General features: G+C 69.2%; 61 protein-coding genes (1 of these 61 only partly in view). 31 read left to right on the top strand and 30 right to left on the bottom strand.

All coding sequences use genetic code 11. The features are described 5' to 3' along the window. Positions 1 to 252: 252 nt before the first annotated feature. The 4 genes from trpB (at position 253) to KF887_18945 (ending at position 3,200) form a co-directional block, all read left to right on the top strand. On the top strand, positions 253 to 1,485 hold the full coding sequence (trpB, locus tag KF887_18960; GenBank protein QYK41415.1) for a tryptophan synthase subunit beta: 1,233 nt from the start codon (positions 253 to 255) through the stop codon (positions 1,483 to 1,485). Between the two features lie 238 nt (positions 1,486 to 1,723). Next, positions 1,724 to 2,179 (top strand): hypothetical protein, encoded by a 456-nt coding sequence (locus KF887_18955; protein QYK41414.1) that lies wholly within the window; start codon positions 1,724 to 1,726, stop codon positions 2,177 to 2,179. A gap of 97 nt (positions 2,180 to 2,276) precedes the next feature. Continuing rightward, entirely contained in the window at positions 2,277 to 2,669 is a 393-nt protein-coding gene (locus KF887_18950) for a hypothetical protein (GenBank protein QYK41413.1), read from the top strand. A 30-nt stretch (positions 2,670 to 2,699) separates the two neighbouring features. Further along, a complete protein-coding gene (locus KF887_18945) occupies positions 2,700 to 3,200 on the top strand; it encodes a helix-turn-helix transcriptional regulator (GenBank protein ID QYK41412.1) in 501 nt (166 codons plus the stop codon). Between the two features lie 18 nt (positions 3,201 to 3,218). On the opposite strand, the gene KF887_18940 is transcribed toward KF887_18945, so the two are convergent. The 4 genes from KF887_18940 to pth all read right to left on the bottom strand — a co-directional run bounded on the left by KF887_18940 (position 3,219) and on the right by pth (position 6,610). Next, the gene (locus tag KF887_18940; protein ID QYK41411.1) at positions 3,219 to 3,596 is read right to left on the bottom strand and encodes a DUF2237 domain-containing protein; all 378 of its coding nucleotides are present in this window, start codon (positions 3,594 to 3,596) and stop codon (positions 3,219 to 3,221) included. Positions 3,597 to 3,662: 66 nt separating this feature from the next. Then, the gene (locus tag KF887_18935) at positions 3,663 to 4,778 is read right to left on the bottom strand and encodes a beta-lactamase family protein (GenBank protein QYK43659.1); all 1,116 of its coding nucleotides are present in this window, start codon (positions 4,776 to 4,778) and stop codon (positions 3,663 to 3,665) included. A 90-nt stretch (positions 4,779 to 4,868) separates the two neighbouring features. Then, on the bottom strand, positions 4,869 to 5,900 hold the full coding sequence (locus KF887_18930; protein ID QYK41410.1) for a DUF2332 family protein: 1,032 nt from the start codon (positions 5,898 to 5,900) through the stop codon (positions 4,869 to 4,871). After that, positions 5,897 to 6,610: an aminoacyl-tRNA hydrolase gene (pth, locus tag KF887_18925; protein ID QYK41409.1), complete on the bottom strand. Its 714-nt coding sequence runs from the start codon at positions 6,608 to 6,610 to the stop codon at positions 5,897 to 5,899. Before pth ends, KF887_18930 begins: the two co-directional genes overlap by 4 nt. A 98-nt stretch (positions 6,611 to 6,708) precedes the next feature. Between pth and KF887_18920 the strand changes: the two genes are divergently transcribed. Then, a complete protein-coding gene (locus KF887_18920) occupies positions 6,709 to 7,026 on the top strand; it encodes an antibiotic biosynthesis monooxygenase (GenBank protein ID QYK41408.1) in 318 nt (105 codons plus the stop codon). A gap of 112 nt (positions 7,027 to 7,138) precedes the next feature. Here KF887_18920 and KF887_18915 read toward each other — a convergent pair whose 3' ends face one another. Continuing rightward, positions 7,139 to 7,735, bottom strand: a complete 597-nt coding sequence (locus KF887_18915) for a 50S ribosomal protein L25/general stress protein Ctc (protein QYK41407.1) — start codon at positions 7,733 to 7,735, stop codon at positions 7,139 to 7,141. 158 nt (positions 7,736 to 7,893) lie between these two features. Between KF887_18915 and KF887_18910 the strand changes: the two genes are divergently transcribed. Further along, entirely contained in the window at positions 7,894 to 8,559 is a 666-nt protein-coding gene (locus tag KF887_18910) for an SDR family NAD(P)-dependent oxidoreductase (protein QYK41406.1), read from the top strand. Further along, positions 8,556 to 10,085 carry a cryptochrome/photolyase family protein gene (locus tag KF887_18905; GenBank protein ID QYK43658.1) on the top strand — a complete coding sequence of 510 codons (1,530 nt, stop codon included), beginning with the start codon at positions 8,556 to 8,558 and terminating at the stop codon, positions 10,083 to 10,085. Before KF887_18910 ends, KF887_18905 begins: the two co-directional genes overlap by 4 nt. Here KF887_18905 and KF887_18900 read toward each other — a convergent pair. Continuing rightward, positions 10,082 to 10,747, bottom strand: coding sequence for a DUF1062 domain-containing protein (locus KF887_18900; protein ID QYK41405.1), 666 nt, complete (start codon positions 10,745 to 10,747; stop codon positions 10,082 to 10,084). The genes KF887_18905 and KF887_18900 overlap by 4 nt on opposite strands. 429 nt (positions 10,748 to 11,176) lie before the next feature. After that, a complete protein-coding gene (locus KF887_18895; protein QYK41404.1) occupies positions 11,177 to 12,634 on the bottom strand; it encodes a 2-isopropylmalate synthase in 1,458 nt (485 codons plus the stop codon). A gap of 126 nt (positions 12,635 to 12,760) precedes the next feature. On the opposite strand from KF887_18895, the gene KF887_18890 reads away from it, so the two are divergent. Together KF887_18890 and KF887_18885 are read left to right on the top strand one after the other, a co-directional pair. Next, positions 12,761 to 14,416 carry an NAD+ synthase gene (locus KF887_18890; protein ID QYK41403.1) on the top strand — a complete coding sequence of 552 codons (1,656 nt, stop codon included), beginning with the start codon at positions 12,761 to 12,763 and terminating at the stop codon, positions 14,414 to 14,416. A gap of 88 nt (positions 14,417 to 14,504) precedes the next feature. Next, complete coding sequence (locus KF887_18885) at positions 14,505 to 15,458, top strand: endonuclease/exonuclease/phosphatase family protein (protein QYK41402.1); 954 nt, start codon at positions 14,505 to 14,507, stop codon at positions 15,456 to 15,458. A 166-nt stretch (positions 15,459 to 15,624) separates the two neighbouring features. Here the strand turns inward: KF887_18885 and KF887_18880 are convergent, their stop codons facing one another. After that, positions 15,625 to 16,572 carry a 1-phosphofructokinase family hexose kinase gene (locus tag KF887_18880; GenBank protein QYK41401.1) on the bottom strand — a complete coding sequence of 316 codons (948 nt, stop codon included), beginning with the start codon at positions 16,570 to 16,572 and terminating at the stop codon, positions 15,625 to 15,627. Between the two features lie 162 nt (positions 16,573 to 16,734). Between KF887_18880 and wrbA the strand changes: the two genes are divergently transcribed. Beyond that, the gene (gene wrbA / locus KF887_18875; protein QYK41400.1) at positions 16,735 to 17,331 is read left to right on the top strand and encodes an NAD(P)H:quinone oxidoreductase; all 597 of its coding nucleotides are present in this window, start codon (positions 16,735 to 16,737) and stop codon (positions 17,329 to 17,331) included. 35 nt (positions 17,332 to 17,366) lie between these two features. Here wrbA and moaB read toward each other — a convergent pair whose 3' ends face one another. Genes moaB through KF887_18860 form a run of 3 tightly spaced genes read right to left on the bottom strand, consistent with a single transcriptional unit; the run spans position 17,367 to position 19,354 of the window. Then, on the bottom strand, positions 17,367 to 17,909 hold the full coding sequence (gene moaB, locus KF887_18870) for a molybdenum cofactor biosynthesis protein B (protein QYK41399.1): 543 nt from the start codon (positions 17,907 to 17,909) through the stop codon (positions 17,367 to 17,369). A gap of 3 nt (positions 17,910 to 17,912) precedes the next feature. Further along, positions 17,913 to 18,530 carry a LysE family translocator gene (locus KF887_18865; GenBank protein ID QYK43657.1) on the bottom strand — a complete coding sequence of 206 codons (618 nt, stop codon included), beginning with the start codon at positions 18,528 to 18,530 and terminating at the stop codon, positions 17,913 to 17,915. Next, the gene (locus KF887_18860) at positions 18,530 to 19,354 is read right to left on the bottom strand and encodes a uracil-DNA glycosylase (GenBank protein QYK41398.1); all 825 of its coding nucleotides are present in this window, start codon (positions 19,352 to 19,354) and stop codon (positions 18,530 to 18,532) included. The genes KF887_18865 and KF887_18860 overlap by 1 nt, the downstream gene beginning before the upstream one ends. A 105-nt stretch (positions 19,355 to 19,459) precedes the next feature. Between KF887_18860 and KF887_18855 the strand changes: the two genes are divergently transcribed. From KF887_18855 to KF887_18835, 5 genes are read left to right on the top strand one after another with little or no spacing between them, the layout of a single operon-like run. Then, positions 19,460 to 20,422, top strand: coding sequence for an aspartate carbamoyltransferase catalytic subunit (locus KF887_18855; GenBank protein ID QYK41397.1), 963 nt, complete (start codon positions 19,460 to 19,462; stop codon positions 20,420 to 20,422). Beyond that, a complete protein-coding gene (locus KF887_18850) occupies positions 20,419 to 20,979 on the top strand; it encodes a hypothetical protein (protein QYK41396.1) in 561 nt (186 codons plus the stop codon). Before KF887_18855 ends, KF887_18850 begins: the two co-directional genes overlap by 4 nt. A gap of 4 nt (positions 20,980 to 20,983) precedes the next feature. Further along, positions 20,984 to 22,264, top strand: a complete 1,281-nt coding sequence (pyrC, locus tag KF887_18845) for a dihydroorotase (protein ID QYK41395.1) — start codon at positions 20,984 to 20,986, stop codon at positions 22,262 to 22,264. Then, positions 22,264 to 22,872, top strand: a complete 609-nt coding sequence (gene plsY, locus KF887_18840; GenBank protein ID QYK41394.1) for a glycerol-3-phosphate 1-O-acyltransferase PlsY — start codon at positions 22,264 to 22,266, stop codon at positions 22,870 to 22,872. Before pyrC ends, plsY begins: the two co-directional genes overlap by 1 nt. Then, positions 22,869 to 23,366 carry a hypothetical protein gene (locus KF887_18835; protein QYK41393.1) on the top strand — a complete coding sequence of 166 codons (498 nt, stop codon included), beginning with the start codon at positions 22,869 to 22,871 and terminating at the stop codon, positions 23,364 to 23,366. The genes plsY and KF887_18835 overlap by 4 nt, the downstream gene beginning before the upstream one ends. Positions 23,367 to 23,370: 4 nt before the next feature. On the opposite strand, the gene KF887_18830 is transcribed toward KF887_18835, so the two are convergent. Beyond that, positions 23,371 to 24,699, bottom strand: coding sequence for a glutamate--tRNA ligase (locus tag KF887_18830; protein ID QYK41392.1), 1,329 nt, complete (start codon positions 24,697 to 24,699; stop codon positions 23,371 to 23,373). 130 nt (positions 24,700 to 24,829) lie between these two features. Between KF887_18830 and KF887_18825 the strand changes: the two genes are divergently transcribed. The 4 genes from KF887_18825 to KF887_18810 all read left to right on the top strand — a co-directional run bounded on the left by KF887_18825 (position 24,830) and on the right by KF887_18810 (position 31,326). Next, positions 24,830 to 25,249, top strand: coding sequence for a metallopeptidase family protein (locus KF887_18825; protein QYK41391.1), 420 nt, complete (start codon positions 24,830 to 24,832; stop codon positions 25,247 to 25,249). Between the two features lie 115 nt (positions 25,250 to 25,364). Then, positions 25,365 to 26,294, top strand: coding sequence for an MBL fold metallo-hydrolase (locus KF887_18820; protein ID QYK41390.1), 930 nt, complete (start codon positions 25,365 to 25,367; stop codon positions 26,292 to 26,294). Positions 26,295 to 26,442: 148 nt separating this feature from the next. Continuing rightward, complete coding sequence (locus KF887_18815) at positions 26,443 to 27,909, top strand: HlyD family efflux transporter periplasmic adaptor subunit (GenBank protein QYK41389.1); 1,467 nt, start codon at positions 26,443 to 26,445, stop codon at positions 27,907 to 27,909. A 3-nt stretch (positions 27,910 to 27,912) separates the two neighbouring features. Further along, positions 27,913 to 31,326, top strand: coding sequence for an efflux RND transporter permease subunit (locus KF887_18810; GenBank protein QYK41388.1), 3,414 nt, complete (start codon positions 27,913 to 27,915; stop codon positions 31,324 to 31,326). Positions 31,327 to 31,332: 6 nt separating this feature from the next. On the opposite strand, the gene KF887_18805 is transcribed toward KF887_18810, so the two are convergent. Beyond that, the gene (locus KF887_18805; protein QYK41387.1) at positions 31,333 to 32,184 is read right to left on the bottom strand and encodes a hypothetical protein; all 852 of its coding nucleotides are present in this window, start codon (positions 32,182 to 32,184) and stop codon (positions 31,333 to 31,335) included. Positions 32,185 to 32,326: 142 nt separating this feature from the next. Between KF887_18805 and KF887_18800 the strand changes: the two genes are divergently transcribed. After that, a complete protein-coding gene (locus KF887_18800) occupies positions 32,327 to 32,884 on the top strand; it encodes a YqgE/AlgH family protein (protein ID QYK41386.1) in 558 nt (185 codons plus the stop codon). 9 nt (positions 32,885 to 32,893) lie between these two features. Here KF887_18800 and KF887_18795 read toward each other — a convergent pair whose 3' ends face one another. Together KF887_18795 and KF887_18790 are read right to left on the bottom strand one after the other, a co-directional pair. Further along, a complete protein-coding gene (locus tag KF887_18795; GenBank protein ID QYK43656.1) occupies positions 32,894 to 34,648 on the bottom strand; it encodes a D-alanyl-D-alanine carboxypeptidase in 1,755 nt (584 codons plus the stop codon). Positions 34,649 to 34,955: 307 nt separating this feature from the next. Further along, positions 34,956 to 35,654, bottom strand: coding sequence for an HAD family hydrolase (locus tag KF887_18790; GenBank protein ID QYK41385.1), 699 nt, complete (start codon positions 35,652 to 35,654; stop codon positions 34,956 to 34,958). Positions 35,655 to 35,801: 147 nt separating this feature from the next. Between KF887_18790 and clpS the strand changes: the two genes are divergently transcribed. From clpS to KF887_18775, 3 genes are read left to right on the top strand one after another with little or no spacing between them, the layout of a single operon-like run. Further along, on the top strand, positions 35,802 to 36,122 hold the full coding sequence (gene clpS / locus KF887_18785; GenBank protein ID QYK43655.1) for an ATP-dependent Clp protease adapter ClpS: 321 nt from the start codon (positions 35,802 to 35,804) through the stop codon (positions 36,120 to 36,122). A 19-nt stretch (positions 36,123 to 36,141) separates the two neighbouring features. After that, on the top strand, positions 36,142 to 37,149 hold the full coding sequence (locus tag KF887_18780; protein ID QYK41384.1) for a class I SAM-dependent methyltransferase: 1,008 nt from the start codon (positions 36,142 to 36,144) through the stop codon (positions 37,147 to 37,149). Next, positions 37,146 to 37,955 (top strand): SDR family oxidoreductase, encoded by an 810-nt coding sequence (locus KF887_18775; protein ID QYK41383.1) that lies wholly within the window; start codon positions 37,146 to 37,148, stop codon positions 37,953 to 37,955. The genes KF887_18780 and KF887_18775 overlap by 4 nt, the downstream gene beginning before the upstream one ends. A gap of 3 nt (positions 37,956 to 37,958) precedes the next feature. Here KF887_18775 and KF887_18770 read toward each other — a convergent pair whose 3' ends face one another. Then, positions 37,959 to 38,369 carry a hypothetical protein gene (locus tag KF887_18770; protein QYK41382.1) on the bottom strand — a complete coding sequence of 137 codons (411 nt, stop codon included), beginning with the start codon at positions 38,367 to 38,369 and terminating at the stop codon, positions 37,959 to 37,961. 89 nt (positions 38,370 to 38,458) lie between these two features. Here KF887_18770 and KF887_18765 point away from each other — a divergent pair, with 89 nt between their 5' ends. Next, positions 38,459 to 38,710 (top strand): DUF167 domain-containing protein, encoded by a 252-nt coding sequence (locus KF887_18765; GenBank protein ID QYK41381.1) that lies wholly within the window; start codon positions 38,459 to 38,461, stop codon positions 38,708 to 38,710. A gap of 9 nt (positions 38,711 to 38,719) precedes the next feature. Here the strand turns inward: KF887_18765 and KF887_18760 are convergent, their stop codons facing one another. Then, positions 38,720 to 38,962, bottom strand: a complete 243-nt coding sequence (locus KF887_18760; GenBank protein QYK41380.1) for a hypothetical protein — start codon at positions 38,960 to 38,962, stop codon at positions 38,720 to 38,722. A 126-nt stretch (positions 38,963 to 39,088) separates the two neighbouring features. On the opposite strand from KF887_18760, the gene KF887_18755 reads away from it, so the two are divergent. Both KF887_18755 and KF887_18750 read left to right on the top strand, forming a co-directional pair. Continuing rightward, a complete protein-coding gene (locus KF887_18755) occupies positions 39,089 to 39,814 on the top strand; it encodes a M48 family metallopeptidase (protein QYK41379.1) in 726 nt (241 codons plus the stop codon). Positions 39,815 to 39,894: 80 nt separating this feature from the next. Continuing rightward, positions 39,895 to 40,155 (top strand): hypothetical protein, encoded by a 261-nt coding sequence (locus KF887_18750; protein ID QYK41378.1) that lies wholly within the window; start codon positions 39,895 to 39,897, stop codon positions 40,153 to 40,155. Between the two features lie 16 nt (positions 40,156 to 40,171). Here KF887_18750 and KF887_18745 read toward each other — a convergent pair whose 3' ends face one another. The 6 genes from KF887_18745 to pcaD form a co-directional block, all read right to left on the bottom strand. Then, on the bottom strand, positions 40,172 to 41,491 hold the full coding sequence (locus tag KF887_18745) for an adenylosuccinate lyase family protein (protein QYK41377.1): 1,320 nt from the start codon (positions 41,489 to 41,491) through the stop codon (positions 40,172 to 40,174). Positions 41,492 to 41,566: 75 nt separating this feature from the next. Then, the gene (locus KF887_18740) at positions 41,567 to 42,406 is read right to left on the bottom strand and encodes a 3-keto-5-aminohexanoate cleavage protein (GenBank protein ID QYK41376.1); all 840 of its coding nucleotides are present in this window, start codon (positions 42,404 to 42,406) and stop codon (positions 41,567 to 41,569) included. A 3-nt stretch (positions 42,407 to 42,409) separates the two neighbouring features. Beyond that, positions 42,410 to 43,021 carry a protocatechuate 3,4-dioxygenase subunit alpha gene (pcaG, locus tag KF887_18735; protein ID QYK41375.1) on the bottom strand — a complete coding sequence of 204 codons (612 nt, stop codon included), beginning with the start codon at positions 43,019 to 43,021 and terminating at the stop codon, positions 42,410 to 42,412. A gap of 1 nt (position 43,022) precedes the next feature. Further along, positions 43,023 to 43,745 carry a protocatechuate 3,4-dioxygenase subunit beta gene (gene pcaH, locus KF887_18730; GenBank protein ID QYK41374.1) on the bottom strand — a complete coding sequence of 241 codons (723 nt, stop codon included), beginning with the start codon at positions 43,743 to 43,745 and terminating at the stop codon, positions 43,023 to 43,025. Then, entirely contained in the window at positions 43,745 to 44,149 is a 405-nt protein-coding gene (gene pcaC / locus KF887_18725; protein ID QYK41373.1) for a 4-carboxymuconolactone decarboxylase, read from the bottom strand. Before pcaC ends, pcaH begins: the two co-directional genes overlap by 1 nt. Continuing rightward, the gene (pcaD, locus tag KF887_18720; protein QYK41372.1) at positions 44,142 to 44,918 is read right to left on the bottom strand and encodes a 3-oxoadipate enol-lactonase; all 777 of its coding nucleotides are present in this window, start codon (positions 44,916 to 44,918) and stop codon (positions 44,142 to 44,144) included. Before pcaD ends, pcaC begins: the two co-directional genes overlap by 8 nt. 68 nt (positions 44,919 to 44,986) lie before the next feature. Here pcaD and KF887_18715 point away from each other — a divergent pair, with 68 nt between their 5' ends. Beyond that, positions 44,987 to 45,904 (top strand): LysR family transcriptional regulator, encoded by a 918-nt coding sequence (locus tag KF887_18715; protein QYK41371.1) that lies wholly within the window; start codon positions 44,987 to 44,989, stop codon positions 45,902 to 45,904. A 6-nt stretch (positions 45,905 to 45,910) separates the two neighbouring features. Here the strand turns inward: KF887_18715 and KF887_18710 are convergent, their stop codons facing one another. Genes KF887_18710 through aroQ form a run of 3 tightly spaced genes read right to left on the bottom strand, consistent with a single transcriptional unit; the run spans position 45,911 to position 48,162 of the window. Then, a complete protein-coding gene (locus KF887_18710; protein QYK41370.1) occupies positions 45,911 to 46,681 on the bottom strand; it encodes a 4-hydroxy-2-oxo-heptane-1,7-dioate aldolase in 771 nt (256 codons plus the stop codon). A 12-nt stretch (positions 46,682 to 46,693) separates the two neighbouring features. Next, complete coding sequence (locus tag KF887_18705; protein ID QYK41369.1) at positions 46,694 to 47,731, bottom strand: Gfo/Idh/MocA family oxidoreductase; 1,038 nt, start codon at positions 47,729 to 47,731, stop codon at positions 46,694 to 46,696. Continuing rightward, positions 47,728 to 48,162, bottom strand: a complete 435-nt coding sequence (gene aroQ, locus KF887_18700) for a type II 3-dehydroquinate dehydratase (protein QYK41368.1) — start codon at positions 48,160 to 48,162, stop codon at positions 47,728 to 47,730. Before aroQ ends, KF887_18705 begins: the two co-directional genes overlap by 4 nt. 356 nt (positions 48,163 to 48,518) lie before the next feature. Here aroQ and dctP point away from each other — a divergent pair, with 356 nt between their 5' ends. From dctP to KF887_18685, 3 genes are all read left to right on the top strand, one after another. Next, a complete protein-coding gene (gene dctP, locus KF887_18695) occupies positions 48,519 to 49,517 on the top strand; it encodes a TRAP transporter substrate-binding protein DctP (protein ID QYK41367.1) in 999 nt (332 codons plus the stop codon). A 66-nt stretch (positions 49,518 to 49,583) separates the two neighbouring features. Next, entirely contained in the window at positions 49,584 to 50,009 is a 426-nt protein-coding gene (locus KF887_18690) for a TRAP transporter small permease (protein QYK43654.1), read from the top strand. Between the two features lies 1 nt (position 50,010). Further along, positions 50,011 to 51,306 carry a TRAP transporter large permease gene (locus KF887_18685; GenBank protein ID QYK41366.1) on the top strand — a complete coding sequence of 432 codons (1,296 nt, stop codon included), beginning with the start codon at positions 50,011 to 50,013 and terminating at the stop codon, positions 51,304 to 51,306. Between the two features lie 10 nt (positions 51,307 to 51,316). On the opposite strand, the gene KF887_18680 is transcribed toward KF887_18685, so the two are convergent. After that, positions 51,317 to 51,970, bottom strand: coding sequence for a GntR family transcriptional regulator (locus KF887_18680; GenBank protein QYK43653.1), 654 nt, complete (start codon positions 51,968 to 51,970; stop codon positions 51,317 to 51,319). A gap of 109 nt (positions 51,971 to 52,079) precedes the next feature. Between KF887_18680 and KF887_18675 the strand changes: the two genes are divergently transcribed. Then, on the top strand, positions 52,080 to 52,772 hold the full coding sequence (locus KF887_18675; protein ID QYK41365.1) for a GntR family transcriptional regulator: 693 nt from the start codon (positions 52,080 to 52,082) through the stop codon (positions 52,770 to 52,772). A 21-nt stretch (positions 52,773 to 52,793) separates the two neighbouring features. On the opposite strand, the gene KF887_18670 is transcribed toward KF887_18675, so the two are convergent. The 3 genes in view from KF887_18670 to KF887_18660 are tightly spaced (each overlapping or abutting the next) and all read right to left on the bottom strand, a layout consistent with a single transcriptional unit that may run on beyond the window. Beyond that, the gene (locus KF887_18670) at positions 52,794 to 53,060 is read right to left on the bottom strand and encodes a hypothetical protein (GenBank protein ID QYK41364.1); all 267 of its coding nucleotides are present in this window, start codon (positions 53,058 to 53,060) and stop codon (positions 52,794 to 52,796) included. After that, positions 53,057 to 53,245 carry a hypothetical protein gene (locus tag KF887_18665; GenBank protein ID QYK41363.1) on the bottom strand — a complete coding sequence of 63 codons (189 nt, stop codon included), beginning with the start codon at positions 53,243 to 53,245 and terminating at the stop codon, positions 53,057 to 53,059. Before KF887_18665 ends, KF887_18670 begins: the two co-directional genes overlap by 4 nt. Then, positions 53,242 to 53,549: the 3' portion of a DinB family protein gene (locus tag KF887_18660; GenBank protein QYK41362.1), read on the bottom strand. The gene runs 217 nt beyond the window's last position; the window shows 308 of its 525 coding nt (coding positions 218-525); its start codon lies off the right edge, out of view; its stop codon occupies positions 53,242 to 53,244. The genes KF887_18665 and KF887_18660 overlap by 4 nt, the downstream gene beginning before the upstream one ends.

Below are 53,549 nucleotides of genomic sequence, written 5' to 3'. Positions count from 1 at the left end.
TGTCACTCCATGGTTGGCGGAGGGCGCGGGGTGCGCCCGTTCAGCATCGGCAGGAACGGACGCGGCGATGCCGGAGTTTCACCATGCCGGGTCACGAGACCGCGAGCGGCGGCAGGATTCGCGTGAACGGCCGCCGGTCTGCGGGTGCGGCCCGACTGCGGCCCGACTGCGACCCGACTGCGGCCTTTCAACCGCCTGCCTTTACGACCGCCCCCCCGGGCGCTACACCCAACCGCCAAAGGGGAGGACAGCATGCCCGACGACCGCATCAACAGCTTTCGCACGGGGCCCGACGAAGCGGGCCGGTTCGGCATCTTCGGCGGACGGTTCGTCAGCGAGACGCTGATGCCGCTGATCCTCGACCTTGAAGAGCGGTACGAGTTCGCCAAGACCGACCCCGCGTTCTGGGCCGAGATGGACTGGCTGTGGAAGCACTATGTGGGCCGCCCCAGCCCGCTGTATTTCGCCGAGCGGCTGACCGACCATCTGGGCGGCGCGAAGATCTACATGAAGCGGGACGAGCTGAACCATACCGGCGCCCACAAGATCAACAACGTGCTGGGCCAGATCATCCTGGCGCGCCGCATGGGCAAGACGCGGATCATCGCGGAAACGGGTGCTGGCCAGCACGGCGTGGCCACGGCCACGGTCTGCGCCAAGTTCGGGCTGAAATGCGTGGTCTACATGGGCGCGCATGATGTCGAACGGCAGGCGCCGAACGTGTTCCGCATGCGGCTGCTGGGGGCCGAGGTGGTGCCGGTGACCTCGGGCCGGGGCACGCTCAAGGATGCGATGAACGACGCGCTGCGCGACTGGGTGACCAACGTGCGCGACACCTTCTACTGCATCGGCACGGTGGCGGGGCCGCACCCCTATCCGGCGATGGTGCGCGATTTCCAGTCGATCATCGGCAAGGAAGTGCGCTGGCAACTGGCGGAACTGGAAGGCGAAGGGCGGCTGCCCGACACCGTGATCGCGGCGATCGGCGGCGGATCGAACGCGATGGGGCTGTTCCATCCGTTCCTCGATGACCCTTCGGTGCGGATCATCGGGGTCGAGGCGGGCGGCAAGGGCGTGGATGACCGGATGCAGCATTGCGCCAGCCTCACCGGCGGGCGCCCGGGCGTCCTGCACGGCAACCGCACCTATCTGCTGCAGGACGGTGACGGGCAGATCCTCGAAGGCTTCAGCATCAGCGCGGGCCTCGACTATCCCGGCATCGGGCCGGAACATGCCTGGCTGCACGACACCGGCCGCGCGGAATATGTGAGCATCACCGACGCCGAGGCGCTGGAGGCGTTCCAGCTGTCCTGCGCGCTGGAGGGGATCATCCCCGCGCTGGAACCCAGCCACGCGCTGGCCCATGTGATGAAGATCGCCCCGGCCCTGCCGCGCGACCACATCATCGTGATGAACATGTGCGGCCGGGGCGACAAGGACATCTTCACCGTGGCCAAGCATCTGGGATTTGACATGAAGGTGTGACGGACCGTCGCGACCGTCCTTCCCGCGCCCCGCAGCCCCGCTGCGGGGCGTTTTCATGCCCGCAACCCCCGCATAACCCCCGGTTTAGGCGACTAGGCCCGGCGGGGAATGGTTCGGCGCATCATCCCGTGGCCAATTCCGCAGGCCCCGGTTGCCATGGTTTCCCGGTCCTGTCGCCGCATCGGGCGATGCCCGGCGCGGTCATGACGCACCGCCGCCCCAAGGAAGGAGACCTGACATGACCCTACGCCATCTGATCCCTGCCGCGTTCGCCACGCTGCTGCTTTCGGCCCCGGCCGTGGTTGCGCTGTCGGCGCAGGACCTGATCGACAGCTATTCGGCCGAAGGCTTCACCCGGATCGAGGTGAAGTCCGGGCCGACGCAGACCAAGGTCGAGGCGATCCGCGGCACCGAGAAGGTCGAGGTGGTCTATGACAACGCCTCGGGCTCGGTGCTGAAGCGCGAGGTCGAGACGGTCGCCGCAGGCGCCCGCGCCGGGATCGAGATCGACACGCGCGACCGCGATTTCCTGCGCTCGGCGCGCAGCGATGACGGCGCATCCGATGATGACGGCAGCGATGGCCATGGCCGCGGGCGCGGGCGCGGCGGCGATGACAGCCGCGATGGCGATGACCGGGGCGACGACAACGGCGGCCGGGGCCGCGGGCGCGGCCGTGGCGGCGACGACGACTGACCGCGAGACGGGGCGGCGGCGCTTGCCGCCGTCCTTTCCGCGCCGATAGAGTGGCATCTGCCCGGATGACCGGGCCCGGTGGGAACGGAACCGCAGGATGAATCGCCGTGCCTTTCTTGCAGCCCTGGCCGGTCTGGCCGCCGCCGGTCCTGCCCTGGCCGACTCTCCGCTGGACCGGGTGCTGCGTGACCTGCGGCGGCTGGGCTATGACGAGATCACGGTGACCAGCACGATGCTGGGCCGCACGCGGATCGTGGCGGAAGGCGCAAGCGCCGAGCGCGAGATCATCCTGAATCCGCGAACCGGCGAGATCCTGCGCGATCTTTGGGTTCCCCGGTCGGACGGCCGGTCGGAAACCTCGGGGCGACTGACAGGGTCGGCGGATGACGACGATGACGACGATGACGACGAGGATGACGACGGCGACGGTGATGACGACGGCGGGCAGGGGCGCGGCCGGGGGCGCGGACGCGGCGGTGACGATGACTGACCGGCGGGGTGCTGGCCCGAGCGTGCGCCCATGGTGACCGGCCGTCCGGTCATCATCGCCATCCTGGCCGTGCAGGGTCTGTGCGCCGTGTTCTTTGTGGGCGACGTGCTGTCCTCGGTCCTGTCGCTGCGGTCGACCCCGCTGAGCTGGCGGACCCGCGAGATGCTGGAGATCGGCGCGGCACTGGGCCTTGTGCTGGGGCTTGTGCTGGGCGGTCTCGCGCTGCACCGGACCGCGCGGGGGCGCGCAGCGGCCGAGGCGCGGCTGCGCCGGGCGGGCATCGCCTTTCGTGACCTTCTGGCGGAACGGTTCGACGGCTGGGGCCTGACCCCGGCCGAGGCCGATGTGGCGACCTTTGCCATCAAGGGAATGAGCACGGCCGAGATTGCCGCGCTGCGCGGCGTTGCCGAAGGCACGGTCAAGGCCCAGACGGCCGCGATCTACCGCAAGGCGGGCGTCACCGGCAGGGGCCAGCTGCTGGCGCTGTTCATCGAGGACATGATGCGCGACGACGCCGGGCCGCCCGGATAGCGCCGCGCTGCCGCGGGGTCAGCCGGCGGGGTCCAGCGCGTTCGCCCGCAGCACCTCGATCGGCACGATGTCCAGCGCGCGGGCGTGGGTGGCCGCCAGGTTCACCTGCGGCGCGGCGCCTTCGTCATGCGCCTGCAGGAACCGGGCCGCGCACAGGCACCACCGGTTGCCGGGCTTCAGGCCCTTGAATCCGTATTCCGGGCGCGGGGTTGACAGGTCGTTGCCCAGATACTTCGACAGCGCCAGGAACTCGGCCGTCATCACCGCGCAGACCGTATGGCTGCCGCGGTCGGCAGGGCCCGTGTCGCAGCAGCCATTGCGGAAGAACCCGGTGACCGGATCGGTCGAGCACGGCTCCAGCGGGCCGCCCAGCACGTTCAGCGAAGGTTCCTGCATCCTGCGTCTCCTCTGCCGGGATGATAGCGGCGCCGCCGGCAATGTCGATCACCGCCTCCGCGCGCGCTAGCGCAACAGCCCCGCGATGCGCCGGAACATGGCGATGTTCGCCGCCTCGACCCCCGGTTCGCGGAACCCCCGGTCGGCCGCGTTGACCGCGATCACCACCCCGGCGGAACGGTTCACATAGACATACTGGCCATAGATCCCCTGCGCCTGGAACTCGCCCGGCTCCGCTCCGGGCGGAATCCACCACTGGTAGCCATAGCCCATCTCGCCCGGCGGGGTGGGGGCCTGCGGCGCGGTCGATGCCATGACCCATGCCTCGGGCACGATGCCCGCGCCGCCCTCCAGCATGATCTGGCCCAGCCGCGCGTAGTCGCGCGTGGTCATCAGCAACCCGCCAAGCGCGAAGGGCTCGTCATGCCCGTCGGTCACATAGGCCGAGGGCGCCTCCAGCGCCAGCGGTCCCAGCAGCCGCTCGGCCATCAGATCGCCCAGGTCGCGCCCGGTCGCGCCCCGGATCACCATGCCCAGGACATGCGTGTCGATCGACACATACTGCCAGCGCGCGCCCGGTGCCGCCGCACGGTCCTGCAACGCGGCGGCAAACCCGTCCATCGACCGGCCAAGCGCCAGGACGCGACCCATCCTGTTGATGTCGCTGCTGAATTTCAGATAGTCCTCGTCAAAGGCGACGCCCGATGTCATCGTCAGGACATGCCGCACCGTCACCCCGTCATAGGCGGTGCCCACCAGCGCCGGAACGTACTGCGTCACCGGGTCGTCCAGGCTGTCGAAGGCGCCCTCGGCCTCGACAATGCCGAACAGCGCCGACAGGGCGCTTTTCGCCACCGACCACGATATGCGCAGGTCGCCCGCCTGCGTGCCCAGGTGATAGCTGTCGTGCACCAGCCGCCCGTCCTTCAGGATCACCAGCGCGGTCACGCTGCGCGCGGCGATCCACTGCGCGGTCTCGGGCGGCAGGGCCAGCGGTTCGCCCGGGGGCAGGGGGCGGGGGGCGGGGCTGGCGGATGTCAGGCTTCGCGTCTGGAACGCGCGGTCCATCGCGCTGAAGTTCGCCACGATCCGCCCTTCGTCGAACAGCGTCAGCACCGACCGCAGCCGTGCGATCTCGTCACGCTTCCAGAAGGCAAGGCCGCCGATCAGCAGCAGGAACATCAGCAGCGAAAGGAAAAGGCGGCGCAACATGGTCGGGCTCCGGTTTGCGCGGCCATCCAGCACGGCGCGCGCGCGTCCCGCAAGCCCCGATCATCCGGGACTTGACCGCCAGTCGATCCAGCGGCCGTGGAAATCGACACGGGCCAGTGCCCGGGACACGCCGCCCGGCCAGACGGTGACGGTCAGCGCTGCGCCGGGGCCGTCGCCGTCGGCCTCCATCGCCACGCGGGCCATCGGCGCCCCGGACGTGGCCCTTGCGCCCGCGGCGGCGATGACGGCGTCCCCCCGTGCCTGCGCCTCGGCGGACAGATACTGCCACATGACGCTGTGCTGGATCAGGTGCAGCTGCCCCGGCCGCGGCTCCGCCAGCCGCTCGGCCAGCCAGTCCACCGCATCGGCCCGCGCCACCGGCGGGCGCAGTCGCGCCGCCTCGTCCGCCGCGCGGGCGGTGCGGGCCAGCCGGTCATGCTGGTCGGCCCAGACATAGGACATCAGGCGCAGCCGGTCGGCGGCGGGGTCCAGCGGGTTCAGGTCGGCACCCGCCCGGCCGGCGATGCGGACGGCCGCCGCGGCAGGGGGTGCCGCGCCGCGCCACTCGGGGGCCAGCGTCAGCACCGCATCGGCCGGCCCGCAGGATGCTCCGGGCACCACCAGCGCATAGCGATCCCATATCAGGTTCAGTCCGGCGCTCGCCCCAGGCTCGCTGAGCAGCAGCGGCAGCGGATGGCGGGCGTGCAGCCAATGCGCCGCCGCGATCAGGGCGGCCGAGCGGCGCACCTCGTTCGTCTGGGGTGGGCTGTCCAGCCAGCGCAGCAGGAAGGCATCGTGCCGCGCGATGGCATCCATCGCCGCCGCCACAGGCTCGCCCGTCGCGTAGGCCGCCGCCAGCCCGGCATCGCGCCCCGACAGGACCAGCGCATGCAGGCCCCCCGCCAGCCGCAGCGCCACCGCATCGCCCGATGCCGACGGGTCGCCCTGCCACCGCAGCACGCGCCGCCCCGTGGCGGTATCGGCCGCCAGCGCCGCAGCCAGCCCGTCCAGCAACCGCGCGGTCAGCGCCGACCCCAGCGCCGCGCAGGCCCGTGCCTGCGCGCGAAAGGCGTCGCGGATCGCCGCGCTCAACGGAACCTGTCCATCAGCCGCTGCAGCGGTGATCTGGCTTCGGCCGCGGGTTCGGTGCCGGGTTCCGCAGGCCGGGCGGGTGCGGGCGTCGCGGGCGCGGTGCCCTCCTTGCCGGTGCCCTCCTTGCCGGTTCCAGAACGGGGCGGTGCGGTCCGCAGCGCGACCGCGTTCTGGAACCGCGCCGCATCGCCCGCCGCCAGCGCCGGGGCGCCGTCGGACATGCCGCGCAGAAGGTCGTCCAGCCAGTCGGCATCGGCCTTGGCGAAGTCATGCAGCACATAGCCCGCCACGGCATCCTTGTGCCCCGGGTGCCCGATGCCCAGCCGCACGCGGCCATAGGCCTCGCCGATATGGGCGTGGATCGACCGCAGGCCGTTGTGTCCGGCATGGCCGCCGCCCTGCTTCAGGCGGCACTTGCCCGGGGCAAGGTCAAGCTCGTCATGGAACACGGTCACATCGCCCGGCGCCAGTTTCCAGAACCGCATCGCCTCGCCCACCGACTCGCCCGACAGGTTCATGTAGGTCTCGGGCTTCAGCAGCACGACCTTTTCCGCCCCCAGCCGCCCCTCGGTGACCTGCCCCCGGAATCCCCGGCGCCAGGGCGCAAAGCCATGGTCGGCGGCAATCCGGTCGACCGCCATGAAGCCGATGTTGTGGCGGTTGCCCGCGTGTCTCGTGCCCGGATTGCCCAGACCGACCCAGAGCCGCATTGCCGCACCCCGCTTGACCCTGCCCCCTGATAGCCCGATCCTGTGCCGCGAGCCAGACCGCGCGTCCAGCCGGAAACCGCAGGCAGCAGGACCAGGCGATGTATCTGACGATGAACCGTTTCAGGGTGAAACCGGGCCAGGAGGCCGCGTTCGAGGCGGTCTGGACGGGCCGCGATAGCCACCTGCCGCAGGTGCCCGGCTTTGTCGCCTTTCATCTGATGAAGGGCCCGGAACGGGATGGCCACCGCCTCTATGCCAGCCACACGATGTGGGAAAGCGAGGCGGCATTCACCGCCTGGACGAAATCCGATGCGTTCCGGGCCGCCCATCGCGGCGCGGGCGACAGCCGCGACATCTATGCGGGGCCGCCGGAACTGGAACTGTTCGAGTCGGTCCAGTCCATCGGCAGGGGATAGCGCGCGTCGCCCTGGTCCGCGCCATCCCGCCGGACGGCACCGTGGCCCGCCGGAACGAAAACGGCGCCGCCCCTGGGGGCAGCGCCGCGATCCGTCAACCTTGCGGCGTCGATCAGGCTTCGTTGTCGGTCGAACGCAGGCCCGAGGGTGCCGAGATATTGGCGATCACGAAGTTCCGGTCGATCGTGGGCTTGGCCCCTGCGGGCAGCGTCACGTCGTTGATGTGGATGACATCGCCGATGTTCCGGCCGGTCAGGTCCACGGTGATCCCTTCCGGGATGTCGCCCGCCGTGACCTCAAGCTCCACTTCGGGGCGCACAACCGTCAGGGTGCCGCCACGCTTCAGGCCGGGGGCGGCCTCGTGGTTGATGAAGTTCACGTGGATGAACAGGTTGATGCGGCTGGTGCGCCGCAGGCGCATCAGGTCCACATGGGTCGGCAGGTCCTTGACCACGTCGCGCTGCACGGCGCGCGCGATGACCCGCACGTCTTCCTGCCCCTCGACCTTGAGGTTCCACAGCTTCGAGAGGAACCGGCCCTCTTTCAGCTTCTTCAGCAGGTAGTTGTACTTGATGTTGATCGGTTGCGGGTCTTTCCCGCCGCCGTAGACGATGCCGGGCACGTAGCTCTCGCGACGAGCTTGACGGGCGGCCCCCTTGCCTGTCCCCGTCCGTGCCTCGGCCTGAAGATCGGGGATCTCGCCAGCCATGAGGTTCTCCATAGGTTACGTCCGCCGCCCTCCAAGGGTGTGCGGCGCGGACCGGCGGCGTATAGCGGCGATTCGTCGGGGGCGAAAGGGGAAATCCGCGCCGTCTGGCCACGGTGCGCCCGCGCCCTACCTGCGCCCGGCAACAGGTGGAGAACGGCATGCAGCGGGCCCTGGTGATCGGTGCCTCGGGCGGGATCGGCGCGGCGATGGCGGCGCGGCTGGCGGCAGAGCGCTGGGACGTGACCGGCCTCTCCCGCCGCAGCCATGGCCTCGACGTGACCGACGAGGCGGCCGTGGCTGCGGCGCTGGCCCCGCTCGATCCGCCCTTCGGCATGGTGTTCGTGGCCACGGGCGCGCTGGCCCCGCCAGGACAGGGCCCGGAAAAGACCCTGCGCGCGCTTGACCCCGCGCAGGTCGCCGCGCAGTTCGCGCTGAACGCCACCGGCCCGATCCTGGTGCTGAAGCACGCCCTGCGCCTGATGCCGCGCGACGGCCGCGCGGTCTTTGCCGCGCTCTCGGCCCGGGTGGGGTCGATCGGCGACAACGCGCTGGGCGGCTGGTATTCCTATCGGGCATCCAAGGCCGCGCTGAACCAGATGCTGCACACCGCCGCGATCGAGGTCGCGCGGACCCATCGCCACGCCATCGTCGCCGCGCTGCATCCGGGCACCGTCGCCACCGGCTTCGGCGCGGCGTTCCATGCGGGCCGCGACACCATCGCGCCCGACGCCGCCGCCGCCAACCTGCTGGCCGTGATCTCGGCGCTCGCCCCGGCCGACAGCGGCGGCTTCTTCGACGGGCAGGGCAGGCGCATCCCGTGGTGAAACCCCGCCTGATCCTGGTGCTGGGCGATCAGTTGACGCCCGCCGTCGCGGCCCTGCGCGCCGCCGATCCGGCGCGCGACATCGTGGTCATGGCCGAGGTGATGGCCGAGGCCACCCATGCCCCCCACCACCCGCAGAAGATCGCCCTGTTCCTGTCGGCAATGCGCCATTTCGCGGACGACCTGCGGCGCGACGGGTGGCGCGTCGCCTATGCCCGGCTGGACGATCCCGACAACACCCAGTCGATCCCCGGCGAGCTGATCCGGCGGGCGGCCCGGCATGGCGCGGCCGAGGTGATCGCCACCCGTCCCGGCGACTGGCGCCTGATCGCCGCGCTTGACGCCTGCCCGGTTCCGGTCACCCAGCTTGCCGACGACAGGTTCCTCTGTTCTGAAGCCGAATTCACCGCATGGGCCGCAGGCCGCAGCGTTCTGCGCATGGAGTATTTCTATCGCCAGATGCGCCGCAAGACCGGCCTGATGATGGAGGGCGACAAGCCCGCGGGTGGCCAGTGGAACTTCGACCATGACAACCGCAAGCGCGCCGCGCCCGACCTGCTGCGCGCGCCGCCGCTGCGCTTTGCCCCCGATGCCGTCACCGAACAGGTCCTGGCCCTGGTCGAGGCCCGGTTTCCCGGCAATTTCGGCAGACTGCGCCCGTTCCGCTGGCCCGTCACGCGGGAACAGGCGCTGCGCGCGCTCGACCACTTCGCCATCCACGCCCTGCCGCGCTTCGGCGACGAACAGGATGCGATGCTGGCCGATGACCCGGTGCTCAGCCATTCGCTGCTGTCCTCCAGCCTCAACCTCGGGCTTCTGGGATGGCGCGAGGTCTGCGAACGGGTGCAGGCCGAATGGCAGGCGGGCCGCGTGCCGATCAATGCCGCCGAAGGCTACATCCGCCAGATCATCGGCTGGCGCGAATTCATCCGCGGCATCTGGCACCGCGAAGGGCCGGGCTACACCGCGCGCAACGCGCTGGCCGCCACCCGCGCGCTGCCCGCCGCCTACTGGGGCGGCGACACCCGCATGGCCTGCCTGCGCGCCGCCGTGGCCCAGACCCGCGACATGGCCTATGCCCATCACATCCAGCGGCTGATGGTCACCGGCAACTTCGCCCTGCTGGCGGGGGTCGATCCCGCGCAGGTCCACGACTGGTATCTGTCGGTCTACATCGACGCGGTGGAATGGGTCGAGGCCCCCAACACCCTGGGGATGAGCCAGTTCGCCGACGGCGGCGTGGTGGCGTCAAAGCCCTACGCCGCCTCGGGCGCCTATGTCGACCGCATGTCCGACCACTGCGCCACCTGCCACTACCGCGTGAAGGACCGCACCGGGCCACGCGCCTGCCCGCTGAACCCGCTCTACTGGGATTTCCTGCTCCGCCACCGCGACCGTTTCGCAGGCAACCCCCGCATGGCCCAGATGTACCGCACCTGGGACCGGATGGATCAGGGCCACCGCGACACCGTCCTGTCCGACGCCGCCGCGATCCTCGCCCGGCTGGACGCGGGCGGGGTGGTCTAGCCCATGCCATCGGGCGCCGGCCCCGGTCGCCCGTCGCGCAGGCTGGCTGTCACCCTTTCGCGCTGGTCCCCGGTCATCCGGCAGGCCACGAACCGCAGGCGCATCCTGCCGCTCACCGGCCTGCCCAGCGGCCGCCCCGACGGACCGGGAACCTCCAGCCCGCCCGCCGCAAGCATCGCCTGCACGGCGGACCGGGAAACCCCGATCCGGCTCGCCAGCAGGCGGTCAAGCCGCTGTCCGGTCGGCCCCCGCGCCTCGATCGTCAGCAGGACGACCGCCCAGTCATCCGGCACCGCACCCTCCACCGTCATCCGCACCGTCAGGTCCGGCGAGAGGTCGATGCTGTCGCAGTACCGGCGCAACAGGGCCTGATCGTCCTCGCGCGCACGCACCCAGGCGGGATCGCTGTGCTGCATCGCCTGCAGATCGCCCGGCGCGATCGCGGCGACCGCCACGCGCTCGGCCAGCGGCAGGTTCCAGGTCCGGTCGCAGGTCTCGCACCGGTAGATCAGCCACGCGTCCAGCCGCCGGCCGCTGGCGTTCAGCCGGACCTTGCCGCTGGATCGGAACAGCCGCGCCGTGCCGCAGGTGCTGCAATGTCGTCGTGGTCTGGGTCGGGTGATGGGGTCGATGGTCCAGGTGGCGCAGATCGTGCCGGTCATGGTGCCTTGGCCTTCCGTTCGGAAGTTCGCCATGGCGACGGGCCGGATCACCCCTTGCGGGTGCGGAGTGGCGGGATGACAGGTTGCGGCGGGATGTTCCGGACCTGTCCGGACGCACGGGCTTGCTTCGCCAGTCCGGTCTCAGGCCCGCCGTCCCGCGAACATCATGAAAGCCCCGGAAGCCGTCAGCTTCCCGGGCCGGTGTTCTGGTTCAGCGATGAGACCGGGCATTACGACGGCAAGGCGGAACCTCGGCAAGAACCTGCGCTGCCCGCCAGATACCGGCATCGGCCGGATTTTCAACACCGAAGATTCGCGCAGGCCGCCGATGCAGGCCTTCGCCCCGCAGTCACCAAGGCCGCCGCCCCGGCCGACCGGATCGGGAATGGCCGCCCCGGGGCCCGAACCCCGCCCCCGGGTCCGGGCCGGTCAGGGTTGCGTCGCGCCCGTGGCCGGTGCCTCGGCCGGTTCCTCGGCGGGCGCCGGCGGTGCGGCGGGCCCGGTCAGCAGGCCGTTGGTCCATTCCCCGGCCGCCACCTCGCCCGAGGCATAGCGCAGCACGCCCTGCCCGTGGCGCCGCCCGGCCAGGAAACCGCCCTCATAGACATCGCCGGTGGCATAGGTCGCGGTGCCTCTGCCCTCCATCGCGCCCGCCACCCAGTCGCCGGAATAGCGGAACCCGTCGGGCATGGTCAGGTCGCCCCGCCCCTCGCGCAGCCCGGCGCGGAAGCCCCCGGTATAGACCGATCCGTCGGGATAGGTGGCCGTGCCGGGCCCCTCGCGCTCGCCCGCCACCCAGGCACCCTCGTGCCGGGTGCCATCGGGCCAGGTCATCGTGCCCTGGCCCTGCGGCTTGCCCTCGGCGATCTCGCCCTCATAGGTCTGGCCCCCGGCATAGGTCGCCCGGCCGCGCCCCGCGATCACGCCGCGCGCCCAGGTGCCCTCAAAGGCCGTGCCGTCGGGATAGGTCATGCGCCCTGCGCCCTCGGGCTCGCCGCCCGCCACCGCGCCCTCGTAGACCGCGCCATCGGCATAGCTCAGCCGGCCCTGCCCCTCGATCCGCCCCTCGACCCAGTCGCCATCCCAGGCATAGCCGTCGGGCCCGCGGAACACCCCGCGCCCGTGCCGCTGGTCGGCCCGGAACCCGCCCTCGTAGCTGTCGCCGTTGGCATAGCTCACGCGGCCCGTCCCCTCGCGCTGGCCGTTGACGAAGGTGCCCTCGTAGACATCGCCGTTGGGCTGGGTCAGCCGCCCCTCGCCGTTGATCTGGCCGTCGCGCCAGTCGCCCTCATAGGTCAGCCCCTCGGGCGTGGTCAGCGTGCCGCGTCCCGATCTCTGGCCGTCCACCACCGCGCCCGCATAGACCGCGCCGTCCGGAAACGCGATGCGCGCCTCGCCCTGCAGCACGCCCTGAACCCATGTTCCCTCGAACCGTGCCCCGCCCGGCGGCATCTGCACCCCCGGCCCGTCCGGCACGCCATCGGCAAACCGCCCCGCATGCACCGTGCCATCGGCATAGCGCGCCGTGCCCTCGCCGGTCATCCGCCCGTCGGTCCACTCGCCCTCATAGCTTCCGCCGTCGGGGTGGACGATGCGGCCCTGGCCCTCGGGCTTGCCCGCGGCAAAGGCCCCCTCGTAGACCGACCCCGAGGGATAGCGCGCGCGCCCCTGGCCGATGATCTGCCCGGCGGCCCAGTCGCCCTCGTATTCGAATCCCGACGGCAGCCGGTAGGTGCCGCGCCCGTCCGGCAGCCCGTCGCGGAACGTGCCCTCATAGACCGATCCGTCATCGTACTGCTTGGTCAGCACCTCCTGCGCCGCCACCGGCAGCGCGGCCAGCGCCAGACATCCCGCGACCAGACCGCGCCATCCGTTCCCGACCCGCATCCGGCACCCTCCGTTTCCGTGCGGCCGGACCCTAGCCGCGCCCGCCCCCCCTGACAAGCGCCGCGCCCCTTTCCCCCGCCCACGGTTCTGCTAGGTCTGGGCCGACATCGCTGCCCCGGAACCGCCATGCCCGCCACCTTCCGCCTCACGCTGGCGCAACTGAACCCCGTGCTGGGCGACCTCGCGGGCAATGCCGACTGCGCGCGGTCGGCCTGGGCCGCGGGCCGCGACGCGGGCGCCGATCTGGTCGCGCTGACCGAAATGTTCCTCACCGGCTACCAGACGCAGGACCTGATCCTGAAACCCGCCTTCCGCCGCGATGCGCAGGCCGCGCTGGAACAGCTCGCCCGCGACACCGCCGACGGCCCAGCCCTGGGCATCGGCGCCCCCGCCCTGCGCGACGGGCGCCTGTTCAACGCCTGGCACATCCTGCAGGGCGGCCGCATCGCCGCGACGGTGCTGAAACACCACCTGCCGAACGACGGGGTCTTCGACGAAAAGCGCGTCTTCAGCCCGGCCGATGTGGCGGGCCCCGTCCGCGTGGGCCCGCTGCGCATCGGCGTGCCGATCTGCGAGGATGCCTGGCACCCCGACGTGGCCGAGACGCTGGCCGAGACCGGCGCGCAGATCCTGCTGGTGCCCAACGGCTCGCCCTACCATCGCGGCAAGCTGACCCAGCGGCTGAACCTGATGGTGGCCCGCGTGGTCGAGACCGGCCTGCCGCTGGTCTATCTCAACATGACCGGCGGGCAGGATGACCAGGTGTTCGACGGTGCCTCGCTGGTGCTGAACCCCGGCGGGCGGCTCGCCGCCCAGCTGCCGCAGTTCGACGACTGCATCACCCATGTCGATTTCACCGAAACGCCCGATGGCTGGCGGGCCGAAACCGGCATGATGGCCCCGATCCCCCGCAGCCACGAGGCCGACTATCGCGCCATGGTGGTGGGGCTGTCGGACTACCTGCGCAAGTCCGGCATCCGCCGCGTGCTGCTGGGCCTGTCGGGCGGCATCGATTCGGCGCTGGTGGCCGCGGTCGCCGCCGATGCCATCGGGCCGCAGAACGTGCGCTGCGTGATGCTGCCCTCGCGCTACACGTCGGACCATTCGCTGCAGGACGCCGCCGATTGCGCGCGGCGCCTGGGCACCCGGCTCGACACCGTGCCGATCACCGGCCCGCAGGATGCGGTGGGCGCGGCGCTGGCGCCGCTGTTCGGCGACGCCCCGCCCGGCATCGCCGAGGAAAACGTGCAAAGCCGCCTGCGCGGCCTGCTGCTCATGGCCCTGTCGAACCGCTTCGGAGAGATGCTGCTGACCACCGGCAACAAGTCGGAAATGGCCGTCGGCTACGCCACGATCTACGGCGACATGGCGGGCGGCTACAACCCGCTGAAGGACCTGTACAAGACGCGCGTGTTCGACACCTGCCGCTGGCGCAACGCCAACCACCGCCCCTGGATGCAGGCCCCCGCGGGCGAGGTCATCCCCCCCCGCATCATCGACAAGCCGCCCTCGGCCGAACTGCGCCCCGACCAGAAGGACGAGGATTCGCTGCCACCCTATCCGGTGCTCGACGCCATCCTGAACGGGCTGGTCGACCGCGATCTCGCGGTCGATGACGTGGTGGCCGAGGGTCATGACCGCGCCACCGTGCTCAGGGTTCAGGCGCTGGTCTATGGCGCCGAGTGGAAGCGCCACCAATCCGCCCCCGGCACCCGCCTGACGCAGAAGGCCTTCGGTTCCGATCGCCGCTATCCCATCGTGAACCGCTGGCGCGACCGCTAGGGCCGCCGGGCCCCGGCAGGGATGCGCCCGTCGCCTGCCGTCACGAAGCCGTGCTAGCCTTGCGCGGGAATCGCCCCCCGGAGGCCCCATGCACCGCACCCTGTCGCTTGCCCTCGCCGCCGCCCTCGGCCTCGCCACGCCCGCATCGGCGGAAACCGTGCTGCGCGTCCTCAGCTTCAACGTCTGGGGCGGCGGGCTGAACGACGGCTCCGGCCCCGAGGCGACGCTGGCCGCGATCCGCGCCGCGGCGCCCGATATCATCGGCCTGCAGGAGGTGACGGCCGAACCCGACCCCTGCACGCCCGAGGACTGCCGCGCCACCGGCCCCTCGGTGGCCGAGGATCTGGCCGCGTCGCTGGGTTACCACGTCCACCGGCAGGTCACCGAAAGCCCCGCACTCTGGGCCAACGCGATCCTGTCGCGCCACCCCATCGTGGCGGTCTCGCCGGGCGATCTGGGCGTGGCCGTCGACCTGGACGGGCGGCGGGTCTGGCTGTTCAACATCCATCTGGATGACGAACCCTACCAGCCCTACCAGCTGCTCGGCATCGAATACGGCCCGGCCCCCTTCGTCACCACCGCGGCCGAGGCGATCACCTGGGCCGAACAGACCCGGGGGCCCGCGATGGATCTTCTGGCCGCCGACATGGCCGTGGCCGAGGGCGCCGACCTCGTGCTTGTCACCGGCGATTTCAACGAACCCTCGCATCTCGACTGGACGGCGGCGGCGGCCACGGCCGGGCTGCACCCGCTCGCCGTCGATTGGCCGGCGTCGCGGCGCCTGGCCGATCTGGGCTTCACCGATCTCTACCGCGCCCGCCACCCCGACCCGGTGGCACGGCCGGCCTTCACCTGGACCCCCTGGGGCGACGAGGCCGACCCCGAGGATCACCACGACCGGATCGACTTTGCCTATGGCAGGGCGCCGGGCCTCGTGGTGCGGGACGCCTGGATACTGGGCGAGGCCGGACCTCGCAGCGATCTTGCCGTCGATCCCTGGCCCGCCGACCACCGCGCCGTGCTGGCCGAAATCGCCTTCTGACCGGTCGCGTCGGGCATCGGGCCAGCTGATTCGCCGTTGCAGGTTAACAGGGCGCCGCGAACGCCCTGTCGGGACGGATGCCATACGCATGCCATACGCAGGCCAGACGGATACCAGACCGGCGCCATCCACCGGCATCCGGAATTAACCCAGCGTCCGCAGGCGTTTACACCGTCCGCGCCGTGCATTCCGGCAACAGGCGCATCACATCCTCCGCCCGGCACAGCTGCGTCGCGTCCGACATCACGGCCGCCCCCGCCGCCGCCGACCCCATGGTCAGCGCCTCGGCATCCGACTGACCCCGCGCCATGGCCAGAACGAAGGCCGCGACGAAACTGTCGCCCGCCCCCACGGTTGATCGCACCCGGACCTTCGGCGCCGGGGCGAACAGGCAGGCGCTGGCGGAAGCCAGCAGGTTGCCATGCGCGCCCCGCGCCACGATCACGCGCCGGGCAATCCCGCGCCCGACCAGGCTGCGCGCGAATTCTGATGTCTGATCAAGCGCTTCCAGGGAATGCCCGGCCAATCCCTCGGCCTCTTCGCCATCCATGCGCAGCACTTCCAGCCCCGGGATCGGATGTGCCACGGCCTCGGCCAGCGCCGGACCCGAGGTGTCCAGAACCACCCGGCTGTCCGGCATCGAGGCCGCAAGCAACGCCGGGAAATCCTTGGGGACGCCCGGCGGCTGGCTGCCCGAGATCACCGAAATCCCGCCCGGCCGCGCCGTCGCGCCCAGCAGGGTGAACACCCGCGCCCGCTCCGCCTCGCCCCAGACCGGCCCGGGCAGCATGAACCGGTACTGCCGCCCGCTTGACGCCTCGGTCACCGTCAGCGACTGCCGCGTCTCGCCCGGCCCCAGCAACGCCAGAAACGTCACCCCCTCGGCCCGGATCAGCCCTGCCAGCCGGTCGCCGGTCAGCCCGCCCAGTGCCACAAGCGCCAGGCTGTCACCACCCAAGGCCTTGATCGCACGGGAAACATTCAGCCCCCCGCCGCCCGGGTCAAGGGCCGGATCGGAACAGCGCAGTTTCTGCCCCGGCAGGATATCGGCCACCTCCGTCGCCATGTCGAGTGCCGGGTTGAGCGTCAGTGTCAGGATCGGAACCTGGGTCATTCGTGGCCTCGGGGGCTGGTGATTGCGCTAACGCTGCCATGCCCCCGCGCGCACGGCAAGCTGTGAAGCGCTGCACATGTTCCGCGCGAACCTGCGGAATGGCAGAACCCGCGCCGCCCACCTATGTTGACAACAAGGCGCTGACCCCAAAGGAGAATTCCCATGGCCAACGTGAAGCTTGCAGTCCTGTACTACTCCACCTACGGCACCAACCGCGCGATGGCCGAAGCCGCCGCCAAAGCCGCCGAGGCCGCCGGCGCCGAAGTCCGCCTGCGCCGCATCGCCGAAACCGCGCCCGACGACGTGGTCAACGCGCAGGACGGCTGGAAGGCCGCCGCCGCCGCCCAGGCGCATATCCCCGTGGCCACCGCCGAAGACATGGAATGGGCCAACGCCTACCTCTGGTCCATGCCCACCCGCTTCGGTGGCGCGCCCAGCCAGGTCCGCGCCTTCATCGACACGCTGGGGGGCCTCTGGTTCCACGGCAAGCTGGCGAACAAGGCCGTCAGCGCGATGACCTCGGCGCAGAATCCGCACGGCGGGCAGGAGTCGACCCTCCTGTCGCTCTATACCACCTTCCTGCACTGGGGCGTGATCATCGCGGCGCCCGGCTATACCGACAGCGCGATCTTCGCGGCGGGCGGCAACCCCTATGGCTACAGCCACACCCAGGGCCAAGCCCTTGACGAAAAGGCCGAAGCTGCCATCGCCCACCAGGCAAGGCGGCTGGTCGACATCGCCGGAAAGCTGGCGGCCTGACCATCCCGGCGACCGCATGGGGGGCTTCGGCCCCCCTACTTCCGCCGCTGGTGCTCGTCGAGGCGGGGGAAGATCTCGACGAAGTTGCAGGGCCGGTGGCGATAGTCGAACTGCCATTTCAGGATCTCGTCCCAGGCATCCCGGCAGGCGCCCGGGCTGCCGGGCAGGGCGAACAGATAGGTGCCGCCCGCCACCCCGCCGCAGGCCCGGCTCTGCACCGCCGATGTGCCGATCTTCTGCATGCTGACGATGGTGAATACCGTGCCGAAGGCCTCGATTTCCTTCTCATAGACGTCGCGATGCGCCTCGACCGTCACGTCGCGGCCGGTCAGGCCGGTGCCGCCCGTGGTCAGGATCACGTCCACACCCGGATCGGCGATCCAGCGGCGCAACAGTGCGGCGATGTCTGCCCTTTCGTCCCGCACGATATCGCGCGCTGCCAGCAGGTGCCCGGCCCCGGTCAGCCGTTCCACCAGCGTGTCGCCCGACCGGTCCTCGGCCGCCGTCCGGGTGTCCGACACCGTCAGGACGGCGATACGGACCGGAATGAACGCGCGGGTCTCGTCGATACGGTTCAACGCCTAACCCCTTGACATGAAAGCGAGGCGGGCGGCCAGCCCGGCAAAGATCATGGCCGTCGTGCGGCCGAGCCAGCGCGCCAGCCCCGGCGAACCCGTCATCCGCGCGCCAATGCCGCCGGCAAAGACCCCGACGGCGCCGTTCACGATCAGCCCGCCGATTCCCATGACGGTGCCAAAGATCAGGAACTGCGGCAGGATCGGCCGTGCCGGGTCCACGAACTGCGGCACGAAGGCGAGAACGAACAGGATCACCTTGGGGTTCAGCAGGTTCACCAGAAAGCCCTGGCGGAACGCCCGCCCGGGACGGATCGTCATGCCGCAGCCTGCGGCGGGGGCGGCCCGCAGCGCTGCCAGCGCCAGCCACAGCAGATAGGCAACCCCCAGCCACCGGATCGCCTCGAACAGCCAGGGCATGGCTGCCACGGCCGCGCCCAGCCCCGCTCCCGCCACGGTGACATGCACGATGCAGCCCGTGGCGATCCCCGCATCCGCAGCCAGGGCTGCACGTGGCCCGCCACGCAGCCCCTGCCCGAGGCAGAACATCATGTCGGCCCCGGGCGTCAGGTTCAGCGCAAGTGCGGCCGGAATGAACAGGAGCAGGGTCGCGGGTTCGACGATCATCGGCCCTTCTCCAGAACGGCCCGGATTTCCAGAAGGTCCGCCCAAGCCTCGCGCTTGGCGATCGCGTTGCGCAGCAGGTAGGCGGGATGCGTCATCGGCATCACCGGACGGTCGAGCGCCCGCGCCCAGGTGCCGCGCGCCTTGAGGATGCCACGCTGGTTCAGCAGCGCGAACAGCGGGGTATTGCCCATGACCACGATCACCTGCGGATCGGCCAGTTCGATGTGACGCTCGACGAAGGGGCGGAACATCGCGATTTCCTCGGGCGAGGGGTCGCGGTTGGCGGGCGGGCGCCAGGGGCTGACATTGGTGATGTAGAGCGCGTTACTTGGCGCAAGGGCGGTGCGCGACAGCCCGATGGCGGCGAACATCCGGTCCAGCAACTGTCCGGCGCGGCCGACGAAGGGGCGCCCCTCCAGATCCTCCTCGCGGCCCGGCGCCTCGCCGAGGATCAGCACCCGCGCACCCGGCAGGCCGTCGGAAAACACCAGCGATCTCGCGCCCTTCTTCAGGTCGCAATGGTCATAGGCCGCAAGCGCCGCGCGCAGGTCCGGCAGCGTGCGCGCCGCCCGCGCGGCCGCCCGGGCGGCGGCCACGGGGTCGTCGGGAGGCGCCGTGGCCGTGGCTGCGGCAGCCGGTGCGGCGGCGGGGCGCGGCGCGGACGCCTGGCGGTTTCGCCATGGCGGATCGTCGGGCAGGGCATAGGCATCGACCGGATCATCGCCGATCACCTCGGACACGCCGAGCTCCCGCTGCCAGTCGAGCGCGGCAAGGGCGGCCTGCCATCCGGCGGCCTGTGTCAGGTCGAGGTCGATTCCCATGGGCGACAACGCTAGGCCTGCGCCCCGGAACCGGCAACCCGGCTTGCCCGGATGGTCCGGGGTTTCTATAAGCGCGGCAGTCACGTCCAAGGGGGATGCCACCCGATGACCTTCCGCGCCCGTCACCTGCTGGGCATCGAGCATCTGGCCCCCGACGATATCCGCACGGTGCTGGACCTTGCCGACCGCTACGTCGACCTGAACCGGCGCACGGTGAAGCAGGCCAACGTCCTTGCCGGAATGACGCAGATCAACATGTTCTTCGAGGCCTCCACGCGCACGCAGGCCAGTTTCGAGCTGGCGGGCAAGCGGCTGGGCGCGGATGTGATGAACATGTCGGTGGCGCAGTCCTCGGTGAAGAAGGGCGAGACGCTGATCGACACGGCCATGACGCTGAACGCCATGCATCCCGATCTGCTGGTCGTCCGGCACCCCAGTTCCGGGGCGGTCAACCTGCTGGCGCAGAAGGTGGATTGCGCCGTGCTGAACGCCGGCGACGGACGGCACGAGCACCCGACGCAGGCCCTGCTGGACGCGCTGACGATCCGCCGGGCCAAGGGGCGCATCCAGCGGCTGACTGTGGCGATCTGCGGCGATGTCGCCCACAGCCGCGTGGCGCGGTCGAACCTGATCCTTCTGGGGAAGATGGAGAACCGGATCCGCCTGATCGCGCCGCCGACGCTGATGCCGCCCGGCGTGGCCGAGTTCGGCTGCGAGGTGACCGACGACATGAAGGCCGGGCTGGAAGGCGCCGATGTCGTGATGATGCTGCGCCTGCAGAAGGAACGGATGGACGGAGGCTTCATCCCGTCCTTGCGCGAATACTATCATCGCTACGGCCTTGACGCCGAAAAGCTGGCCAGGGCGAAACCCGATGCCATCGTGATGCACCCGGGGCCGATGAACCGGGGGGTCGAGATCGACGGCACGCTGGCCGATGACATCAACCGTTCGGTGATCCAGGACCAGGTCGAGATGGGTGTGGCGGTGCGCATGGCCTGCATGGACCTTCTGGCGCGCAACCTGCGCGAGGAACGGGGGCGGCGGGCGGTCGGGGTGATGGTTTGACCGGGCAGATCGTCATCCCTGCCGGAGAGCGCGGGGTGCTGCGGGTCTTTGCGCTGGCGCTGCCCATGTCCGACATCCGGCGGCTGACCGAAGATGTCAGGGCCGTTCACGACCGCGCCGCCTGGCTGGCCGGTCTTCTGGGGGTGGCGACGCTGGACCCCGCCCGCGTCGAGGTGTTCGATGCGGCCGATACCGCAGAGATGGGTCTGGCGGGCTATCTTGCCGAGGCGCATGCGATCCCCGGGGATGCGCTGCGCGACGACCGGACCCGACTGGACGGGTTGCGGGGACCGGTGCTGATCCTGCTGCCGGGCGCGGTGGGCGGGCCCGCAACGCTGACACCCGACCCCCGGCTGACCCTGATCGGGGCATGGCTGGAAGAAGGCGCGCCGCCGGTGCGGTTCGAGCCCCTGCCCGCAGGCGGTGCAAAGGGGGTCATCGTGCCGCCTGCCACGCGGTCGCCCCGGTCGGATGCGCGGATGGGCGGGATGCTGGCGATGCTGGCGCTGGCGGTGATGTTCGCGCTGACCGCGCTTGTGATCTGGATCGGGGGCTAGCGCGATGACGCTGCTGCATTTCACCAATATCCGCCTGATCGACCCGGAGGCAGGCGGCGACGACGAAGGCAGCCTGACCGCCGAGGGTGGCGTGATCGTGGCCCGCGATGGCGAGGCGCCCAAGGGCGCGCAGGTGATCGACGGGCGCGGCGCCTGTCTTGCGCCGGGCATCGTGGACTGGGGCGTCAAGATCGGCGAGCCGGGCGAGCGGCACCGCGAATCCTTCCGCTCCGCGGGTCTGGCCGCAGCGGCAGGCGGGGTCACGACCATCGTCGCCCGCCCCGACACCCTGCCCGCCATCGACACCCCCGAGACACTGGAGTTCGTGACACGCCGGGCCGCCGCCGCCAGCCCGGTGCGCATCCGCCATATGGCGGCGCTGACCAAGGGGCGCGACGGGCGCGAGATGACCGAGATCGGGTTCCTGCTGGATGCCGGTGCGGTGGCCTTCACCGACGTATTCCATGTGGTTCAGGATACCCGGGTTCTGGCGCGCGCGATGACCTATGCGCGGTCACTGGGTGCGCTGGTTGTGGGCCATCCGCAGGACCCGGTCCTGAGCCGCGGCGCATCGGCCACCAGCGGCAAGTTCGCGTCACTGCGCGGCCTGCCTGCGGTGCATCCGATGGCCGAGGCCATCGCGCTGGACCGTGACCTTGGCATGGTCGAAATGACCGGCGTCCGCTATCACGCCGACCAGATCACCACGGCCAGGGCGCTGCCTGCGCTGCAAAGGGCCCGCGCCGCGGGGCTTGACGTGACGGCGGGTGTGTCGGTGCATCACCTGACACTGAACGAACTGGATGTCGGCGACTATCGCACCTTCTTTCGCCTGACCCCGCCCCTGCGGTCCGAGAGTGATCGGCTTGCCATGGTGCAGGCGGTGGCCGAGGGCGTGCTCGACGTGATCTGTTCGATGCACACCCCGGCGGATGAGGAGGACAAGCGCCTGCCGTTCGAGGAGGCCGCAACGGGTGCCGTGGGCCTGCAGACGCTGCTGCCGGGTGCGTTGCGGCTGTATCACGCGGGCGCGGTCGATCTGCCCGGACTGTTCCGCGCGCTGGCGCTGAACCCTGCGCGGCGCCTCGGGTTGCCGGGGGGGCGCCTCGCGACGGGGGCACCTGCGGACCTCGTGCTGTTCGATCCCGACGCGCCCTTCGTGCTTGACCGGTTTCGCCTGCGGTCGAAATCGCGCAATACTCCGTTCGATGGTGCCAGGATGGAGGGCCGGGTGCATGCCACCTTTGTCGGCGGCGCGCAGGTCTATGCGACGGGGGATGACTGATGCCTGACATGGCGGCCTCGCCGGTGACGCTGACGCTGGTTGCGCTGTTGGCCTATCTTGTCGGGTCGATCCCCTTTGGTGTCGTGATCACCCGCGCGCTGGGGCTGGGCGACCTGCGCCAGATCGGATCGGGCAACATCGGTGCAACCAATGTTCTGCGGACCGGAAACAAGGGGGCCGCGGCCGCGACGCTGGTGCTGGATGCGGCCAAGGGTGGCGTGGCCGCCCTGGTCGCGCGCGCCATGGCCGGCGAGGAGGCTGCGCTGCTGGCGGCCTTTGCGGCCTTCCTCGGCCATCTCTATCCCGTCTGGCTGCGGTTCCAGGGCGGCAAGGGGGTGGCAACGTTCCTCGGAACGCTGCTGGCGCTGGCCTGGCCGGTGGGGCTTGCCGCTTGCGGGCTGTGGCTGGTGACGGCGGCGGCAAGCCGCATATCCTCGCTGTCCGCGCTGGCGGCGGCGGCGGGTGCGCCGCTGGTGGCCCTGGTCACGGGGCAGGGGCCGCTTGCCCTGGCGGCGGCGGGCATGGCCGTGCTGGTGTTCTGGCGCCACCGGGCGAACATCGCGCGCCTGCGCGCAGGAACCGAACCGAAGATCGGGAGGAAGGGATGATCCGTGCGGCTTTCGCCACCCTGATGCTGACCGCGGGGGGCGCCGCAGCCGATGCGATGTCGCTGGCGACGGCGGCGGCAATGGCCGACTGCGCGTCAGAGGGCGGAGTGCTGGAACTGGATGAGGGCGCCGCGCAGATGGTCGACCTGACTGGCGACGGCAGCGCGGATGATGCGCTGGTCTGGGAGTATGGCGGTTTCTGCGGCCCCGACCTCGGCTTTCGCGGGGGCAGCGGTGGCGCGCCGCTGCACGTGGCCGTCGGCGACAGGGTGGGCACCTTCATGGCCGGGTCATGGACGCTGGCCGATGTGGTGTTTGCCAGCGACGGCGAGACCCGCCCGCCGCTGCGCGTGCTGATGCTCGCCCGCCACGGATCGGCCTGCGACGGCGCAGGCGCCTCACCCTGTGTAGAGGCGGTGGTCTGGGATGCGGGCGACCGCCTGTTCCGCACCGTTGCGACACCGCCGCGTGCCGACGAACGCGACGCCGAATGACCGGTTATCCGGCAGCGGGCACCTTCTGCAGCAGCGGCATGAGATCGGCCATCTCGGGGCCGGCATCGCGGCCCGTCAGCGCACGCCGCAACGGCCGATAGAGCCCGCGGCCCTTGCGCCCGGTCGCGGCCTTGACTGCCTCGGTCCAGTCGTGCCAGGCGGTCGGACCCCAGGGTCGCGGCGGCAGCAGTGTCATCGCCTGTATCACGAAATCACGGTCTTCGGCATCGACCAGCGGTGCCGCGCCGTCGCGCATCAGGGCCCACCAGTCGGCGAGATCGTCGAGCTTGCCGATATTGCCGCGCGCCACGTCCCAGAACCGCGCGGCCAGATCGGCGGGAACGCCAAGGGCGGCGATGCGATCTGCTACCGCCGCGACGGGCAGCGATTGCAGGTGCGCGCGCGTCAGCGGCCACAGATCCTCGGCATCGAACTTGGTGGGTGCGGTGCCAAAGCTGCCCAGGTCGAACCCCGCGACGATCTCATCAAGGCTGCCGGCCAGTTCCACCGGTTGCGACGACCCGAGTCGCGCCATCAGCGACAGCAGCGCCAGAGGCGCGACCCCCGCCGCCCGCAGGTCGCGCAACGACAGCGTGCCCAGACGCTTCGACAGTTCCTCGCCCTTGGCGCCGGTCAGCAGCGAATGATGGGCAAAGGACGGCGGGGTGCCGCCCATGGCCTGCATGATCTGGATCTGCGTCGCCGTGTTCGTCACATGGTCGGCGCCGCGAACGATATGCGTGACCCCCATGTCGATGTCGTCGACCGACGAGGCAAAGGTATAGAGAACCTGCCCATCGGCCCGGATCAGCACGGGGTCCGATACCGACCCGGCATCGATCGAGACGGCGCCAATGATCCCGTCCTGCCATTCGATCCGTGTCTGGTCGAGCAGGAAGCGCCAGTAGCCCTCGCGCCCCTCGGCACGCATCCGCGCCCGGTCGTCCGGCGACAGGGCCAGCGACGCGCGGTCGTAGACTGGCGGGCGGCCCATGTTCAGCAGCTTCTTGCGCTTCAGATCCAGTTCGGTCGGTGTCTCGAAACATTCGTAGAACCGGCCTGCGGCCCGCAGCGCATCCGCCGCCTCGGCATAGCGTTCCATCCGGTCGGACTGGCGTTCGACACGGTCCCAGGTCAGGCCCAGCCATTCCAGATCGGCCATGATCCCGTCGGCATACGCCTGCTTCGACCGTTCCCGGTCGGTGTCGTCCAGCCGCAGGATGAAGCTGCCGCCGGCCTTGCGGGCGATGGCCCAGTTCATCAGCGCGGTGCGCAGGTTGCCCACGTGGATATAGCCGGTGGGCGAGGGGGCGAAACGGGTGACGGTGGTCATGGGCGGCTCCTCGGGACCGCACCGCCCTGCCACAGCGGCCGGGGCTTGTCCAGTTTGCCGGGCCTGTTGCCCCCGGGGCAGGCGCCCAGGCCGCTGGCGTTGCGTCGCGGCGCGGCCTATACCGGCGATCATGCAGGACGCGCCCGAATTTCCCGCCGACATGCCCGCGCCCGATGCCGCGCTGATCGAGGCGCTGGCGCGGGATGCGGTGCTGGCGCTGCCCGAACCCTGGCGCAGCCCGGCAACCTCGGTGGCGCTGCGGGTCGAGGAGTTTCCTTCCGACGAGATCCTTGATGCCATGGGCATCGAGGATGCCTTTGACCTGACCGGTCTTTACGACGGCATCCCGCTGACCGAGAAGTCCTCGGGCCACCAGCCGCAGGCGCCCGACGTGATATGGCTGTTCCGTCGGCCGATCCTGGACGAATGGGTGGATCGGGGGAACGTGGGTCTGGCCGCGCTGGTCGCGCATGTGATGGTGCATGAACTGGCCCATCACTTCGGATGGTCCGACGAGGATATCGCGGCGATCGATCCCTGGTGGGAATGACCTGGGCGTTTCGGCGCGCTGCCGCACATCACCGTTGCGTCATCGCACATCGCCGCACGGTTTGGCGCGCTATCCTTCCGCACGCATACGTGACCCCATGAGGAGGAGCCGACCCATGCCCACACCGATGCTGTCCCGCCGTCATCTGCTGGCCGCTGCCGCGGCCGCGCCGCTGGCATCCGCGCTGGCCCGCCCCGCCCTTGCATCGGCCGGGATGCTCGGCGCATCGGTGCCCCAGTTCAACCGGTTCAAGCTGGGCGCCTTCGAAGTGACGGCCCTGCTGGCCGGAACCCGCACGGTCGAGAACCCGAAGGAGATCTTCGGCCTGAACGCCGATCCGGCCGAGTTCGATGCGGTGTCGGCCGCCAACTTCATTCCGACCGACAAGGCGCAGTTCTTCTTTACCCCGACCGTGGTGAACACCGGGTCCGAACTTGTCCTGTTCGACACGGGCCTGAATCCCGCGGGCATCACCGGCGCGCTGGGCGCTGCGGGCTATGCGCCCGACCAGATCGACACGGTGGTGCGGACCCATATGCATGGCGACCACATCGGCGGCCTGATGGGTGACGCCGGGCCGACCTTCGCCAACGCCCGGTATGTGACGGGGTCGGCCGAGCACAATCACTGGATGGGCGCGGCCAACGAAGGCTTTGACAAGGCCGTCCGCCCGCTGAGTGACAAGACCACCTTCGTCGATGACGGCGGTGCCGTGGTCTCGGGCATTACCGCCATGGCCGCCGTCGGCCACACACCCGGCCATTTCACCTACATGCTGGAAAGCGAAGGACAGCGTCTGGCGCTGATTGCGGACCTGGCCAATCACTTCGTCTGGTCTGTCGGCAAGCCTGACTGGGAGGTGCGTTTCGACATGGACAAGGCGCAGGCCGCGGAAAGCCGCCGGCGTGTGCTGGGCATGCTGGCCGCCGACCGGGTGCCGTTCATCGGCTATCACATGCCCTTCCCGGCGATGGGGTTTGTCGAGGCGCAGGGTGACGGGTTCCGCTATGTCCCGGCCAGCTATCAGATGATGCTGAACGGCTGATCCGGCGCAGCGATCCGGCGTGGCGGAAAAATCCCCGCCGCCGCGCCGGAAAACCGCCGCCCGTGCGTAACTACCTCAGAAGACACCTGCACGATCCCTCGCGCTGCGGTTAGGTATCTTGCAGTCACTGGGCAGGAAGCGGGACGACATGCGGTTCTTCGGACGATCCCTTCTGGGGCTGGTGCTGCTGGCCGTGACGCTGGGCCTTCTGGCCGCCGCCGCAGCGACGGTGCGCAGTGCGATCGAGGCCCGGTTGGCGGGTGGCGCCGCGGCGCCGCCAGCCCGGGAACGGGTGTTCAGCGCGAATGTCGTGACCGCCCGCGCCGAGACCGTTACGCCCGCGATGACGGTGTTCGGCGAAATCCGGTCGCGGCGCACGCTGGAACTGCGCAGCCCGCGTGCCGGCACGGTTCTGGACCTGGCCGATCCGTTCGAGGACGGCGCCGCGGTTCGCGCGGGACAGGTGCTGTGGCGTCTTGATCCCGCCGACGCGACGTCGGCCCGCGATCTTGCGCGATCCGACCTTCGTCAGCGCGAGGGCGAGGCGCGCGAGGCGGCGCGTGCGCTGGAACTGGCGCGCGACGATCTTGCGGCCGCGCAGGCGCAGGCCGCCCTGCGGGCGCAGGCGCTGGCCCGGCAGCAAGACCTGCGCGGTCGCGGCGTGGGCAGCGAGGCGGCGGTGGAGACCGCCGCGCTGGCGCTTTCGGCATCGGATCAGGCCGTCGTGTCGCGTCGGGCGGCACTTGCACAGGCAGAATCGCGTGTCGAGCAGGCCGCAACGGCGCTGGACCGCCAGCGGATCACTGTGGCCGAGGCGGAACGCGCGCTGCGGGAAACCGAAATGCGCGCGGAATTCGACGGTGTGCTGAACGCGGTCAGCGTCGTGCGCGGTCGCATCCTTTCGTCAAACGAACGTGTGGGCGAACTCATCGACCCGACCTCGCTGGAGGTGGCGATCCGCCTTTCGACCGCCCAGTTCGTCAGGCTGGTCGACGAGACGGGTGAATTGCGGCAGACCGCCGTGACCGTCACGCTGGATGTCTCGGGCGCCGAGATCGTGTCACCCGGCACGCTGACGCGCGCCGGTGCGGCGGTGGGCGAGGGGCAGACCGGGCGGCAGGTCTTTGCGGCACTGGCCGCGGGCGGCGGGTTCCGGCCCGGCGATTTCGTTTCGGTGCGGATCGACGAGGCCGCGCTGGACGGTGCCATCGCCCTGCCGGCGACGGCGCTGGGATCGGATGGTGCGGTGCTGGCATTGGGGCCGGAGGACCGGCTGGAGACCGTGCCCGTCACGCTTCTGCGCAGGCAGGACGACCTGGTCATCGTGTCGGCTGCCGAACTGGACGGGCGCGAGGTGGTTGCCGAACGCTCGCCGCTTCTGGGTTCGGGTATCCGGATACGCCCGATGCGCCCCGATACCGCCGGGGGTGCGGCGGCGCAGGCTGCCGCCGATCTGGTGGATCTGACCTCCGAACGCCGCGCTGCCCTTGTCGCGCTGGTCGAGGGCAACGCGCGCATGTCCGCAGAGGCGAAGGCACGGGTGTTGGCCCAGCTTGCGCAGGATCGCGTGCCTGCCGCACTCGTATCGCGGCTGGAAGCGCGCGGCGGGGGCTGACGCATGCGCGACCATTCCGAAAGCATGGGCCGGTCCGGGGGACTCCTGTCGCATTTCGTGCGGCACCGGACGCTGGCGAACCTGCTGCTGGTCGTGATGATCGTCGCCGGGATCGCCGCCGCCACCCGTATCCGCGCGCAGTTCTTTCCCGATGTGGTGGTGGCCGAGATTTCGGTTTCCGTCGCGTGGCAGGGTGCCGGCGCCGAGGATGTGGACCGGGCGATCGTGCAGGTGCTGGAGCCTGTGCTGCTGGTGGTCGATGGCGTGGCCACGGCGACCTCGCGGTCCAGCGAGGGCAGCGCGCGGATCACGCTGGAGTTCGAGCCCGGCACGGACCTGACCCGTGCCGCCGAGGACGTGCAGGCGGCGGTCGATGGCGTGACCAACCTGCCCGACGACACCGATCCGCCGCGTGTCCAGCGGTCAGGCTGGCGCGATCAGGTGACGGACGTTGTGATCACCGGCCCGGTCGGGATCGACCAGCTGGGCAGGTTTGCGGATGAATTCGTCACGCGCCTGTTCGCGGCAGGAGTGACCCGCACGACCATCCGCGGTATTGCCGCGCCGCAGATCATGGTCGAGGTCCCGTCGGTCGCCCTCATGCGATACGACATCACGATGTCCGAGATTGCTGCGGCGATTGCGGCCGAGGTGTCAAGCTCGCCTGCGGGCGAGGTGGCGAACGGCGCCGCGCGCGTTCGCACCGGAACCGAGCGCCGCAGTGTCGAGACGCTGCAGGCCATCGTGCTGCGGTCATCCCCCGACGGCACGAAACTGACGCTGGGCGATGTGGCAGAGGTGCGCGCCGAAGCCGCGGACCGCGGGCGCGCGACCTTTGTCGGCGACAACCCGGCGGTGACGGTGCGCGTCGACCGGTCCGACACCGGCGACGCGATCCGGATGCAGGCCACGGTCGAGCGGGTTGCCGCTGAACTGCAGGCCAGCCTGCCTCCTGGCACGACGGTCGATCTGGTGCGCGCCCGCGCCGAACTGATTTCGGGCCGCCTGTCGCTGCTGCTGGACAATGCCGCGATGGGCTTGCTGCTTGTGGTGGTGCTGCTTTTCCTGTTCCTGAACGCACGCACGGCGTTCTGGGTGGCCGCAGGCATTCCGGTGGCGATGTTCGCTGCGGTGGGCGTGATGTATGCCGCCGGGCTGACGATCAACATGATCTCGCTCTTCGCGCTGATCATCACGCTGGGCATTGTCGTGGACGACGCCATCGTGGTGGGCGAACACGCCGATTTCCGGGCGAGGCGCCTGGGTGAGGCGCCGGTCGTGGCGGCCGAGAATGCCGCCCGGCGGATGGCGATGCCGGTGGTCGCATCGACGCTGACCACGGTGATTGCATTCGCCGGGCTGACGGTCATTGGCGGCCGGTTCGGCGAGATGATCGCCGACGTTCCGTTCACCGTCATCGCCGTGCTTCTGGCCAGCCTGGTCGAGTGTTTCCTGATCCTGCCCAACCACATGGCGCACGCGCTTGCCGCCAGTGCGCGCGAGGCCTGGTATGACTGGCCGTCGCGGCAGGTGAACCGGGGGTTCCGATGGCTGCGCGACAACGCGATGCGCCCCTTCACCGCGCTTGTCATCCGCGCCCGCTATGCGGTGATGGCGGGGGCGGTGTTCCTGCTGGCCACGCAGGCCGCGTCGCTGATCCGGGGTGATGTGCAGTTCCGGTTCTTCGACGCGCCGGAGCAATCATCGGTCAACGGCAACTTCGCGATGTTGCCCGGCGCGACCCGCGATGACACGCTGGCCATGATGCGCGAGGTGCAGCGCGCCGCACGGGCGGTGGCCGAGAGGCTGGAAGCCGAGCACGGGCGCAACCCCATCGACTACATGATGGCCGAGGTCGGTGGCGGCACTGGGCGCGGCCTGTCGGGGGCGGATGCCAAGGATGCAGACCTGCTGGGCGGTATCTCGATCGAACTGATCGAGCCCGACTTCCGGCCCTATTCGAGCTTTGTCTTCGTGGCAGCTCTGCAGGAAGAGGTTCGCAGCCATCCGATGCTGGAGGAGCTGAGCTTTCGCGGCGCCCGTTTCGGACCCGGCGGCGATGCCCTGTCGGTTGACCTGTATGGTGCCGAGGCCGCGGTGCTGAAATCGGCGGCAGAGGCCCTGAAGTCGGCGCTGCTGCCCTTCCCCGAGGTGTCTGCGGTCGAGGACAACCTGGCCTATGACAAGGAGGAACTGATCCTTGATCTGACGCCGCAAGGTCAGGCGCTGGGATTCTCGGTAGATACGCTGGGGAGGGCATTGCGCGAGCGGCTGAACGGCATCGAGGCCGCGACGTTCCCCGATGGCACGCGGACGGCCGCCATCCGGGTCGAGCTTCCGCCGGGCGAGATGACGGCCGATTTCCTGGACCGGACGCTGATGCGAACCGCGCAGGGTGCCTATGTGCCGCTGGCCGACATCGTGTCGGTGACCGAGCGGTCCGGGTTTTCAACCATCCGTCGCGAGAACGGGCTGCGCGTGGTCACCGTTTCGGGCGACCTTTCGGGTGACGACCCGGCGCGCGCGAACGAGGTGCAGCGGACACTGGTGCAGGACATCCTGCCGCGCATCGAGGAAGACTTCGGCGTCGCCAGTCGTGTGACGGGGCTGGCCGAACAGGAACGCGAATTCCTGGGTGATGCGCAGCTTGGGCTGATCCTGTGCCTGCTGGGCATCTATCTGACGCTGACGTGGATCTTCGCAAGCTGGACACGACCGCTGGTGGTGATGTCGGTCATCCCCTTCGGCCTGACAGGTGCGGTCTGGGGGCACGCGCATTGGGGCATATCGATGAGCATGTTCTCGATCGTCGGCCTGATCGGGATGGTGGGGATCATCATCAATGACTCCATCGTTCTGGTCTCGACGATCGACGAATACGCACGACGTCGCGGGCTTGTCCCGGCAATCATCGACGGTGTGGCCGACCGGTTGCGTCCGGTGCTCCTGACGACGCTGACAACGGTGCTCGGCCTGGCTCCGCTGCTGTTCGAGACGTCGAGCCAGGCGCTGTTTCTCAAGCCTACGGTGATCACGCTGGTCTACGGGCTGGGCTTCGGAATGCTGATCGTGCTGGTCGTCGTGCCCGCAGTCATGGCGGCGCAGGCCGACGCGGGCGCGGTGTCGCGCGCGTTGCGGCGGGCGGTCCGTGCGACTGCGCGGGGTGGGGTCGGGCGCCGTCACGGCATGGTAAGCGCGGCGGGGGCGGCGGCCGTCGCGGGGTTGTTCGCGGTCACGATGGCACCCGTCGTCCTGTCGGGCGCGCTGCCGGCCTGGCTGGCAGATGCCATGCCTGCACTGGCCGGGTTGCCGCCGCTGGCCGCGTCCTTCGGGCTGTTCGCGGCGGGCACGCTTGCCGTTGCCGTGCTCATGGCCGTGATCGGGGTTGCAGTGCTGCGCCCGCGCGCACGGGGCTGATGCCGATTACGGTGCGGGGCAGCCTGGGTGTTCGATGGCGCCGCGCGCATCCAGTATGGTCAACGTGATCCTCGACCGGTCGAGCGCGAAGGGCGAACCACTGTCATCAACCATCTCGGCCACGGCGGTCAGCCGGTCCCCCTTGCGCGTCACCTCGGCCTCGGACACCCAGATTCCCGGCTGTGGGGGTTCGATGACGACTGCCTCGGCAGGTTTGCCGCGGGCCCGGGCCGGAAGGGTCATGCTGGCGCGGACGCGCAGGCCGTCGCGGATCGGTTCGACCTCGCAGGCGACGCCCGAAAGCCCCGCCTCGCGCGCGGTTGCGGGGCGGTCCGCGAGCGCTGCGCGGATCGCCGGATCGGCGGCACCGGCGCCGTCCAGCCGGGCGTCCAGCGTCAGTTCTGCCGGAACGCAGACATCGCGGCACACGCCCAGATCGACGGCAGCCCGCAGCCGCACCGGCCTGGACGGATCGCGCGGAGTCACCTCGACCGGCAGCACGACATCACCGACATAGCCGATGCTGCGCAGGCCGTTCAGGTGAAAGACCTGCGGCTGCGGCCACAGGACGCGCGCCGATGCCAGGTTCTCCGATCCCGACCAGTCGAAGGACGGCGGTATCCCGCCGTCGCCGGGCGTCCGCCAATAGGTCTTCCAGCCCGGTGCAAGCCGCAGTTCCAGCCCGGCCATCCGCTGGCCGTCCGTGGTCTGCCATCCGGTGCGAAGGCCGCCGGTCACAAGCGGCGCGGATGCAGCCGGGATCGATACCGAACGTGTCTGCTCGGCAGACAGTCGGCCCGGAAGGGCAGGAAGAAGGGTCAGGGCGGCAAGCGCCCCGCAGATCATGCGAAGGGTCATGACCGGCACATACGATCCGCAGCAGGGATCGCGCAATCACATTGCGGCGACCTCGCGCCACCGTGCGTTTCCCGTAACGCGGCGCCGATTGACCCTTGAGGCTTGGCGGTTGCGGGACCATCTTGATGCAAAGGGGTGGGCGATGGATCTTGCCGGAAAACTGCTGATCGCGATGCCGGGCATGGGCGACCCGCGGTTCGAGCGGTCGGTCATCCTGATCTGCGCGCACTCACCCGAGGGTGCGATGGGCCTGATCGTGAACAAGCCGGTACCGGAGCTGACCTTCGGCGCGCTTCTGGACCAGCTGAAGATCCCGCGCGCGCCCAAGGGGCGCGACATTCGTGTGCATTTCGGTGGCCCGGTCGAGCGCGGACGCGGTTTCGTGCTGCATTCGCCCGACTACGGCACCAATCGCGACGGCACGATGGAGATCGTCAGCGGTTTCGGCATGACCGCCACCCAGGACATCCTGGTTGCGCTTGCCCAGGGGGAGGGCCCGCGCGATGCGCTGCTGGCCCTCGGTTATTCGGGGTGGGGGCCCGGCCAGATCGAGGCCGAGATCGGGCGAAACGACTGGCTGACCTCGGAAGCGGCGGTCGATCTGGTGTTCGATGGCGATGCGCCGGGTCGCTGGGCGGCGGCGTTGCGGCGCATGGGAATCGATCCGTTCAGTCTTTCGGCCGCGGCCGGGCGGGCGTGACGTCTGCCATCAAGGCGACAGGGTGGTGCAGGTCTGTGCCCGGGCGGTGAGACGGCGGCAGGCGAGGTCTGCCTGCGCCTCGGTCAGGCCAAGGATATTGGCATCGAACCCCTTGCCTGTCGCGGCGATCTTGCGCAACCCGTCGCCCAGTGACGGGCCTTCGGACAGGCTGGTCCGCATCAGCGCCCGTTCGGCGGCCGCGCGCGACGAGAACCGGCCCAGAGAGATGCCCCAGTGGCGCCCGCCCGATGTCGAGATGCGGACAACCACGACCGGATCGGCGGGCGGGGGTGCGGCGTCGGGTGCCGGGGCCGGACGCAACGCGGCAACAGGGGGCGGTGCGGGCACCGCGGGCAGGGCATCCGACAGCGGGCCGCGGGCCATTCCGGCCGGCGCGGACAACAGCGCGATCTCGGTCGGCGTGACAGGCTCCTCCGCCGCATCTGTCGGCCGTATCGGGGCGTTGACGGCTGCGGCCACGACCTCGGGGACCAAATTCTCCGGCGAAGGCTCCGGCAGCGCCGCCGCGATCGTCTCGGGGGCTGCGGCGTCAGGGGCGGGGGCCAGTGCGGCAAGCAACGCGGCGGGCCGCGCGCGGGGCGGGCCCGAGGCGATCATCGGTGCGGCATCCATGTCCGGCGCCACGGCAGGTGCCGCTACGTCGCCATCGACGACCGCGAAGGGCAGGTCGGTCGAACTGTCGAGTGTACGCGCGACATCGGCAGCGGGCGCTGCAGCCGGTGCGCTTGCGGTCGGTGGCACCTCTTCGGCCTGCACGACGGCGAAGGGCAGTGGCGCTTCCGGTTCGGTGCCGGCGGCGGCGACGGCATCGGCGATCGAAGACTTGAGCGACGCCACGGCGAGTTCTGCCGCCGCAGCATCCTGCGGGTTCGGACGCGGACGCGGACGAATTGAACGGGTGACGGCGGTGACAAGGCGGATCGTCTTGGCCGATGCGCGGATGCCATCGGCGGGTGCGGCTTCGGCGACAAGATCGGGTGCGGCTTCGGGCGCGGGAATCTGCGCCGGGGCAGGCTTGCGGGTGGCCACGTTGCGGGGCGCGGCGGCGAATCCCTGATCCAGCAGTTGCGAAATCTTCGCGTTGCGCTGCGCGGTCGATGTGCCACCGAACACCGTGGCGATCAGCCGCTTGCCGTCACGTTCGGCGCTGGCGGTCAGGTTGAAGCCCGCTGCAACGGTATAGCCCGTCTTGATTCCGTCGGCGCCCCGATATCCGGACAGAAAGCGGTTGTTCGTGTTTGACACCTGCGCCACGCCCGCGTCGGCCGTCTGGCGCGAGAAGAGGTTGTAGTACTCGGGAAAGTCATAGAACAGGCGTCGCCCCAGAATCGACATGTCGCGCGCCGTCGAAAGGTGGCCCGCTGCCGTCAGGCCATTCGCGTTCCTGAACGTGGAGTTCTTCATGCCGAGGGCCTTCGCCGTCCGGTCCATCCGCCGGGCAAAGGCCGCCTCGTTTCCCGACAGGGCGTCCCCGATGGCCGAGGCCGCATCGTTCGCGGACTTGATCGCCGCTGCCCGGATCAGATGCCGCAGCGCGATCTTCTGTCCGGCCCGCAACCCCAGCCGCGACGGTGGCTTGGCTGCCGCATTCGCGGACACGGTCACCATCGTGTCCAGCGAAATCTCGCCGCGCCGGATTGCATCGAACGCGATGTAGAGCGTCAACATCTTGGTCAGGGATGCGGGGTGCAGCCGGGTATCGGCATTGCTCGCGATCAGCGTCTCGCCGGTGCGCGCGTCCATCACATGCGCCGCAAAAGGGGCGGATCGTCCGGGAACGGCGGAGAGCGCTGCCATTGCCGTGATCAACGCGAGAAACAGGAATATGCGGGCCAACTGCCCCTTGAGCGATGCCACGTCGCCGGTTCCTTCTGCCTGCCTCTGTGCGCGTCATCATTTGTCGGACGCACTTGTTCTGCTGCCGCAGAGGCTAGCACAGGGTTTGGTGTCGCGAAACCCATATAGCCCAAGCACTTGGCGAAATCTCTGGAGGGGTGTTGCCAAGCTGCTGCGGCAGATATTGGGGGTGCAGGGGCGCCCGCCGCGAACCCTAGCGCAAACGGTCCAGAAATGGCGCAAGCGCGCCCAGATCAGGCAAGGCCGCGAAACGTGTCGCGTCCTGTGGCGGCTCTGCCCTTTCGATTGCCCAGGTCAGTGCATGGGGCACATGCACACCCCATCCGCCCGCCGCGATCACCGGCAACACGTCGGATTTCAGCGAGTTGCCGACCATGGCTGCGCGACCGGCGCCCGAACCGTGCCGGGTGAACAGCCTCGCATAGACGTCAGGGGTCTTTTCCGAGACGATCTCGACGGCGTGGAACAGGTCGCCCAGGCCGGACTGCGCCAGCTTGCGTTCCTGATCCAGCAGATCGCCCTTGGTGATCAGCACGACACGGTGGTCCGCTGCCGCTGCCTCGACGGCCGCGCGGGCATGCGGCAGCAATTCGATCGGATGCGCAAGCATGTCGCGGCCTGCGTCCAGCAACTCACCGATCACCCGCGATGGCACTGCGCCATCTGTCACCTCGATGGCGGTCTCGATCATCGACAGCACGAATCCCTTCACACCATAGCCGTAGTGCCCAAGATTGCGTCGCTCGGCCGCCAGGAGCCGCGCGTCCAGATGGTCGGGATCGGCATGGTCCGCCAGCAGAGCCGCGAATCGTTCCTGCGTCAGGCGAAAGAACGCCTCGTTCTGCCAGAGCGTGTCATCGGCATCGAAGCCGACGGTGGTGATCTTGGCCATCCCGATCTCCCTTCCGCAGGTATGGCGCGGGCGTTGCGATGCGGCAAGGGCGCGCCCCTTTTCGCGGTGGGGTGTTTCGCTATATACTCTGTCATCCCGACCGACTCCCGACCGAAAGGCACGCCCGCGATGCTGATCCCCATGACGATGACCGACCGCAAGGGCGGGCCCGGGGACGACACGTCGGTCGCGACGCGCACCAAGGCGCGCACCCAGCGTCCGCCGCTGTACAAGGTCCTGCTGCTGAACGATGACTACACGCCGATGGAATTCGTCGTGCATGTGCTGGAACGGTTCTTCGGCCTGTCCCACGCGCAGGCGTTCGAGATCATGCTGACCGTCCACAAGAAGGGACTGGCCGTGGTGGGGGTGTTCAGTTTCGAGGTGGCGGAAACCAAGGTGGCCCAGGTGATGGATTTCTCGCGTCGCCACCAGCATCCGCTGCAATGCACCATGGAAAAGGAATAGGGCCCGGCGCGGCCCGTCCATGCGATCGTCCCGACTCGCCCTTGCGCTGGAAACCGGCGCCCTGACCCTGCCCTCGGACGGGGACATCCTTGTGCTGAATGCGCAGTCCGGAGATGATTTGTCCTCCCTGCCGCGTGACCGGCTGGTGCTGGTGCAGACGATGCGGTCCGAACACGATGCGCTGGCGGCGCAGGGGTTTTCTGTGACGGCAGAGGTGCCCGTCGCGCCCTTCGCCGCAGCGATTGTCTGCCTGCCCCGGGCCCGCGACCATGCCCGCGCCCTTGTCGCGCAGGCGGCGGGGGCTGCGATGCCGGGCGGAACGGTTGCCGTGGACGGGCAGAAGACCGACGGGGTCGATGCCGCGCTGCGCGAGCTGCGCGCGCGGTTGCCGGTGTCGGAGCCGCTGGCCAAGGCGCACGGCCGACTGTTCACCCTTGCCGCCGGTCCGGGACTGGAGGACTGGCTGCCGGCAATCCGTCTGGTTGAGGGTGGCTTTGCCACGCTGCCCGGCGTGTTCTCGGCGGATGGTCCGGACCCGGCCTCGGTCTTGCTTGCAGAGGCGCTGCCAGAGGCACTGCCTGGCCATGGCGTCGATCTGGGCGCGGGCTGGGGATATCTGGCGCATGCCGCACTGTCGCGCCGGGGTGTGCGGTCAGTTGATCTGGTCGAGGCCGACCACACGGCTCTTGCCTGCGCCCGGATCAACATCACCGATCCCCGCGCGGCTTTCCACTGGGTGGATGCCATGCGGTTCCGACCGGCCCGCCCGGCAGACTGGGTGGTGATGAACCCGCCCTTTCATGCTGGTCGCAGGGCCGAACCCGCACTTGGCGCGGCATTTCTGTCCGCGGCGGCCGGCATGCTGGCCGCCGATGGCGTGCTCTGGCTGGTCGCGAACCGGCATCTGCCCTATGGTCCCCTGCTGACGACGCTGTTCCGCGAGATCGACGATATCGGCGGCAGCCCGGCCTTCCGGCTGACCCGGGCGGCCCGACCCCTTCCCCCTCCCCGAAAGGCCAGGACATGACGCTTTCCATCCAGGGCAAGACCGCGATCGTGACGGGTGCCGCCGCCGGGATCGGGCTGGCCGTTGCACGGCATTTCCTCGACAAGGGCGCCAATGTGATGTGTGCCGACATCGACGAGGTGCGGCTCGAGAACGAGTGCGGGGAAGAGGCGCGCAGCGAAGGAGCACTGCGGTTCTTCGGCGGCGACCTGCGGGAAAAGCTGACGGTGGCGAACCTGCTGTCGGCCACCATCGACGCTTTCGATCGCGTGGACATACTGGTGAACGCAAGCCGTGCCTTCTGTCTGTCTGATCCGCTTGATCCGTCGGGCGATGCGGTCGATCTCATGCTGCAGCACAACCTCATGTCGGCACTGCGCCTGACCCAGGTGACGGCAAGGCGGATGATCCTGCAGGCTGAGAAGAGCGGCACTTCCGGCGGCTCCATCGGGTCGATCATCAATCTGTCGTCGCTGGCCGCCTGCCGTACCCAACCCGAGCTGCTGGGCTATTCGATCTCTTCTGCGGCGATCGAGCAGATGACGCGCACGATGGCGATTGCCCTCGCGCCCAAGGGCATCCGGGTCAATGCCGTGGCTTTCGGCTCGGTGATGAGCGCCAGCCTGCAGGCGCAGATCAAGGAACACCCGGACTATCGCCAGACCATCGTGGACGGCACACCGATGGGACGGATCGGCGCCCCGGCGGAACTTGCGGAAGCGGTGCAATATCTTGCCTCGGACGCGGCGAGCTTCATGACCGGTCAGATCCTGATGCTCGATGGCGGGCGGTCGCTTATCGATACCGTCCGGGCGCCCGCGTTCTGACACCTATTCGGGGTATTGCGCCCGGCAGGATGCGACGGCCGGGGCTGCGGCGCGGGCCCGTTCTGCGCGCTTCGCCTGCATCGACGACAGTTTCTGTCGCTCGGCGTTCAGGTCGATTGCCTTGGGCCGGGTGCGCGTGACCTCGCGATCCTGAAAGCAGGATACGGCGATCGGCGGCAGGGTGGCCCCGGTCTCGTCCTTTCCGCCGCCTTCCAGACAGGTCCCCATGACTGTGATGTCGACCGTGTACTCCTCGATGGCATAGCCGCGGGCGAGATTGCCCTCGGTCTCTGCGATCAGGCGGTCGAGAACGCGCAGGTCGCGCGTCTCACGCGCAATGCAGGCCTCTTGCGGGGTGGCGCATGCTGCAAGTGCCAGCAGGACAGACAGGCGGGCAATGACGATGGGACGCATGGGTACCTCCTGCCGCAAGGGTAGCGCAGCGGTGGCAGGTCGGCCATGGGGTGCTTGCGTCAACTCCTGCGGCGCGGCAGGACATCGCCATGATCGACCTGTCGCACCTGGCCGTCCCGGGCACCATGTTTGCGCTGCGCGCAACGCCGCGTGCCAGGCGCAGTGCGCTGGCGGTCGCCGATGACGGCACGCTGCGCGTTCACGTCACCGCGCCTGCCGAGGACGGGCGCGCCAATGAGGCGGTGCGCAACCTGCTGGCAGAGGCACTGGGCGTCGCGAGAACCCGGTTGGTACTGGTGCGAGGTGCGACCGCACGGGACAAGCTGTTCAGGCTGGATTGACCTGCACGCTCAATCGCCGACCGGGCGCGACAGCCGGTAGCTGCCTTCGGGCAGGTCAAGCGCCGCCATCAGGTCGCGCAACTGCGCCATCGACAGCGTGACCGTCACCGGGCCGCCTTCGCGCTCGTCCTCCTGGGTGATTGTCACGCAATCATCGAAGGCGTGGATCACCACATCTTCGACAAGATGCGTGCCGCCTTCGTCGATCAGGGTGATCACCGTGGCGTCGAATTCGTGCTCGATCGTGAACATGCGGGCGACCATACGGCGACGATAGCGAGGCGACAACACCCTTGCGTGACCCGGCATCGCGCGGCCCTTTCCGGCCCGATCTGTTCTGCTAGACAGTTCCGGGAAGGCTCGCGAGGGAGATGGCGAATGCGGTGGCTTGGCGGGCTCTTGCTGGCGGCGGCGCTTGCCGGATGCATGCCGACCTACGACGTTGCGCTGCCGGTGCCCGCGCCGCAGCCGGTCGAGGTTTCCGCGACCCGGCCGTCCGACCTCTTGCCGCCCCGCGCCGCAGCGCAGAACTTCGTGGCGGCGGTCGATCGCGTGCAGCCGGTGGCCGAGGCGTATTGCCGTGCCCGCACGCGCGGGGTGCCCTGTGCCTTTCGTGTCGTGATCGACGACCGCCCGGGACAGCCGCCGAACGCCTTCCAGACGCTGGACCGGGCCGGTCGGCCGGTTCTGGGCTTTACCCCGTCGCTGATCGCCAATGCGCGCAACATCGACGAGATCGCCTTTGTCGTGGGTCACGAGGCGGCGCATCACATTCTGGGCCACATCCCGCTGGTTCAGCAGAGCGCGACCGAGACAGCACTGCTGGCCGGGGTGCTGGCGGCGCTTGGCGGGGCGGACGCGGCGGCGGTGCGCAGCGCGCAGGATGTGGGCGCCACATTGGGTGCAAGACGCTTCTCGAAGGAATTCGAACTTCAGGCCGATGCACTGGGTGCCGAAATCGCGTTCCGTGCCGGTTTCGACCCGGTGCGCGGTTCGGCATTCTTTGACCGCCTGCCCGATCCGGGCGACCGTTTTCTTGGCAGCCACCCCCCGAATGCCGAACGGCGCAACGTGGTTCGCCGAACGGTGGCTGCGCTCCGCTGAGCCGGGCGCATCGCCTTGATCTGGGTCAAGGCGGCATGCAACGGCGAACCGCACCCTGTGATCGAGTGAAGGGAGCGGACATGATCGTCAATCAGGATCACCCGGGAGCGTTCTGGCTTACCCTCGGGATGGCGCGGGCAGCAGGGGTGAATCTGCCCGGCGCCGTTGTCGAGGGTTGGTTGAGCAGGACCGAACTCATCGGCATGGTCAACCGCTGCGACCGCTGTGGCCATGATGCGGAGTGCACCGTCTGGCTGGCAAGGTCGCAGCCCTGGCCCAGGCATCTGCCCGAAATCTGCCCGAACGCGGGCGAGATAGAAGCACTGGTGCAGCCGCGCTGACGGGCCGAGGGGCGGGTCAACCCGAGGCCGCGACCCGTTCTGCAAAGCGGCGGGCGATGGCCGGTGACTCGCCAAGGTCGGGCCTGATGCCGATGTTCAGATCGGGAAAGCGCGTGGCCGCGAGATCGGCGAGCATCTGTCCCGTTGCCCGCGCCTCGGCCGCCATTGCCTTGACCGCCGCCTGCGCCTCGGGTCGCGGCATGTGACCGGCAAGCGCGAAGGTGATGCTCTCGGCCGCGATCAGGCCGCTGTCGCTGCCAAGGGCACGTTCCATCGCTGTTGCATCGGGGCGCAGCCGGGGGATGGTTTCGGCCAGTACCCGCAACGCGGCGCCGGTGGTGATCATCAGGGGCGGCAGCGTCAGCCATTCGGTGAACCATGCGGCGCCATCGCGCGCCTGACGGTGCAACCCCGCGCCCGCCAGTGTCGCGGCCAGCCCGCCCGCCGACCGCGCAAGTGCAACAAGGACGGCCGCCGCCACCGGATTTTCCTTTTGCGGCATGGTCGATGATGCGCCTGCCCCGGTGATGCCAACCTCCGCAATGCCGGTCTGCGCCAGAAGCGTCAGATCCTCGCCGACCTTCCCTGCGGCAACGGCAATCCCGGCGGCAAGGCTGGCGAGCTCGGCGATCCGGTCACGGTCCGAATGCCAGGGTCCGCCCGGATCGGTCAGGCCGAGCGTCCGCGCGAGTGCGGCACGCACCGCGGGGCCGTCCGCGCCAAGCGCCGAAAGCGTGCCCGCCGCCCCCCCGAACTGCACGGCCAGCAGACGCGGGCGCAGGTCGGCCAGCCGTTCGCGATGCCGCAGAAACGGTGAACCCCAGCCCGCAACCACGGCACCGAATGTGGTCGGCACCGCCGCCTGCCCGTAGGTGCGCGCGACCATCGGTGTATCGGCGTGCACCGTCGCAAGATCCGCAAAGCCGCGCAGGATCGCTGCCATGCGGGTCTCCCAGATCGTCAGCACCTGACGCAGCCGCAGCATCAGGCCGGTATCCGCTATATCCTGTGACGTGGCCCCCCAGTGCAGCCATTGCGCGTGCTCGGGCGCGCCGCTGGCCTTGCGGAAGGCCGCGACGAGATCGGGTACGGGAACCCCGTTCGCGGCGGTGCCCGGCGCCAGTTCGGCGGCGTCGATCTGCACCTCCTGGGCCGCCCGGTGCAGGAAGGCCGCCGCAGCCTCGGGGATCAGGCCAAGGTCACCCTGCACGCGTGCAAGGGCCCCCTCGACCAGCAGCATCGCGCGGATCTCGGCCGTGTCGGTGAACAGCCGCGCTGTCTCGGCGTCGCCCAGCAGGCGGGCGTAAAGGGCGCTGTCGGCGGGATGGGCGGGCATGGCGCGGTTCCGATGCTGCGGCGGGTTCGGACAGGCCCGCGCCCCGCCGGCAATGAGAGGGCAGGGGCCAGGAAGTCAGGCTGCCTGCGGCATCCGCAGCCCCAGTATCGTGCGCGCCTCCTGCCACGTCGCAACCGGGCGGTCGTGGCGCTGGCAGATCTCGACCGCACGGCGCACGAGCGCCGCGTTCGACGGCGCAAGGTGTTCCCGGTCCAGCCGCACGTTGTCTTCCATCCCCGTCCGCGTGTGTCCGCCCTTGGCGATGCACCATTCGTTGACGATGGTCTGTGTCGCGCCGATCCCGGCAGCGCACCATTGCGATCCGGGCGCCAGACGGTTCAGTGTCTCGACATAGAAGTCGAAGATGCGTTCATCGGCGGGCATCCCGTTCTTCACCCCCATCACGAACTGCACGTAGAGCGGGCCCTTCAGCCGTCCGTCGCGGGCCATCGCCGCGGCCTGCGTGATGTGCGAAAGGTCGAATGCCTCGACCTCCGGCTTGACGTCATGCGCGATCATTTCGGATGCGAGCCAGTCTACCAGTTGCGGCGGGTTCTCGTAGACGCGGGTCGGAAAGTTGTTCGACCCCACGGCGAGCGAGGCCATGTCGGGCCGCAGCGGCAACATGCCGCCGCGTTCCTGCCCGGCGCCCGACCTGCCACCGGTGGAAAGCTGCACGATCATGCCGGGACAGTGCCTTGCCAGCCCCTCCATCAGCCGGGCGAAGCGATCAGGGTCCGAGGTGGGCTTGCCCGCGTCATCTCGCACATGGCAGTGCACGATGCTGGCACCCGCCTCGAAGGCCTCCTGCGTGCTTTCGATCTGTTCGGCGATGGTGATGGGAACCGCAGGGTTGTTTTCCTTGGTCGGCAGCGATCCGGTGATGGCGACGCAGATGATGCAGGGATTGGTCATTGGTCAGATATCCAGAAAGACCGTTTCACCCTCGCCCTGAAGACGGATGTCGAAACGGTAGGTTGAAGGCGATGTCTTCCGTGCGATCAGGGTGGACCTGCGCTGCACCTGTTCCACGAGGTTCAGCACGGGGTCTGCCGTGTTGTCCTCGTCCTCGAAGTACATCCGCGTGTTCAGGCCGATGTTGATCCCGCGCGCGACGATCCAGAGGTTGAGGTGCGGCGCCATCCAGCGGCCGTTGCGCCCCATGACCGGGCCGGGCTTGACCGTGCCGAATGACCAGAGGCCGCTTTCGAAGTCGGTGATCACCCGTCCCCAGCCGCGAAAACCCGGGGCAACATCGGCATGGCGGGGATCTTCGGCATGCGGATAGATGCCCGCGGCATCGGCCTGCCAGACCTCCAGCATCGCATCCTTGACCGGTGCGCCGGTGCCGTCGATGACCAACCCCTCGACCCGGATACGCTCGCCGGCGGCGTCGGGTCCGGCGATGTCCTGGCCGAGCTCGTTCCGGTAGATGTCGAACCCCGCCGCGCCGGGTGCCAGGCCGATATGCACATAGGGACCGGCGGTCTGGGACGGGCTTTCCTTCAGATAGTTCAGGGGCTGCGGCATGTCAGTTTCCCTCCAGCCGGTTCTCGAACAGCGTGGAGCGCCGTCCCCGCAATATGATGTCGAACTTGTAGGCCAGGCTGTCCAGCGGGATCGCCGAATTCATGTCCAGCGGCGCGATCAGTTGGTCGATGGCGCGCGGATCGGGAATGGTCCGTATGATCGGACATTGCGCGATCAGGGGATCGCCCTCGAAATACATCTGGGTGATCAGGCGCTGCGCGAAGGCGGTGCCGAATACCGAGACATGGATATGCGCCGGGCGCCAGTTGTTCACCCAGTTGCGCCACGGGTAGGCGCCTGGCTTGACCGTGCGGAAGACGTAGTAGCCATCAGCATCCGTCAGCGTCCTCCCGCATCCGCCGAAATTGGGGTCGATGGGGGCAAGGTAGGTATCCTTCTTGTGGCGATACCGGCCGCCCGCGTTGGCCTGCCAGATCTCCACCAGCGTGTCCGGCACGCCGCGCCCGTTCTCGTCCAGCACACGACCATGCACGATGATGCGTTCGCCGACCGGATCGCCGGTCTTTGCGTAGTTCCGGATCAGATCGTTGTCGATCGGGTCGATGTCGCCATGGCCGAAGGTCGGTCCGGTGATCTCCGACATCGAATTCTGCAGCGACAGCATGGCGAGGCGCGGACTGCGCGCCACGCTGGTCTTGTAGTCGGGGGCCAGCGCAGGCGGCTGCCACAGCCGGTCGCGCTGATGGAATTCGGCGGGTTTCATCACGACTCCTCCTGCCTTGCCATCGCGGCAAAGACCTCCCTTGCAATCTTCATGGCATGGTTCGCGCGGGGTACGCCCGCATAGATGGCGACGTGCAGCAGCACCTCCATCACGTCATCCTCGGTGGCGCCGGTGTTGGCCGTGGCCCGTAGATGCAGGCGCAGTTCCTCATCGTTGCCCAGTCCCGCCAGCAGCGCGATGGTCAGCATCGAACGCTCGCGCAGGGGCAGCGTGTCGCGCCCCCAGACATGGCCCCAGGCGGCGTCGGTGATCAGCCGCTGGAACGGCGCGTCGAACGGCGTGGCGGCGTTGAGCGACCGATCCACATGCGCGTGCCCCAGGACACGGCGGCGCGTGGCCTCGCCGAGGGCGGAGACCGGGGTGGCAGGATTGTCGTCAGGCATGCGCGTGCTCGATGAGGAACGGGGACAGGAGTGCGGCAAACGCGGCGGGGGTTTCGACCGGGGGCAGGTGGCCCGCCCCCGGGATGACGTGGAACGCCGCGCCCGGGATCAGATCGGCGGTCGCGCGCACCAGATCGGGCGGCGAGGCGCCATCATGCTCTCCGGCGATCACCATCGCGGGCCGCCGAAGCGCCGCCGTTGTCGCCGCAAGATCGGATGCGGCGAGCGCCCGGCAGGCGGCGATGTATCCGGTTGCCGGCGTGCGCGTCAGCATCGCCCGCCAGGGCGCGCAGGCGTCGCTGTGCCGGAAAGGTGCAGCGAACCAGCGGTCCAGAACCGCGTCGGCAATCCCTTCGATGCCGCTGGCAGATACCGCGGCGATCCGGGCTTGCCAGCTTTCGGCCGATCCAAGCCGCGCGGCGGTGTTCGACAGCACGATCGCGCGCACCAGATCGGGGCGCCGGGCGGCGACAGCCTGCGCAATCTGGCCCCCGATTGACAGGCCAACCACCACGGCGGATTGCCCTGCATCAGTGATCAGCGCGGCCGCATCATCGGCGAGACTGTCGATCGTGACCTCGGGTGCCAAGTCGGAAAGTCCGTGGCCCGGTTTGTCGAACCGTGCAAATCGCAGCCCTGAAGGCAGCAGCGGCAAGACGTCATCCCACAGCCGCAGATCGGTGCCCAGCGAGTTCGCAAAGAGCACGAGCGGCCCCGAACCTTCTGTGCGCACATGCATGGCGCCCCACGGGCGCATCAGGACTTGCATTCTTCCCCCCTGCCTTGGCATGACTTTTGCACATGGTTATTGCCAAAGGAAATGCGAAATGTGGGAAGATGCATAATCACCTGGGCATGCACCCCGGGATCAAGCTTCGCCATGTCCGGGTGTTTCTGGACATTGCCGCCAGCGGAAACCTGTCGGCCGTGGCACGACAGCAGGGCATCACCCAGCCTGCCGTGTCCCGGTCGCTGGCCGAGCTTGAGGTGCTTCTTGGACAGTCGCTGTTCCTTCGCACGGGGCGGCGTCTGGTTCTGACCGAGGCGGGTCAGGTGTTCCGTCGCCATGCCGCCCAGGCCCTGGCCGCGCTTGACCAGGGCGCGGCGGCGATGCGGCCCGGCGGCCCCGGTGGCCGGCTGAGCGTGGGTGTCCTGCCGACCGCCGCGACGCGGCTGTTTCCTCAGGCCGCCCTGCGGTTCCATGCGCTGCGGCCGGGCACGGTGCTGACGGTGACGACGGGGCCACATGCGTTTCTGATGGAACTGCTGCGCCGGGGCCGCATTGACCTCATGCTGGGTCGGATGCCCGCGCCGGACGAGATGGCGGGCCTGAGCTTCGCACATCTCTATGAAGAGGATATCGTGCTGTGTGCCCGCGCGGGTCACCCGATGGCCGTTGCGCCTTTGGCCGAGATGCTGGCCCGGGTTCCGGTTATCCTGCCCCCCGCCGGTGCCATCATCCGGCGAGCCGTCGACGATTTCCTGGCATCGCAGGGTCTGGCCGGAATCCGCCCGGCCGTCGAGACGGTGGCACTTGCCCTGGGTCGCGGCATCGTGCGGGGGTCCGACGCCGTGTGGTTCATCTCGCGCGGCGTGATCCTGGAGGAACTGGAGCGCGGCGAACTCATCCTGATGCCCGCGGCGGCGCGGTTCCTGTCGGGTGCCGTCGGCATCACCGGCCGCCAGGGCGCGACCAGTGAGGATGCCGAGATCCTGTCGGCCATCCTGCGCGACGCGGCGGGACGTACCGACTGATCGCCCTCATGTGCGGGCTTTCCAGGCCGTCGCGGCCTCGCGCGCATGCCGCAGCAGGATCGCCGCATCGACATCGACCGCGGTGAACATCGTTCCGGCGGCAACGGCCGCGTCGAGCAGGTCAGGGTCGAGTGACAGGATGCCTGCCGGTTTCCCGGCTGCCCGGATACGGGCGATGGCCGACAGGATCGCCTTGTGAACGGCGGGGTGGGCCGTGTTGCCGGGGTATCCCATCGAGGTGGCCAGATCCGCGGGCCCGATGAATATGCCATCCACCCCGTCAACCGCAGCGATCGCCTCGATCTGGCCGAGCGCCTCGGCCGTTTCCACCTGCACAAGCAGGCAGATTTCCGCGTTTGCGCGCGCGATGTAGTCAGGCACCAGGCCAAAGCGCGACGCCCGCGTGATACCCGCCACGCCGCGCGTGCCTTCCGGCGGGTAGCGGCAGGCGGCGACGGCGCGGGCGGCCTCGGCCGTAGACTGGACATAGGGCACCAGAATCGTCTGCGCCCCCGCATCCAGAAGCCGCTTGATCTCGACCGCGTCGTTCCAGCCCGGGCGCACCGCGCAATGGGTGGGGTAGGGTGCGACCGCAGCCAGCATGGCCTGCACCGTCGTCAGGTCAGTCGTCGTGTGTTCGGTGTCGATCAGCATCCAGTCGAACCCGCAACCGGCAAGCGACTCGGCATGGCCCGCCCCCGGGATCGAGCACCAGATGCCGATCTGCTGGCGCCCCTCGCGCAGCGCGGCCTTGAATGTGTTGCGTGGCAGGTCCATTGGCAGGCTCCTTCATGGGGCGATGACGATCCGGGTTCGGGTTTCTGCGGCGCGGTGGACGGCAAGCGCCACCGCAAGGCTGCGCCGTCCGTCCTCGCCCGAGACGAGTGGTGGCTCCTCGCCACGGATGACGCGGCCGAACTGCTCGGCCTGCCGTATCAGCGGGTCGCCATGGCCGCGCGGCAGCGTGGCTGCGGTGATCGGATCCCACCAGCCGCGCGGGCCGTCATGGCGCCAGACGCGCAGCGCAGGAAGTTCAAGGGCGCCCGTTGTTCCGCCGATCTGATAGCAGGACTGGCCCGCCGGCGGATAGTCGGGGTTCTCGCCCGAAGCCAGTTCCCAACTCCACGGTGCGGGAATGCAGTCGGCGACGCTCAGCGTGCCGATTGCGCCACTGGCGAATTCGATGACCACGGCCGCCGCATCCTCGACCGCGTGCCCCCGGATCGCGCGCGTGACCACGGACTGAACCGCCACGATCTCGCCCGCCAGGTGGCGCAGCAGATCGATGTCATGGATGCAGTTCAGCAGCACCGGACCGGCGCCGGGCCGGCGGCGCCAGTCGTTCGCGAAATAGCTGGCGGGCTTTTCCAGCCAGAACATCCCGTGGACCGAGACGATGGCGCCGATCCCGCCGCTGTCGATCAGCGACTTTGCCTCCGCGATCAGCGGGTTGTGACGGCGATGATGGCCGGTCAGAACCGGCAGGCCCGCCGCGCGCCCCGCGTCCACGATCCGCCCCGCCCCCTCGACATCCGTCGCAAGCGGTTTTTCGACCAGCACGGGCAGGCCCATCGACAGCGCATCCAGGGCACCCGACACATGCAGCTGGTTCGGCGTTGCCAGGATTGCCCCCGCCGCCACCCCGTGCGGCAAGTCGGACAGCGACGGAAACCAGGGCAGGCCCATGGCCTCGGCCACCTCGCGTAACGCGGGTGCCGGGTCGATGACGGCAGCCGGGCGCACGCCGCCGGCGGTGCGGAGGGCCGCCAGATGCCGCTGGCCGATCAGGCCTGCCCCCACCACCGCGATCGGGGTTTCTTGCATCATCCCAGCAGCGTGGCCATTCGCCGGACGGCGGCCTGATACCCCTCGGTGCCCAGCCCCGCGATCACGCCATCGGCGCGCAGCGAAACGTAGGAATGGTGCCGGAAGGACTCGCGCTTGTGGACGTTCGAGATGTGGACCTCGATGACAGGGCCCTCGAACGCATTCAGCGCGTCCAGGATGGCGACGGACGTGTGGGTGTAGGCGCCGGGGTTGATGACGATGCCCTGCGCCGCCTCTCGCGCTATGTGGATCTGGTCGACTATGATGCCTTCGTGGTTTGACTGGAACAGTTCCACGGCCAGCCCGAGACCCTGCCCAAGCGCCACGCAGGCTGTCCGCACGTCATCCATCGTTTCACGCCCGTAGATTTCCGGCTGGCGCCGCCCGAGCAGGTTCAGGTTCGGGCCGTTCAGGATGTGGACGGTGGGCATCTGTCGGATCTCCGGGGGTTCGGTCTGGGCGGGGTGCCGTGCAGGCGCGACCTTGCCGCAACCTGGGGCATCGCGGCAACGGCGGATTGCTGGCCGTCCGGCGGTGGGCCGCAGGATCGGCAACCCGACAGTCGCGTTGTCATGGCCCCTCCCGGCAAAGCACGCCGGAGGGTTTCTAGATGCTGCGCCGGACGTTGGAAAGAAAAAACGATTATCCGGCGCCTCATATGAAATTTCTGCACAATCGACGAAAGGCGGCTTCGTAAGGCTTTTTATGGACAGGTGGCGGCAATCCTGCGACCGTCCCGCATGTCGCCCGCCAAGAGGCGATTCGACCATTCGGGAGGGAGGAGCCCATGCCGTTCACCACCACGCGCCGCGCTATGCTTGCGGCCTCGGCCGCTGTTGCCCTGGCACTGTCCGCAGGCATCGCAGCCGCGCAGGACAAGATCCAGCTTCGCATGTCCACCGTCGCCACCGAGACCGATCAGCGCACCCGCGCGCTTGCCGAGGTGTTCGGACCCGGCGTGGCCGAATTCGCCAACTACGAGCCGCATTACAACGGCACCCTGTTCAAGCAGGCGACCGAGCTTGAGGCGATCGCACGCGGCAACCTGGAAATGGCCATCACCTCGGCGCAGGAACTGGCGACGTTCTTCCCCGAGTTCTCGGTCTTCACGGCCGGGTACCTGCACCGCGATGCGGCGCATCAGGTTGCCGTCTTCAACGATCCGCTGATGGATCCGTTCAAGAAGAAGGCCGAGGATGAACTTGGGGTGAAACTGCTGACAGTGATGTATCTTGGCCGCCGCCACGTGAACCTGCGCGGCGAGCAGGAGGTCAAGACCCCGGCCGATCTTTCGGGCGTCAAGCTGCGGATGCCCGGCACGGACGCCTGGCAGTTCCTCGGCTCGGCGCTTGGGGCCAATCCGGTGCCTGTCGCCTTCGGGGAAATCTACACTGCGCTTCAGACCGGCGCCGTCGACGGGCAGGACAACCCGCTGCCGACGGTGCGCGATTCGAAGTTCTACGAGGTGACAAAGCAGATCGTGCTGACCTCGCATCTGGTCGACCTGAACTATCTGGCCATCTCCAAGAAGGTCTGGGACGGAATGACCCCGGACCAGCAGGCCGCGACGCAGGCTGCGGCCGATGCGGCGGCCGAGGCCGCGCGGCAGCGGCAGCTGGGCCTTGAGGACGAGCTTGTCCAGTTCATGAAGGACCAGGGCCTGAAGGTCTATGAACCCGACATCGCCGCATTCCGTGCCAAGGTGCAGGCAGACTATCTTGCCTCGCCCTATGCGGCGGCATGGCCTGCCGGGATCGTGGATGCGATCAACGCCGCCGGGAACTAGGGTTCCACCCCGGTGTCGCGCATCCTGACCGGGTTGCGCCACGCTGCCGATGGTGTGGCGGCGGGCATGCTTCTTGCGATGTTCGCCGTCTTCATCGCGCAGATCGCCGCGCGATACCTGTTCAACCTGCCGGTTGGCTGGACCGTGGAGGTCTGCCTGACGCTCTGGCTCTGGCTGGTCCTCTGGGGCGCCGGGCTTTGCCTTGCGGACCGCGATCATGTGAAGTTCGATCTGCTCTATCAGATGGCAAGCCCCGGCACGCAGCGCATCCTCGGCGCATTGTCTGCGGCCTGCATCGTCGTCGGGATCGCGGTCGCGCTGCCTGCAAGCTGGGACTACGTCGATTTCTACCGCATCAAGCGGAGCGCGACGCTTCGCATTCCGCTGAACTGGATTTTCATTGTCTACATGCTGTTCTGCGGCGCGCTGATCGTGGGATATGGCTGGCGTCTGGCCCAGATCCTCCGCAACCCGCAGCGGACGGATCCCTGAGATGAGCCTGGGCTTCCTCGTCTGCCTGGTCGCGGTGTTCCTGCTGGCTGCCATCGGCACGCCGATCGCCTATGCCCTTCTCCTCGGCGGGATCGTCTATCTCGGGGTGATCGGGGCCGACATGGGGCTGGCCGCCGAACAGCTGATCCAGTCGATCTATGACGGCTACATCCTGCTGGCGGTGCCGCTGTTCATCATAGCGGCCAACATCATGAACGCCGGCGCGATCAGCGAGCGCCTGCTGGGCTTCTGTGTCGCCGTCGTGGGGCGGTTCCGGGGCGGGCTTGGCCACGTCAACATCGTGTCCTCGCTCATCTTCGCGGGCATGTCGGGATCGGCGGTGGCTGATGCGGCGGGCATCGGCAAGATCATCATCGGCATGATGACGAAGGACGGACGCTATCCGCGCGGCTATGCCGCTGCGATCACCGCCGCCTCGGCCACCATCGGCCCGATCATTCCGCCCTCGATCCCGATGGTGATGTATGCGCTGATCTCGGGCCAATCCATCGGCTACCTGTTCCTTGCTGGCATCGTTCCCGGGTTCCTGATGGCCGTGATGCTGATGGTCATGAACCACATCCGCGCCACACAGATGGGGGTGCAGCAGGAAGCGCCGGTTCCGGTCCGCGACATTCCCCGCCTGACCGTGCAGGCGGTGCCCGTGCTCCTGATGCCGGTGATCCTGCTGGGCGGCATCTATGGCGGTGCCACAACGCCCACCGAGGCCGCCTCGATCGCCGCGCTCTACGCGCTGCTGCTGGCTGTGCTGCTCTACCGGTCGCTGTCCGTCGCCGTCTTCTGGCGGCAGGTCGTCGACAGCGCCCGGCAGGCCGCGACGGTCGGCATCGTCATCGGCTGTGCGCTGATCTTCAACTACATCGTCGCATCCGAACGCATCCCGAATGCATTGCAGTCCTGGCTTGCCGGGATGGAGATGAGCCCGATCGTGTTCCTGCTGGCGATCAACCTGCTGCTTCTGCTTCTGGGCTGCCTGCTGGATGCGACCACCATCATCCTGGTCATCCTGCCGCTGTTCGTGCCGACATGTCAGGCCCTGGGCATCGACCTGGTGCATTTCGGCGTGGTCGCGGTCGTGAACTGCATGATCGGGCTGATCACGCCACCCTACGGCATGCTGCTGTTCGTCATCAACGCGGTCACCGGGATCCCGCTGCGCGACATCATCGTGAATGTCCTGCCGTTCCTGTTCGCGTTGCTGGTGGCGCTGATGTGTCTCATCTTCTTTCCCGGCCTGTCGCTCTGGCTGCCGCGCCAGTTCGGCTATGCGGGGTGACCGGCAGCCTTCACCCGGCTCCCGGCCTCGTGCCATGCGCGGCGAGGGCGTGCTCCACGCCCCCGTCGATGTGCCGCACCAGAACCGCCTGGGCCGCATCCACATCGCGGGCAAGTGCCGCCTCAAGAAGCGCGCGGTGCTCGGCCGCTGCGATGGCGCCGCGATAGGTCAGGTACAGCATCTGGTAGCGCAGGTACTTGTCGAACACGGCGCCATGCACCGCCATCAGTTCGGCCGACCGGCAGGCGCCGATCAGGGTCTGGTGAAAACCGAAGTCGTAGCGCTTCCATTCTGTCCGGTCGACCGTCTCGCCTGCCTGCATCCGCGCCTCCATCCGGGCAAGCTTGTGATGCGCCGCGACCACGTCGGCCTCCCACGCGATGTCGCCCAAACGCAGGGACTGCGCGAGCGCGTCCAGTTCGATCAGCTTGCGCAACGCGGCCAGTTCCAGCAGGTTCGCCGCGGAAACGGGGGCAACCGCAAATCCGCGCTGATCCTCGGTCACCACCAGCCCCTCGGATGTCAGCCGGTTCAGCACCTCGCGCAGGGTGGGAACCGAGGTGCCGTAGGATTCGCGCAGATCCTCCAGACGCAGCCGGGCAGCCGGGGGCAGGCGACCGAACACGATGTCCGACCGGATGCGTTGATAGGCGGCCTGAAACATCGACAGCGCCACGGACCCGATCCCATGCCAGACACACGTCGCGCATGATCCTAGCCGTTTTCCCCAGACAGGCCAGATCGTCGTTCATGGTTCAGGGCAGGAGCATGGGATGACCGGGGCGCCGAGCAAGGAAACCCTGTCCAGCCGGATCGCCGCGGATCTGCGCGATGCGATCCTTCGTGGCGACCCGCCACCGGGTGCCAAGATCAACCTTGATCGTCTGCGTCTCGCGCATGGCGTCTCGATCAGCCCCCTGCGCGAGGCTGTGGCCCGCCTGGTGGGCGATGGTCTGGTGACGTTCGAGGATCAGCGTGGATACCGTGTGTCGCCGGTGTCGGCAGCCGACCTTGCCGAGGTCACGCGCCTGCGCGCAGAACTGGAAGTCCTGGCCCTGGGGGCGAGCATCGTTGCGGGTGATCTGGATTGGGAAAGCGATGTCATGCGCGCGCTGTACCGGCTGAACCGGACCGAACGCCATACCGAGCACCGGCAGACGCAGGAGGCGTGGGAAGCCGCGCATGCCGCGTTTCACATGGCGCTGATCCGGGGCTGCGGAATGCCGATGCTGCTGCGGTTGTGCACCACGCTGCACGACCTGCATGACCGCTACCGGCGGCTGTTCCCGATTGCGGCGGCGCCCGACCGGGATGTGCGGGCCGAACACGCGGCGATTGCAGATGCCGTTGCCGCCCGCGATGCGGAGCGCGCGACCGCTGCGCTGCGTGCCCACATCCACCGGACGGGCGAGACGTTGCAGGCGGCCCTCGCGGCGGCCGCCGGCACAACACCCGGGCAGGGCTGACCGGTCGGGACCGCCGCCGCGCTACGCCCGCCCGCCGGTCAGTGCGATCGCCACAGAAAGACCGGCCAGCACCAGCGTCAGCAGCACCAGGCGGGTGCGGTCTGCGCGATCGTCGGGGCGTGTGACAAAGCCGCGAAAGCTGCGCAGCGTCGCACCCAGCCCGGGAAAGGTGCGGCCACTGTCCCGGACGGCGCGCGCGCGCAGGCGGAACAGGATGCGGAAGGCCAGTACCGCCCAGACGACAAAGACTGCGGCCTGGGCCAGCAGCAGGGCGTGCCACAGTGTCATCCCTTCCCCCGCAACAGGAACCGCGTCGCGGCGAAGGCCGACCAGCCGAAGAACACCCCGGCAATTCCCGCCACCTCGACCAGCCCCGGACCTTCGGGCAGGCCATGCACCGCAAGGACAGCGGCCAGCAGCGCCAGCCCGACGGCCGAGAAGGCCAGCCGGAACCATGCCTCGCCCCGGGTCAAGACGAAGGCTCCAGCCAGGCGCCGGCGGCGGGGACCCGTCCAAAGGCAAGATGGAAATCGTCCAGTTGCGGCGGTGGCACGGAACTGCCCGAAAGCATGGCATGGGCCTGCCCACGGTGGTGGATCTGATGCTGGAACAGATGCAGCAGCACCGCCCCCGCAGTCTCGGTGACCATGCCCTGTGCGCCGCGGTCGGTGTCGACCGGCTGCATGGGATCAACCTGCTCGGCCAGCCGGATCAACCGGATGTCCGACAGGCGTTGCGCGGCGGCGAGGCTCGGAACATCGGCGAAGGACGGGTGTG

It is taken from the genome of Paracoccaceae bacterium (assembly GCA_019454225.1).
Taxonomy (GTDB): Bacteria; Pseudomonadota; Alphaproteobacteria; order Rhodobacterales; family Rhodobacteraceae.
This window is presented reverse-complemented; position numbering and strand designations above follow the sequence as displayed.

Excerpts from the sequence above, each read along its gene's own strand:
- trpB (QYK41415.1), top strand. The coding sequence starts at position 253 with ATGCCCGACGACCGCATCAACAGCTTTCGCACGGGGCCCGACGAAGCG.
- KF887_18955 (QYK41414.1), top strand. The coding sequence starts at position 1,724 with ATGACCCTACGCCATCTGATCCCTGCCGCGTTCGCCACGCTGCTGCTT.
- KF887_18950 (QYK41413.1), top strand. The coding sequence starts at position 2,277 with ATGAATCGCCGTGCCTTTCTTGCAGCCCTGGCCGGTCTGGCCGCCGCC.
- KF887_18945 (QYK41412.1), top strand. The coding sequence starts at position 2,700 with ATGGTGACCGGCCGTCCGGTCATCATCGCCATCCTGGCCGTGCAGGGT.
- KF887_18940 (QYK41411.1), bottom strand. The coding sequence starts at position 3,596 with ATGCAGGAACCTTCGCTGAACGTGCTGGGCGGCCCGCTGGAGCCGTGC.
- KF887_18935 (QYK43659.1), bottom strand. The coding sequence starts at position 4,778 with ATGTTCCTGCTGCTGATCGGCGGCCTTGCCTTCTGGAAGCGTGACGAG.
- pth (QYK41409.1), bottom strand. The coding sequence starts at position 6,610 with ATGCGGCTCTGGGTCGGTCTGGGCAATCCGGGCACGAGACACGCGGGC.
- KF887_18920 (QYK41408.1), top strand. The coding sequence starts at position 6,709 with ATGTATCTGACGATGAACCGTTTCAGGGTGAAACCGGGCCAGGAGGCC.
- KF887_18915 (QYK41407.1), bottom strand. The coding sequence starts at position 7,735 with ATGGCTGGCGAGATCCCCGATCTTCAGGCCGAGGCACGGACGGGGACA.
- KF887_18910 (QYK41406.1), top strand. The coding sequence starts at position 7,894 with ATGCAGCGGGCCCTGGTGATCGGTGCCTCGGGCGGGATCGGCGCGGCG.
- KF887_18900 (QYK41405.1), bottom strand. The coding sequence starts at position 10,747 with ATGACCGGCACGATCTGCGCCACCTGGACCATCGACCCCATCACCCGA.
- KF887_18895 (QYK41404.1), bottom strand. The coding sequence starts at position 12,634 with ATGCGGGTCGGGAACGGATGGCGCGGTCTGGTCGCGGGATGTCTGGCG.
- KF887_18890 (QYK41403.1), top strand. The coding sequence starts at position 12,761 with ATGCCCGCCACCTTCCGCCTCACGCTGGCGCAACTGAACCCCGTGCTG.
- KF887_18885 (QYK41402.1), top strand. The coding sequence starts at position 14,505 with ATGCACCGCACCCTGTCGCTTGCCCTCGCCGCCGCCCTCGGCCTCGCC.
- KF887_18880 (QYK41401.1), bottom strand. The coding sequence starts at position 16,572 with ATGACCCAGGTTCCGATCCTGACACTGACGCTCAACCCGGCACTCGAC.
- wrbA (QYK41400.1), top strand. The coding sequence starts at position 16,735 with ATGGCCAACGTGAAGCTTGCAGTCCTGTACTACTCCACCTACGGCACC.
- KF887_18860 (QYK41398.1), bottom strand. The coding sequence starts at position 19,354 with ATGGGAATCGACCTCGACCTGACACAGGCCGCCGGATGGCAGGCCGCC.
- KF887_18855 (QYK41397.1), top strand. The coding sequence starts at position 19,460 with ATGACCTTCCGCGCCCGTCACCTGCTGGGCATCGAGCATCTGGCCCCC.
- pyrC (QYK41395.1), top strand. The coding sequence starts at position 20,984 with ATGACGCTGCTGCATTTCACCAATATCCGCCTGATCGACCCGGAGGCA.
- plsY (QYK41394.1), top strand. The coding sequence starts at position 22,264 with ATGCCTGACATGGCGGCCTCGCCGGTGACGCTGACGCTGGTTGCGCTG.
- KF887_18835 (QYK41393.1), top strand. The coding sequence starts at position 22,869 with ATGATCCGTGCGGCTTTCGCCACCCTGATGCTGACCGCGGGGGGCGCC.
- KF887_18830 (QYK41392.1), bottom strand. The coding sequence starts at position 24,699 with ATGACCACCGTCACCCGTTTCGCCCCCTCGCCCACCGGCTATATCCAC.
- KF887_18825 (QYK41391.1), top strand. The coding sequence starts at position 24,830 with ATGCAGGACGCGCCCGAATTTCCCGCCGACATGCCCGCGCCCGATGCC.
- KF887_18820 (QYK41390.1), top strand. The coding sequence starts at position 25,365 with ATGCCCACACCGATGCTGTCCCGCCGTCATCTGCTGGCCGCTGCCGCG.
- KF887_18815 (QYK41389.1), top strand. The coding sequence starts at position 26,443 with ATGCGGTTCTTCGGACGATCCCTTCTGGGGCTGGTGCTGCTGGCCGTG.
- KF887_18810 (QYK41388.1), top strand. The coding sequence starts at position 27,913 with ATGCGCGACCATTCCGAAAGCATGGGCCGGTCCGGGGGACTCCTGTCG.
- KF887_18805 (QYK41387.1), bottom strand. The coding sequence starts at position 32,184 with ATGACCCTTCGCATGATCTGCGGGGCGCTTGCCGCCCTGACCCTTCTT.
- KF887_18800 (QYK41386.1), top strand. The coding sequence starts at position 32,327 with ATGGATCTTGCCGGAAAACTGCTGATCGCGATGCCGGGCATGGGCGAC.
- KF887_18795 (QYK43656.1), bottom strand. The coding sequence starts at position 34,648 with ATGGACGCGCGCACCGGCGAGACGCTGATCGCGAGCAATGCCGATACC.
- KF887_18790 (QYK41385.1), bottom strand. The coding sequence starts at position 35,654 with ATGGCCAAGATCACCACCGTCGGCTTCGATGCCGATGACACGCTCTGG.
- clpS (QYK43655.1), top strand. The coding sequence starts at position 35,802 with ATGACCGACCGCAAGGGCGGGCCCGGGGACGACACGTCGGTCGCGACG.
- KF887_18780 (QYK41384.1), top strand. The coding sequence starts at position 36,142 with ATGCGATCGTCCCGACTCGCCCTTGCGCTGGAAACCGGCGCCCTGACC.
- KF887_18775 (QYK41383.1), top strand. The coding sequence starts at position 37,146 with ATGACGCTTTCCATCCAGGGCAAGACCGCGATCGTGACGGGTGCCGCC.
- KF887_18770 (QYK41382.1), bottom strand. The coding sequence starts at position 38,369 with ATGCGTCCCATCGTCATTGCCCGCCTGTCTGTCCTGCTGGCACTTGCA.
- KF887_18765 (QYK41381.1), top strand. The coding sequence starts at position 38,459 with ATGATCGACCTGTCGCACCTGGCCGTCCCGGGCACCATGTTTGCGCTG.
- KF887_18760 (QYK41380.1), bottom strand. The coding sequence starts at position 38,962 with ATGTTCACGATCGAGCACGAATTCGACGCCACGGTGATCACCCTGATC.
- KF887_18755 (QYK41379.1), top strand. The coding sequence starts at position 39,089 with ATGCGGTGGCTTGGCGGGCTCTTGCTGGCGGCGGCGCTTGCCGGATGC.
- KF887_18750 (QYK41378.1), top strand. The coding sequence starts at position 39,895 with ATGATCGTCAATCAGGATCACCCGGGAGCGTTCTGGCTTACCCTCGGG.
- KF887_18745 (QYK41377.1), bottom strand. The coding sequence starts at position 41,491 with ATGCCCGCCCATCCCGCCGACAGCGCCCTTTACGCCCGCCTGCTGGGC.
- KF887_18740 (QYK41376.1), bottom strand. The coding sequence starts at position 42,406 with ATGACCAATCCCTGCATCATCTGCGTCGCCATCACCGGATCGCTGCCG.
- pcaG (QYK41375.1), bottom strand. The coding sequence starts at position 43,021 with ATGCCGCAGCCCCTGAACTATCTGAAGGAAAGCCCGTCCCAGACCGCC.
- pcaH (QYK41374.1), bottom strand. The coding sequence starts at position 43,745 with ATGAAACCCGCCGAATTCCATCAGCGCGACCGGCTGTGGCAGCCGCCT.
- pcaC (QYK41373.1), bottom strand. The coding sequence starts at position 44,149 with ATGCCTGACGACAATCCTGCCACCCCGGTCTCCGCCCTCGGCGAGGCC.
- pcaD (QYK41372.1), bottom strand. The coding sequence starts at position 44,918 with ATGCAAGTCCTGATGCGCCCGTGGGGCGCCATGCATGTGCGCACAGAA.
- KF887_18715 (QYK41371.1), top strand. The coding sequence starts at position 44,987 with ATGCATAATCACCTGGGCATGCACCCCGGGATCAAGCTTCGCCATGTC.
- KF887_18710 (QYK41370.1), bottom strand. The coding sequence starts at position 46,681 with ATGGACCTGCCACGCAACACATTCAAGGCCGCGCTGCGCGAGGGGCGC.
- KF887_18705 (QYK41369.1), bottom strand. The coding sequence starts at position 47,731 with ATGATGCAAGAAACCCCGATCGCGGTGGTGGGGGCAGGCCTGATCGGC.
- aroQ (QYK41368.1), bottom strand. The coding sequence starts at position 48,162 with ATGCCCACCGTCCACATCCTGAACGGCCCGAACCTGAACCTGCTCGGG.
- dctP (QYK41367.1), top strand. The coding sequence starts at position 48,519 with ATGCCGTTCACCACCACGCGCCGCGCTATGCTTGCGGCCTCGGCCGCT.
- KF887_18690 (QYK43654.1), top strand. The coding sequence starts at position 49,584 with ATGCTTCTTGCGATGTTCGCCGTCTTCATCGCGCAGATCGCCGCGCGA.
- KF887_18685 (QYK41366.1), top strand. The coding sequence starts at position 50,011 with ATGAGCCTGGGCTTCCTCGTCTGCCTGGTCGCGGTGTTCCTGCTGGCT.
- KF887_18680 (QYK43653.1), bottom strand. The coding sequence starts at position 51,970 with ATGTTTCAGGCCGCCTATCAACGCATCCGGTCGGACATCGTGTTCGGT.
- KF887_18675 (QYK41365.1), top strand. The coding sequence starts at position 52,080 with ATGACCGGGGCGCCGAGCAAGGAAACCCTGTCCAGCCGGATCGCCGCG.
- KF887_18670 (QYK41364.1), bottom strand. The coding sequence starts at position 53,060 with ATGACACTGTGGCACGCCCTGCTGCTGGCCCAGGCCGCAGTCTTTGTC.